The sequence below is a fragment of the Brenneria roseae subsp. americana genome, from assembly GCF_003115815.1.
GTDB lineage: Bacteria > Pseudomonadota > Gammaproteobacteria > Enterobacterales > Enterobacteriaceae > Brenneria > Brenneria roseae.
The window spans coordinates 1-45930 of sequence record NZ_QDKJ01000020.1 but is presented as its reverse complement, the minus strand read 5'-3'; the positions used below and the strand labels follow the sequence as shown (position 1 = coordinate 45930).

Below are 45930 nucleotides of genomic sequence, written 5' to 3'. Positions count from 1 at the left end.
CATGTTGCTGACCACCTCCATAGGAGGTGGTGTTTATGCAGGGATAAAATGCGCTTCTCGCAAATTACACTCCCAATTGTCCAATTCAGGCGGTAGATTTTTATTCTCACCAACATGATTCAATACCGGTTAAGGGCGGTAGTTAAAATCAAATGAACGACAACACCTGTATGCGTTGTGGCGCCTGCTGCGCCTATTTCAGGGTGTCTTTTTACTGGGCTGAAGCCGATGATGGCGGAGGCTCTGTCCCCTCATTACTCACTGAACCACTTTCTCCCTTCCTGCGCTGCATGGAAGGAACCAATAGTAAAAAACCGTATTGTGCGGCGTTAGCGGGAAAAATTGGCGAATCCGTCAGTTGTTCTATCTATGCCGATCGTCCTTCCCCCTGCCGGGAGTTCATGCAATCCGGGGAAAACGGACAGATCAATGACGCTTGCGATCGGGCGCGGGCGCATTATGGATTGCCGCCATTGGCGACAGCGTTGGCTGTTCAGGCAAGATAATGGCAATAAATGAGGCAGTCACAGAGTGGACGGGGTGCCACAGTTTGGCGTAACAGGTTACAATCAGCGGCTGAGTCTGATTGATCATTTTACCTCAAGGAGTTTGCATGCCTATCACGGCTAACACTTTGTACCGTGACACAATGAATTTTACACGCAACCAGTTCATCAGCATTTTACTGATGGCTCTGCTGACCGCGTTCATTACTGTCATCATGAATCATGCCATGTCCCCAGGCAGCGAAGATTTACAGATATTGCAGAACGCAGGTAACGATCTGTCTTCCTCTGTAGAACTGGGGATGATGGACTTGATCCAACAAATGACGCCGGAACAGCAGACTGTACTGCTCAAAATGTCAGCGGCGGGCACATTTTCAGCCCTTATCGGGAACGCTCTGCTTACTGGCGGTATTCTGATGCTGATTCAGATGGTATCCGCAGGAACGCCTACCAGCGCACTGCGCGCCATTGGCGCTTCCGCTCCCGTTCTGCCCCGTTTGTTCCTGTTGATTCTCCTCTGCACGCTGCTGATTCAACTGGGCATGCTGTTTTTAGTCATTCCCGGCGTTCTGCTGGCCATTGCGCTAAGTTTGTCGCCCGTTATCGCCGTAACGGAGAAACGAGGCGCATTCAGCTCAATTAAAATCAGCGCCGGACTGGCCTACAACAACTTTAAAATCACGGCGCCGGCGGTCATCCTGTGGTTATTGACCAAAATTGCCATTTTGCTGTTGGTGACCAAACTGCCCATGTTTTCTCCCACGGTGACCGCGGTGATCTTGAATGGACTGAGCAATCTGGTTTCTGCTGTCCTGCTGATCTATCTGTTCCGTCTTTATATGCTACTGCGTTCCTGATGCTACGGCGTGCTGCGCACTCTGCGGCACGCTTTTCCCCTGATGTCCCTTACTGACAAAATGCTCAATCGTAATTTTCTGCAAATTATTACGATATCTCGGGAACAGTGCATCACAATAAAGGATAATGGCTTAGTTATCAGATGGCCGTCAGGTCATCACCAATACATTATTGAGTGACGGATTGACATAATGAAGCAACTTCTTGATTTTCTTCCACTGGTCGTTTTTTTTGTTGTTTACAAACTGTACGACATCTATATCGCTTCAGGCGCCTTGATCGCGGCAACGGCCCTTGCGCTGGTCGTAACCTGGTTTGCATATCGTAAAATAGAAAAAATGACGCTGATCACCTTTGTGATGGTCGCCATTTTCGGGACATTGACCCTGGTATTCCATAACGATCAGTTCATTAAATGGAAAGTCACCATTATTTATGCCTTGTTTGCCATCGCCCTGTTGGTAAGCCAGTTCGTCATGAAGAAAACGCTGATCCAGAAAATGCTGGGGAAAGAGCTAACCCTGCCAGAAGCCGTGTGGGAAAAACTTAACCTATCCTGGGCCTGTTTCTTTCTGGTATGTGGATTATTAAACATTTATATTGCGTTCTGGATGCCACAAAGTGTGTGGGTTAACTTTAAGGTCTTTGGCCTGACAGGATTTACCCTGCTGTTTACGTTACTCTGCGGCATTTATATTTACCGGCACTTGCCCGGTGACGAGGAAAAGTCAGAAGAAAAAGAAGGCAAGCATTAACCGGCCCTGTCGACTTCAAGCGCAGGAAAAACAATGCGTTTGTCATGGCAATGATAAAGATGGCGCCCGTTTGATAAACACGCAATGACTTTATAAATTCAACCAAATTGATTGATAACATATGAGCAAACAAGACGTGTTACCTCAGGGCGAACTGGTACTTCGTACACTGGCGATGCCCGCAGACACCAATGCGAATGGGGATATTTTTGGCGGCTGGTTGATGTCGCAAATGGACATCGGTGGCGCCATTTTAGCGAAAGAAATTGCGGAAGGCCGTGTGGTTACCGTCCGGGTGGATGGTATGTCGTTTTTAAAGCCGGTCGCGGTTGGTGATGTGGTGTGCTGCTACGCTCGCTGCCTGCATACCGGACGCACTTCCATTAATGTCAATGTCGAAGTCTGGGTGAAAAAAGTGTCATCGGAGCCCATTGGTCAACGCTACCGGGCGACGGAAGCGCTATTCACCTATGTGGCTGTTGATGAAGAAGGACGTCCGCGCGAACTTCCCGTTGGCAAAAGCAACTTTAATCCTGGCGAAGCGTAAAAGGACGCTTCAGCGCCATCGCTGACAGCAAAAGCCCCGACAATTTCATCTTCAGAACGTTGCCAACAGCCCATTGGTTTATTAACAGGCTGTTGGCACCTCAACAAAGCTGAGTAGTTACTCTACCGCCGCTCCACCATCAATTTTAAAGACGATCGTGACGACCATATCTTTGCCGGGCTTATTGGCTTCATAGCGCCATTTCCGCATTGCCTGCTTGATATCCCGTTCAAACATATTGCGAGGCTGGGCAGAAAGCACACGAACGTTATCCACCCGGCCTGAACCATCGACGTCAAATTGCATTTTAACCCGGCCTTCCACCCGCAACGCGAATGCACGTGCCGGGTATTGTGGCTGGGCGCGATTCAGCGGTCTTGGTCCGGTCGACTGCATATTCGCTGAAGGTGCCGGCGCCTGCTGGACAGGCGCATTGTTGACGCTACGAGTCGTCGTTTCGCTGGTAAACGGAGACGGCGGCTGTTTCTCAGCTGCGGGTTGGCGTTTAACGGGTTTCGGTTCCTCGACCTTTTTCACCGGTTTCGGCTTCGGTTTGGGCTTAGGAGGTTGAGGCTTAGGCTCCGGCAGAGGCACGGGAACCGGTTCAGGCAAGGGTTCTGGCGTAATCTCCGGCTCTGGAATGGGTTCCGGCTCCGGTTCTGGCGTGGGCTCGGGCAGCGGCTCTGGTTCCGGCTGCTTTACTGGCTCAGGTTCGGTCGGCGCTGATGTCGCAGCTGGGGCCGCTTCAAATGCAGCAGGATTGACCATCACCACACTGATCGGTTTAGATTCCTGAGGCAGTTCAATAGCATTATTGAATGATGCGTACAGCAAGCCTGCAATCAGCGAGCCGTGAACGCCCACTGAAAGTATAAATGGCCATGAATAACGGCGGGTAAGGAGAAACTTTGTATGCGGCATCGTATGTCTTTATCCTCTTATGCCGCCCAAGTTTAAATGCAAATAGCAATCATATTCAATAACAACCCGAGCAATTGTTAAAAAAAACACAGGGGGTTGAACGAACACTTCGACGCTGACGACATAACGATATGCTTGTCCTGACATTTTCATCACGTATGATGATTTATCTTTTTATTGCGTGACGCTATTGGTGAGGGGTTTTTTATGCTCTATGTTATTTATGCTGAAGATAATGTCGATACGCTGGAAAAACGGCTGGCGGCAAGGCCGGATCATCTCGCCCGCCTGAAACAGTTGCACGATCAAGGCAGGTTGCTGACCGCAGGTCCGACGCCTTCGGTGGACAGTGAAACGCCTGGCGACGCCGGTTTTACAGGTTCCGTTGTCATCGCAGAATTTGATTCTCTGGATGATGCCCGGTCATGGGCAGAATCGGATCCTTACATTACTGCGGGTGTTTATCGCCACGTGCTGGTTAAACCTTTCAAGAAAGTGTTCTAGCGCCTGCGACGATCATGGTCGCCGCCGTCTGTACAGCATGCGGTGACCATGGCGTTTTTCGATTAAGTTTGCCCTCTTGCCTTCTCCGTAAGGCGCTGAAATATTTTAGTCATTTGACAATGATAGTTTAAAGGCTCTTCATGGCGCATGAGAGTCAGACTACATGTTAACGTCTATTACTTCACGTATTGGCATATTGATGAGAAACCGCCACCGTCGGTTGGGCATCCTTTCCGGTTTACTACTTGTCATCGGGTTATTTTCTTTGTTGCAGTTGGTGTCGGTAGGCATCATTTCTCAAACCATGACGCAGGTAAGATGGGACATTTCCGCCAATGAAAACCTGCGCCAGCAGCAGGCGCTGATGGATAAAGCCAGAATGGCCATCATGAATGCCAGTGATAAGCTGAACCGCGCCGGCATTTACCTGCTGGTAGATAAGGAAACCGGTTCCGAAGGCAGTTGGCATAGTTTGATGGATGAAGCCGAAGACTCTTTGAAGCAAGCGCAGGTGAATTATCAGTTACTGGAAAAGTCCCCGACCGATCTTACCGATGAACAAACATTTGATGATCTGAAAAAAAGTTATAATCAACTGTATAACGGGCTGCTTGAACTGGCTCATGGCATAAAAACCACCAACGATATTGATATTTTCTTTGCTATTCCCATTCAGGCCTATCAAAACGACTTTACCCAGAAATATTCACTCTATTTACAAAGCAACGATGCGCTACAGAAACAGCACGGGCAGCAATTCCTCGAGTCCCTCGATCGCGCTCAGTTGATATTCATTATTGTGCTGAGCATATTGCTGGCGGTATCCATCGCCGTCTGGTTAGGCGTCAGCCGTATTATCATCCGCCCGCTGACGAGTATTATTCAACATCTGCAACGCATTGCGGCAGGCGATCTATCACAGTCCCTCCATCTGGAGAAAGCGGGCACACGGGAAGTCAGTCAGTTGCATGACAGCGTGATCCAGATGCAAAACGGACTTGTTGATCTGGTCAATCGTGTCCGCCAGAGCGTGGACAATATGATGAATCAGGTTGATAAGGTCGCCCAGAATAACCAGATGCTTTCCGAACAGGCGATCCGGCAATCTCATGAGCTGAAAGCCACCACCGAACATATTATACAATTGAGTCAGCATCTCGAACAAAACGCCGAGCACACTCAACATGCCAGTCTTCATGCTACCGACGCCAGCAATATTGCGCTTCAAGGCGAAACAATGATGGATGAGGTCAAAGCAGCCATGTCGGACATCACCGGCAGAACGCGGGAAATGACGGAAGCGATCGGTATGATTGAAAGCGTTGCTTTCCAGACGCACATTCTGTCTTTGAATGCGGCAATTGAAGCGGCTCACGCTGGCGAAATGGGACGCGGTTTTTCGGTCGTCGCCCGGGAAGTGGGGACGCTGGCGTCACAAAGCAGCCATTCGGCGCAAAATATTAACTCGCTAATCCGGGATTCAGACCACAGCGTTGAAACCGGTACGCTGTTGGTGAAAAAATTGAATGACAGCCTACAGGAAATCATTCAAGCGGCGAAAGGCACCAGCACGTTCTTGAGCGAGATATCGGAAATATCGCACCAACAAAATCAGAGCATTCACGAAGTAACCAATCGTATCAGCACGCTGAATGATAGCGTGAGACAGAATGCAGATCAGGTTGAAGCCTCGGCATTAACCTTCACCTCGCTGCTGGCACAAACCGAACAACTCAATGAGACCGTTTCCCTGTTTCAGCTACCTTCAGATGAAGATGCGCCTTCCCATACCAGCGATAGCGCATTGATACCGGCGTTATCCTGAATATCGGGAAGCATTTACGCGGAGAGATGACAAGGCGATGACCGCAGCCGGTGTTAAACGATATGCACGGAACAGAGATTTCCGAAGAGATCTCCCGTTCCGTGAAAAACACGAATGACGTCACTGTAAAATCAAACCATATGCTGCTTCAGTCTTGATTCTTCAGATAATTACCATTCATAGGTTACCGCATATAACAATGCCCGCCGCTGGTGCTTTTGTTGCAAATAGCGTGCATAGTGAATATGACGGTATGTTCGGGATTGGGCTTCCAGCCAGCGACTTCTTCGACGTTGGACCTGACGTAACATCCGCCAGCGGCTCACTTCATTCCGACTGCGTTTCATGGGCGTAACTCTTTTATCGACAACTTACGCCAGGCATTATAGATCCTTCATATCGCGATCCAAGCAATGTTTAAATTTTCCTGAACAGAAAAACCGCCAACTGCGCTATTTTATTCAGACCAAAGGCATTTCCCCTTTTATAAAACTATGCGTACACTCTTTATTGATATTTTACAGAAGGGATCTGTTTCGCCTCTATGACAACATTCTATGCCGTAATAAGTTGGTTGCTTGTTTTCAGTTACTGGTTGCTGATCGCAGGTGTCACGCTGCGTATTCTGATGAAACGTCGCACGGTACCGTCGGCCATGGCCTGGTTGCTGGTCATTTATATCCTGCCACTTGTCGGTATTATTGCTTATCTTTCCTTCGGTGAACTGCATTTGGGTAAGCGTCGGGCAGAACGCGCCAGCAAAATGTGGCCTTCTACGGCACAATGGTTACGTGAACTTAAAGAATATCGGCGAATTTTTGCCACGGAAAACAGCGAAGTCGCCAGTTCGTTATTTCAACTGTGCGAGCGACGTCAAGGGGTGGGCGGCGTCAAAGGAAACCAGCTACAGTTGCTCACCACTTTTGATGACACTATCAAGGCTCTGCTGCGTGATATCAATCTGGCCCAAAACAATATTGAGATGGTGTTCTATATCTGGCAGCCCGGCGGATTGGTGGAGCCGGTTACCAGCGCGCTGATTGCCGCGGCGCGTCGCGGCGTGCATTGCCGTATCTTGCTCGACTCGGCCGGCAGCGTTCACTTTTTCCGCAATCGACATCCTGAACTGATGCGCACCGCCGGAATTGACGTGGTCGAGGCACTAAAGGTCAACTTATTCCGTGCATTCCTGCGACGTATGGATTTACGTCAGCATCGCAAAATTGTCCTGATTGATAACCGTATCGCCTACACCGGCAGTATGAATATGGTCGATCCGCGCATCTTTAAGCAGGACGCCGGCGTGGGGCAATGGATTGATCTGATGGCGCGTATTGAAGGCCCGGTAGCAACGACGCTGGGTATTATCTACTGCTGTGACTGGGAAATGGAAACGGGGAAACGCCTTTTACCGCCCCCTCCCGACGTCAACGTGATGCCGTTTGAGCAGGAGAGCGGTCACACCATTCAGGTGATCGCTTCCGGACCGGGATACCCGGAGGAAATGATTCATCAGGCGTTATTAACCTCCGTCTACTCTGCACGCAAGCAGTTGATCATGACTACGCCCTACTTTGTTCCCAGTGATGACCTGCTACACGCCATCTGTACCGCCGCTCAACGCGGCGTGGATGTGAGCATCATTGTTCCTTACAAAAATGACTCGGTGCTGGTTGGCTGGGCCTGTCGTGGTTTCTTTACCGAACTGCTGGATGCCGGGGTAAAAATTTACCAGTTTAAAGACGGGCTGTTGCATACCAAGAGCGTACTGGTCGATGGGCAACTGAGTCTGGTCGGCACCGTGAATCTTGACATGCGCAGTCTGTGGTTGAACTTTGAGATCACGTTGGTCATTGACGATGCGGGTTTCGGCAGTGATTTGGCCTGTGTACAGGAAGACTATATTGCTCGTTCCGCCTTGCTGAACACGGAACAATGGCAAAAAAGGCCTTACTGGCAGCGAATTGTTGAGCGGTTGTTTTACTTTTTCAGTCCGTTGCTATAAATACGGCTTTTACCGTGTTTTAATAACGCCATTGCGCATTAACAGGAATAGTTTTTATGGATTTGAATAACCGCTTGACCGAAGACGAAGCGCTGGAACAGGCTTACGACATTTTTCTGGAACTCGCCGCAGATAATCTCGATCCGGCAGATATTCTGCTGTTCAACCTGCAATTCGAGGAACGTGGCGGGGCCGAGCTATTCGATCCGGCGGAAGACTGGGCTGAACACGTTGAATTCGATCTGAATCCTGATTTTTTTGCCGAGGTGGTCATCGGGCTCGCGGAACAGGATGGCGGGGAAATCACCGATATTTTCGCCCGCGTGCTAATTTGCCGGGAAAAAGACCACAAACTTTGCCACATTCTGTGGAAAGAATGACCCGGACCGCGCCATCCCCGGCGCGGACGCTTTACCCTTCTCTATCCCATTATCCCCGTTCTGATTCCGTAAAGAGGTTTATCCACATCTGTTGTCCCTCGTAAGGGACGTCCGGCATTTAGTGCTCCGCTTCTGCCGGCAGTGCCTGTGGGTCCACCTTCAGACAGGATACCGCGTGAGAAAAATTGCCTTCCAGAACAGGTCTGGTTTTGGAGCATTCCGGTCCGACGATCGGGCAGCGAGTGCAGAATACACACCCCGATGGCGGATTGATCGGTGAAGGCAGTTCCCCTTCCAGCAATTGTATCTGCTTGTTTTTTTCTTTATCCGGGTCAGGGATCGGCACAGCGGACATCAGTGCCCGCGTATAAGGATGTTGAGGATTATGGTAAACCTGCTCATAAGTTCCCAGTTCCACCGCATGCCCCAAATACATCACCAATACCCGATCGGAAATGTGCTTTACCACCGATAAATCATGCGCAATAAAAATCAGTGATAGCCGCATTTCACGCTGTAGCTGCCTCAGCAGGTTCACCACCTGCGCCTGAATGGAAACATCGAGCGCAGAAACCGGTTCATCGCAAATAATCAGTTTCGGCTCCAGAATCAACGCCCGAGCAATACCGATACGCTGACACTGTCCCCCCGAAAACTCATGGGGATAGCGGTTAATCAGGTTTGGCAATAACCCGACTTTCAACATCATTGCTTTGACACGATCTTTTACCGCCTGACGCGTAAGCTCAGGATGATAAGTTTTCAGCGGTTCGGAGATGATTTCACCGATCGTCATCCGTGGATTCAGAGAGGCCAGCGGATCCTGAAAAATCATCTGGATATCGCTCCGCGTTTTGCGCCACTCCCTTTCATCCATCCCCAACAAATCTCTCCCCAGCCAGGTGACTCTCCCGCTGGTTGCCTTGACCAACCCAATAATTGCCCGGGCCAGGGTAGATTTACCACAGCCAGACTCGCCCACAACACCCAGCGTTTCGCCTTCATATAGACGCAGCGTGACACCATCCACCGCTTTCAATGTTTTCAGCGGCTGCCAAAACCATTGCTTTTCACCTCTGACGTTAAAATGCACTTTCAGATCGGCGACTTCCAGCAGTACCGTTTTTCCCGATGCGCTGTTCATAGCACCTCCTCGACCGTTCTGAAGCAGGCGCGTAAACGTCCATTATCGAAGGATTGTAACGCTGGCGTGCGATGGCATATGTCTATCGCATAAGGGCAACGAGGCTGAAACGGGCAACCTTTCGGCAGGCGCAGCAAATTAGGGGGATTACCGGGGATCGTTGCCAGCGTTTCCTCTTCAGCATCCAGACGGGGAACCGCGTTCAATAATCCGACGGAATAAGGATGACTGGGATGATAAAATACTTCACGCGCCGAGCCGTATTCCATCGTGCGCCCCGCATACATGACCAGCACCTTGTCACAGATTCCGGCCACCACCCCCAGATCGTGCGTAATCATGATAATGGCGGTATTAAATTCGCGCTTCAATTCACCAAGCAACGTCATGATTTGCGCCTGAACCGTCACATCCAGCGCCGTTGTCGGTTCATCGGCGATCAACAGTTTAGGCCGGCATAGCAGCGCCATAGCTATCATGACACGCTGACGCATCCCACCTGAAAATTCATGGGGATACATTTTCATGCGCTTGCGCGCTTCCGGCATTTTTACGGCATCCAGCATTCTGACCGACTCTTCAAAGGCCTCGCTTTTACCAAGTTGCTTGTGAAGCATCAGGACTTCCATCAGTTGCTCCCCTACCCGCATATAAGGATTCAGAGACGTCATTGGGTCCTGAAAGATCATGGCGATCTCTTCAGCGCGCAATTTATTCAACTGATGTTCCGGCAGATTTAATATCTCTTTGCCGCGAAAAAGCGCGGAACCGGTAATATGACCATTCCTGGCTAACAGTCCCATCAACGCGAATGCGGTTTGCGACTTACCCGATCCCGATTCACCAACGATCCCCAGCGTTTCTCCGGCATTCAACATGAACGTCAGATCGTTTACCGCGGTGACTTCGCCATCCTGGGTATGAAACGTCACTCGTAAATCCTGAACGCGGAGGAGCGCCTCATTCTCACGGGATACATTAATCCTATTCATGAAACCACTCCTCAGCGATCTTTCGGATCGAGGGCATCACGCAGGCCATCGCCGATAAAATTAAAACAAAACAGCGTGACCACCAGAAATGCGGCAGGATAAAATAGCAGCCAGGAAGAGACTTCCATCGAATTGGCGCCATCATTTAACAATGCGCCCCAGCTGCTCAAAGGTTCCTGTGTGCCTAATCCCAGAAAACTCAGAAAAGATTCAAACAGGATCATGCTGGGAACCAGCAATGACGCATACACCACCACCACGCCCAATACGTTTGGTACAATATGGCGCAGCACAATGCCACGAGTCGAAACACCGGATACTATCGCCGCCTCAATGAATTCTTTACGTTTCAGGCTCAATGTCTGACCACGCACAATACGCGCCATGTCTAACCAGGAAACCATGCCAATCGCGACGAAGATCAACAACATATTCTGTCCGAAAAAGGTCACCAGCAGGATGACGAAGAACATGAACGGAAATGAATTGAGAATTTCCAGCAGGCGCATCATGACAGAATCAACTTTTCCACCCAGATAGCCAGACAGCGCGCCATATAGCGTGCCGACGACGACCGCCACCAACGCGGCCGCGACGCCCACCATCAGCGAAACACGACCACCAATCGCCACTCGCACCAGCAGATCGCGACCGGAAGAGTCGGTGCCGAAATAGTGTCCGGAAGTCATATCGGGAGCGGAAGACATCATGCCCCAGTCCGTATCCGCATAATTAAAAGGGGACAAAAGCGGAGCAACAATCACAAACAGCGTAATTAACCCCAGCACCAGCAGACTGGTCAACGCAGCCCGATTATTGATAAAGCGCAAGCGCGCATCCTGCCAAAGACTGCGCCCCTCAATCTCCATCTGCTCATTGAAATTTTCCAATGCCTCAATATCTTTTCGATTCCAAAGCATAGCGCCCCCAACTCAGTAGCGGATTTTGGGATCGATAACCGCGTATAACACGTCAATTATCGCATTGAATAAAATGGTTAATCCGCCGACCAGAATCGTCAGGCTGAGCACCAGTGAATAGTCTCGATTCAGTGCGCCATTCACAAACAATTGACCGATTCCCGGTAAGCCAAAAATAGTTTCAATGACCATTGAACCCGTAATAATACCGACGAACGCGGGCCCCATATAAGAAAGGACCGGCAACATCGCCGGTTTCAGCGCATGACGAAAAATAATGCGGCGCAGAGGCAATCCTTTAGCACGTGCCGTACGAATAAAATTGGAATGGAGAATTTCAATCATCGAACCTCGGGTAATACGAGCAATACTCGCAATATAAGAGAGCGATAACGCCACCATCGGCAAAATCATGTATCGGGCTTCACCGCCGTTCCAGCCGCCGCCTGGCAACCAACGCAGCGTGATCGCAAAGATCAGTACCAGTAAAGGCGCAACGACAAAGCTGGGAATAACCACGCCGGTCATGGCAAACCCCATAACCGTATAGTCCCATTTACTATTTTGTTTCAACGCCGCCACCACCCCGGCGGTTACCCCTAATATCACGGCCAGTAAGAACGCCGCGGCGCCCAGCTTGGCTGAAACAGGAAATGACGACGCCACCAAATCATTCACAGAATAATCTTTGTATTTAAAAGAAGGCCCAAAGTCTCCCTGAATCAGCTGCAATAAATAATTGCCGTACTGCTTCAGAATAGGATCGTTCAGATGATATTTAGCTTCGATATTCGCCATCACTTCAGGCGGCAGATTGCGTTCCCCCGTAAAGGGACTGCCGGGAGCCAGACGCATCATAAAAAACGAGATTGTAATAAGAATAAACAGTGTCGGAATGGCTTCCAGACAACGGCGAAATATAAATTTTAGCATTGCCCATACCTATAAAACCTGCTGCTATGACCGGAAAATAGACGTTGTCGCTGACACGTTATTTGCTTGCCGGAGCATACTCAAACATCGTGTTTACCAGCACGCACTTGCCGCCAGCGCTCAGTTTTTAGTCTCAAATTAAAAGCGGGCGGCATGAATGTCTTCATGCCGCCTATTTTATTTAATGCTTGATAATATAAAGGTCTTTGACGTAAACGTTATCCAGCGGGTCTTTACCGGTTAATCCGCCGACATACGGTTTTACCAACCGGACATTGGCGTAGTAATAGACGGGAACAATAACCGCGTCTTTATCCAATAAGGTCTCTGCCTGCTGATAAATCACAGCGCGCTCTTCTTCCGATTGCACCTGTAGGGATTTCGCCACCAGCGCATCAAACTCGCTGTTCTTATAATGCGAAGTGTTATTACTGCTGCCTGACACCATGACATTCAGGAAGGTAGACGGCTCATTATAGTCAGCACACCATCCCGCACGCGCGATGTCATATGAACCTTGATGGCGGGAACTGAGGAATGTTTTCCACTCCTGATTGTCCAGTTTGACCGTAACACCAATATTTTTATTCCACATGGAAGCCGCCGCGATAGCCATCTTTTTATGCAAATCAGACGTGTTATACAACAGATTCAGCGTCAGCGGTTTTTCTGCGGTATACCCCGCTTCCACCAATAGTTTTTTCGCTTCTTCATTACGTTTTTCCTGTGACCAGGTAAACCACGCCGGCACGTCGGCTTTCAGCCCGTCAATGTAGGGAGGCACAAACCCATAAGCTGGCGTATCCCCCTGATTCTTCACCTTGTTGGTTAACATATCCTGGCTCAGCCCCAAGCGCAGCGCTTCTCTGACCCGAACATCGTTAAACGGTGCTTTCTGGTTGTTGATTTCGTAGTAATAAGTACACAAATAAGGATCGGCCCTCACTTCCTGAGGAATCTCTTTTTTCAACTTCTGGAAGAGTTCAATCGGCAAATAGTTATAGGTTATATCGATTTCACCGCTGCGATAGCGGTTAACATCGGTCACTTCAGAAGCAATCGGCAAATAGGTGACCTGATTGATCACCGTGTGGGCGTTATCCCAATATTGCGGGTTGCGTTCCAATACGATTTTTTCATTCACGACCCACGCTTTCAGTTTATAAGCGCCGTTTCCTACCCAATTCTGCGGTTGGGTCCATTTTTCGCCAAATTTTTCAACCGTCGCTTTATTTACGGGCGACATGGCCGGATAAACCGGCAGTTTATAGAAATAAGGCACCGCTTCGGACAGCGTTACTTCCAGCGTATGATCGTCCAACGCTTTCACACCAAGGGTATCTGCTGTTTTCTTGCCGGCAATGATGTCATCAATATTAGCCAAATGCCCATATTGCAGATAGCTGGCATAAGGCGATGCCGTTTTAGGATCGGCCAGCCGTTGCCAGCTATAAACGAAATCCTGTGCCGTGACAGGGTCACCGTTTGACCAGCGTGCATCTTTGCGCAGATGGAAAGTCCACACTTTAAAATCGTTGTTGTCCCAACTTTCGGCCACGCCGGGAATCACTTTGCCGTTCGCATCCGAAATCACTAACCCTTCAAGCAGATCGCGCGACACATTCGACTCCGGCACGCCTTCTATTTTATGCGGATCCAACGAAGACACTTCCGCGCCGTTATTACGCACCAGCTCCTGTTTTTCCGCCAGTTGAACCCCCGTTGGCACATCTGCGGCCCAGGCAGTAGAAAATGAAGCCGCAACCAACATGGCAATCATGCTGACAAAAAAACATTTATTTGTTTTGATATTATTCGCTTTGTTGTTTCCCACTTTTTAACACTCCTGTCTTTGTACACTATTTTTATGCACTAATTAGCAAAAAACACACCGGACTGAATATCCATCAACGCCTCAGCAAAATCGCGATTGAGACCTTCCTGACGTTGGTTTAACTGACTTGTCGTGCGTGAATAACAAAAGGCTCTCGGGCGCGTTCCTCCATTTACTCAATAAAATAGATAAAATTAACTTATCAATTGTTGCAGAATGGCAACGCCAGAGCGAAGCTATCAAAAGAGAACACATCCGCCAATATTTTTAAATTCATGTTGCTGAGCTTTCTTTATAACAGTCAAAACAATCGTTAAATAACATTAGAAAGAAAAAACCATTAACCACTTGATAAATAATGTCATTTAAAACAATGCATGATTTTTAAAGCCAATAGCCAATTAACCTATTGATACAAAAAGATCTGTTCAAATCCTGACATGGCGAGGAAAGCATACCGGCACATGCTTATGCCCGTAACCTCCCCTTATCCTTATTTGTTACAAATTTAACAAAATACACCTCATTTACCGCATCGTAAAAGGATCGCGATCACGATTGAACGATAATAAACAGATCAAAATGTTAAACTTGAGATATAAGAAATGTTTATACAAAGGAAATGGAACAGGAAAGCATCAAACCCTAGGCAGGATTGCGTTGAGATGAATTGTTGATAATTATTGTCAATACCTGGGTTGCTGAATGGTGTCAGCATGCCAAAATATAGATGGAGATCACAAAAATGTCATCTATAAATAGGTATGCTCTTTTCATACTCGGTTGAACGAGTGATTCCTCTTTATTTATGGTGTTTTTAAAAACAATGTTTTAAAAACACGCCTTATTGACGGTTACAGTATTTTAAAAACCGGATAGTGAACTACGGAGATAAACAAGCTCTTTGAGTCAATCCATGCGGTATAGATCGGTAAATCAAGCTTTGCGTTTCGTTGGAAAGACGCGTTATCAGCACATTTATCTATACTTTTTATTTAGCAGACGATTGACTGAAAGAGTTTAACATTATCAGGAGAACATTATGGCCGTAACCAATGTTGCTGAACTTAACACACTGGTGGAGAGAGTAAAAAAGGCACAACAGGAGTTTGCCAACTATACGCAGGAGCAAGTTGATAAGATTTTCCGTGCTGCCGCGCTCGCTGCTTCTGATGCGCGAATCCCGTTGGCAAAGATGGCCGTTGCCGAATCCGGCATGGGAATTGTTGAAGACAAAGTGATCAAAAACCATTTTGCTTCCGAATATATTTATAACGCATACCAGGACGAGAAAACGTGCGGCGTTCTCTCGACCGATGACACCTTTGGCACCATTACCATTGCTGAGCCGATTGGCCTGATCTGCGGTATTGTGCCAACCACCAACCCAACCTCCACCGCTATTTTCAAAGCGCTGATCAGCCTGAAAACCCGTAACGGAATTATCTTTTCTCCGCATCCCCGGGCAAAAAACGCCACCAATAAAGCGGCGGATATCGTCCTGCAAGCCGCCATTGCTGCCGGCGCGCCCAAAGACATTATCGGTTGGATTGATCAACCGTCCGTCGAACTGTCCAACCAATTAATGCACCACCCGGATATCAACCTGATTCTGGCGACCGGCGGCCCCGGTATGGTGAAAGCGGCCTACAGTTCCGGTAAGCCGGCAATCGGCGTGGGCGCAGGTAATACGCCCGTGGTCATCGATGAAACGGCCGATATCAAACGTGCGGTTGCCTCTATTCTGATGTCAAAAACGTTTGATAACGGCGTGATTTGTGCGTCAGAGCAATCCGTTATTGTCGTTGATAGCGCCTATGATGCGGTCCGTGAACGTTTCGCTTCACATGGCGGTTACATGCTGAAAGGCAAAGAGCTTCATGCTGTTCAGGCTATTCTGTTGAAAAACGGGGCGCTCAATGCAGATATTGTGGGGCAGCCTGCACCGAAAATCGCAGAAATGGCGGGCATTTCCGTACCAGCCAACACGAAAGTACTGATTGGCGAGGTTACCATTGTTGATGAATCCGAACCGTTTGCCCACGAAAAACTGTCGCCTACGCTTGCCATGTATCGTGCCACCGATTTTAACGATGCGGTGCTAAAAGCAGAAAAACTGGTCGCCATGGGCGGGATCGGTCACACCTCCTGTCTGTACACCGACCAGGATAACCAGCCAGAACGTGTCAATTACTTCGGCAACATGATGAAAACCGCCCGTATACTGATCAATACCCCCGCGTCTCAAGGTGGTATCGGCGATCTGTATAACTTCAAACTCGCCCCTTCCCTGACGCTGGGTTGTGGTTCCTGGGGTGGTAACTCCATCTCGGAAAACGTCGGTCCGAAACACTTGATCAACAAGAAAACGGTAGCCAAGCGAGCTGAAAATATGTTGTGGCATAAACTTCCTAAATCTATTTATTTCCGTCGCGGCTCATTGCCTATCGCACTTGAAGAAGTCGCATCCGACGGCGCTAAACGCGCGTTCATTGTTACTGACCGCTTCCTGTTCAATAACGGCTATGTCGACCAGGTAGCCACCGTACTGAAACAGCAGGGTCTGGAAACTGAAGTCTTCTTTGAAGTCGAAGCCGATCCGACGCTGAGCATTGTGCGTAAAGGCGCAGAGCAAATGAACTCCTTTAAACCGGATGTCATCATTGCGCTCGGTGGTGGTTCCCCGATGGATGCGGCAAAAATCATGTGGGTAATGTATGAACACCCCACGACCCATTTTGAAGAACTGGCACTGCGCTTTATGGATATCCGCAAACGCATCTACAAGTTCCCGAAAATGGGTGTGAAAGCGAAGATGATCGCTATCACTACCACGTCCGGTACGGGCTCCGAAGTTACCCCGTTTGCCGTTGTGACCGATGATGCCACCGGGCAGAAATATCCATTGGCTGACTATGCATTAACGCCTGATATGGCCATTGTCGACGCCAATCTGGTGATGAATATGCCGAAATCACTGTGTGCGTTTGGTGGTCTGGACGCCGTTACTCACTCACTGGAAGCCTATGTCTCCGTACTGGCGAATGAATATTCCGACGGTCAGGCGTTGCAAGCGCTGAAACTGCTGAAAGAATATCTGCCGGCCAGCTATCGCGACGGCGCAAAAAATCCAGTGGCCCGCGAGCGTGTCCATAACGCAGCGACCATTGCCGGTATCGCTTTTGCCAACGCCTTCCTCGGTGTTTGTCACTCGATAGCGCACAAGCTGGGTTCCGAGTTCCACATTCCGCACGGACTGGCGAATGCGATGTTGATCTGCAACGTTATCCGCTATAACGCGAATGATAACCCGACCAAGCAAACAACGTTCAGCCAGTATGACCGTCCTCAGGCCCGCCGTCGTTATGCTGAAATCGCTGATCATCTGCGTCTGACCGCACCGAGCGATCGCACCGCGCAGAAAATTGAGAAGCTGCTTAACTGGCTGGAAGAAATGAAGACCGAACTGGGCATTCCAACGTCAATTCGTGAAGCTGGCGTGCAGGAAGCTGATTTCCTGGCGAAAGTGGATAAACTGTCTGAAGATGCATTCGACGACCAGTGTACTGGGGCTAACCCTCGCTATCCGCTTATTTCTGAATTGAAGCAGATTCTGATGGATACCTACTATGGTCGTAAATTCTCTGAAGATGTGGCGAAAAACGAGGTTGAAGCCGCTGCTGCTGCCCCCGCGGCAAAAACCGTGAAACACCCGAAGAAAGTCACCAGTTGATTCATGACATGTTCAACAGCCTCAAATGAGGCTGTTGGCTCCGGTTTATCGCAAATGCCCTGCTCATGCAGGGCATTTTTCTTGCTGACGCCAATATCGCCGTATTCACGCCGTTACCGTTGTTCCAGACAGTTAAAATACAAACGTTATATCGGCATCGCTATGCTCATGAGCGCACGCCTCAAGAATACGAGCTAATTTCACAGCGACGGCGTGAACCCGCCATCGCCTTACAAAATCGATTCTGCGCAGGTATCATCCCCGCAGGTGCCCGGTTCCATTCCCTCTGTCGGTTAAACGCTCAAATAACGCATCCCCGCACGCTTCAAGACGTTTTATCGCCTGCCCCAAGAGAGAAAGCCATATTCAGGTACAAGGCTGCCTTATTAAAATGAGGCGCTTCAGCAATAACGACAAATTGATGAAATCCGCTCCCCAATCATGTATTAACCTTATTCGCTTTCAATTCTGTTCATTCCCAGTGCGATTTTATGATGTTTTCTACAGACGGAAACATAGCTTTCATTACCACCAATCACGACCTGTTCGCCTTCACGCAGCGGATTACCCTGAGAATCCAGACGCAATACCCGGTTCGCTTTACGCCCGCAGTGACAAACCGTTTTGAGTTCAATCAATTTATCGGCCCAGGCTAATAAATAATGGCTTCCCGAGAACAATTCGCCACGAAAATCCGTACGTAAGCCATAACACAATACCGGGATATCTAATTGATCCACCACGTCAGAAAGCTCGCTCACTTGTTCTCGGGTCAAAAACTGACATTCATCAATTAATACGCAGTGAATAGGCTGAGCCCGATGTTCTTTCGCCAGCAGGCTAAATAAAGGCGTCTGCGGATTAAACAATAAAGCAGGAGAAGAAAGACCGATACGTGAACTCACTACCCCAACACCATGCCGGCTATCTATTTCCGCAGTGAACACCAGCGTCCGCATGCCGCGTTCCTGATAGTTATATGAAGATTGCAATAGCGCTGTGGATTTCCCTGCATTCATTGCTGAATAATAAAAATAAAGTTGAGCCATATCAGGAGGCCCTCCCAAAGATAGGTTATATCATGTCTTATACCGGTTAAACTTTATTGTAACAACCTGCCTTTGGGCGATGCAATGCACTATTACATTCTCCCCCCGATCGAGCCGCAACTATTGATAACTATTGAAAGATAAAGATTCCTTATAACAACATTGCATGGCTCAATAACCTATCCGTACACATTTGTTGCTGAAAAAATGACGAAAAAAATGTATTTCTTATCGTGACTGACGTATTTTATATTCAAGCCGCATCGTGTGTGATATCCGTTTTAAAATTGGTAATTTTTAACAAACTTACAAATTTGACTATTGCAGAAAAGAAAATAGCACTCTATTATCACACTACACGACACCAATAATATAAATTTGAGATTATCACAATGAGCGAAGCACTAAAGATTCTAAACAACATCCGTACTCTGCGTGCCCAGGCTAGAGAATGCAGCCTGGATACTTTGGAGGAAATGCTGGAGAAACTGGAAGTCGTAGTTAATGAGCGGCGCGAAGAAGAAAGCCAGGTTCAAGCAGAAGTTGAAGAACGTGCACGTAAATTACAACAATATCGCGATATGTTGATTGCCGACGGTATTGATCCCAACGAATTATTACAATCTCTCGGTTCTGTAAAAGTTGCCGGGAAAAGCAAACGTGCTGCCCGCCCGGCAAAATATCAATATACCGATGAAAACGGCGAAGTAAAAACCTGGACCGGCCAGGGCCGTACACCGGCAGTAATCAAAAAAGCTATCGAAGAACAAGGCAAATCCTTAGACGATTTCCTGCTTTAATCCAGCTTTAAAATAAAAAACGCAGATACCCTTGGTTTTTACTGAGGGTATTTTTTTGTCAAAAAATCGGAGGGATATAGAGGAAAATTTATGCTCTCCATCTTGTGGAATAAAACAGAGAGCAAGCGTTATCTGGTATTATTTCTCTTCGGCGTCAATCGTCTCCTGCAACCACTGAGTAAACTCGCTACCCAGGCTCTCATTGCGCATCCCGTACTCTACGAATGCCTGCATATACCCTAGTTTGTTACCACAGTCATGGCTTATGCCTTTAAGGTGGTACGCTTCTACTGTTTCTTTTTCCATCAGCATGGCAATAGCATCGGTTAGCTGAATTTCATTACCGGCGCCGGGAGGCGTCTTCTCCAACAGAGACCAAATATCCGCAGAAAGAACATAACGACCAACAACAGCTAAATTAGACGGCGCTTCTGAGGCTTTCGGCTTTTCAACTACGCCGACCATCGGTGCGCTATCACCCGCTTTTAATTCCACGCCTTTACAATCAACAACACCGTAACTGCTAACGTTTTCAACTGGCTCTACCATAATCTGGCTATGGCCGGTTTCTGAAAAACGCTGCAACATTTCACTCAGGTTATCTTTCTTCAGATCGGACGCATATTCATCAATAATCACATCAGGCAAAATAACGGCGACCGGTTCATCCCCAACTAATGGATGCGCGCACAGGACAGCGTGTCCTAATCCCTTCGCCAAACCTTGACGAACCTGCATAATGGTAACGTGTTTAGGACAAATAGATTGAACTTCCTGGAGTAACTGACGCTTAACGCGTTTTTCCAACATGGCTTCCAGTTCAAAGCTGGTATCAAAGTGGTTTTCAATCGAATTTTTAGAAGAATGAGTAACCAAAATGATTTCATTGATTCCAGCAGCAATACACTCATTAACCACATATTGAATTAACGGTTTATCCACCAAAGGCAGCATTTCCTTAGGAATCGCTTTAGTCGCTGGTAGCATGCGCGTTCCTAACCCCGCAACCGGGATTACCGCTTTTTTTACTTTCTTATTAACAATCGACATAAACAACCTCTTATATATTGTTCAAATAATGAACTTTATTTGTCCGGTCTAAAAACTGGATGAGTATAACCAGTTTAACGCGGTAGCGCTTGCCCGACGTTATAACTCAATAAAAAATAAGATCACTATGCTTATAGTAGAAAATAAAAAATAATAACGGAAGGCTAACATTGTCTGGAGAGAGTGACCTGCATATCTATCGGATTATTCTGTAGACAGCATGAGTCGTAAGCGTCCACCGCCACCCCATATCTGACATTGCCAGGCATCGCAATTGTGATTTAACTGATTGAGGTACGCGACATCAAGCGTGCCTAACGGAACACCACTATTCAGGAAAATCTGATTGCCATCGACATTTAATGTGGCATTCAAACCGGCGGATATGAGGATCAACCGTTTTAATTCACGATGATAATAACCCACCAGCAATGGGAAGCGCCCTTCCAAACTTGCTTGCCGTAACAACTGATTTACTTGTTTTAATAATGTAGGCAAATACGGCAAGCGATGCTGCTGATTAGCTAAATGGTCCTGAAGCAGGCCATTAAACAATGTTCGAAGTAATAATGCTGCTAACGTTCCGTTATTATTTACTGCCTGAGTGACATCCAGACAGTAAAAAGCCAGATCCTCTTCCGAGAATGCAGCAATATCCAAAACCAGACCCGGCTGTTCGGCAACCGTCAATTGGCGATAATTGATACGACAATGTGCAAGCGTCTGTTGAACCGGAGGTTGTAACTGCGCCAGCAGCTTTGCAACAGCATCAGGGGATTGATTCAGAGAGTCCATATCCTCCATTAATTGTTCAAGCTCGTTTACCGGGGACGTAAACATGTCCGGATACAGACAGGACATCACAACCTCACGCAAGCGGGCATAATCACGAATCGGTTTGAGCAGTACATCCTGAACCCCAAGGCGTAGTACTTTCGCGACATCCGCCATCTGGCTGGTGGCCGATATTATCAATATCGGCGTCGTGTTGTCCTTCAAGCGCATATGCTCAAGAAATTCAATTCCTCCCATCATCGGCATTTCCAGATCGCAAATTATCAGGTCAGGTCGGTGATGTTCCAAAACACTTAATGCTTCCAGTCCGTGGACAGCCTCTGACACCGAGGCACCAAGCGCAGTCAGATAACCGGAAAGCACGGAGCGGAAAACGGCTTCATCCTCAATGATCAAAACATGTTTACCCGCTAATGGTTGTTCCATCCGTTACCTCTTGCTTCAAACGCTTCATATTCAGATTTGCTTATTGCCATCGCTTAAATGATTGACGCAGCCTGTACAGGGTTTCAGTGCGATTGATTAACCAGAGGCAACAATTCATCACGTTTCTTCTCCACCGCCTGACGACCGGCGTCTATCGCTTCCTGCGCCCGATGAAAATCCAGCGTGGCAATCTGTGGGCAGTAAGGTCGCAGCAGCACATCTGGAGGATCACCAGCCATTCGCGTCATCTTCAGTCTGTTTTCCAGAATCTGGATCGATGTGCTCATGATGTCCATCGCGGTTGGCGAAACCTTCGTGCGATGACGTCGCCCTCGTAATAACCGTTCACGGATTTTACTGCGCCAGTCATTTGGCTCAATGTCAGCATCATCTTCTGCTGTCATTGGCTTGACCGATAACAGATCTTGATGATTAAGACTGGCATCCTGCTGCAGATCCACCGCAATGACCACATCGGCCCCCATCGCGCGAGCCAGAGAAACAGGAATGGGGTTCACGACTGCGCCATCCACCAGCCAGTAGCCATTAAACCAAACGGGAGACAATAAGCCCGGCATACTGCAAGATGCCCGAATCGACTGGTGCAAGTCCCCTTCCGTTAACCAGAGTTCGCGCCCAGTGCTCAGATTGGTTGTTACCGCACCAAATTTAATAGCACACTCTTCAATCTGCTGCGTACGTAACAAGTGCTTTACATTGTTAAATACCCGATCGCCGCGTAATAACCCGCCACGTTGCCAGGAGAGATCCATTAATCGAATGACATCCCAGTAGCCAAACCCCGACACCCAGCGTTCCATCACCGCCAGATTATGCGTGGCATACGCGGCCCCTACCAGGGCGCCGACAGAACAGCCTGCCACGATATCAACCCGGACACCCAGTTCGGTAAGCGCATTAATGACACCAATGTGGGCCCATCCCTTGGCAGCTCCAGAACCGAGTGCCAGACCAATTTTTACCTGTCGCATGGTTGAACTCCATGTATTTTCATTTTAGCCCACATTGCTACTTCCAGTGCTTCTTGGTTAACATATCGGCATCCTGAGTAAGGATCTCACTATTATCTATCAAGTTTTAAATTAAATTTTCTTCAGGAGACGCTGTGCCAGAATTTTGTCCTTGTTGCAGCGGTTTGCAGTATAGCGCATGCTGCCAGCCGTATCTTGGCAATGCCCGTGTCGCCATTGATCCACAGACGTTAATGCGTTCGCGTTATACAGCCTATGTCAAACGCGATGTGGACTATCTGGTTGCGACCTGGCATCCCGATCAGCAACCCGAAAAATGGCGTGATTCCATCGCAGCGAGTTGTCGAGACACCTGCTGGCTTGGACTCAATATATTGTCCACCGCGCCTGGCAAGACGCAAGACGAAGGTTATGTCGAATTTGCCGCTCGCTATACGTCGGCGACAAACCAGCAAGAAACCGGGTTGATGCGGGAACGCTCACGCTTCCTTCGCTATCACGATCGCTGGTACTATATAGACGGTATTCATCTGCAAACTGGCAGAAATGAACATTGTCCATGCGGTTCCGGCAAAAAATACAAAAAGTGCTGCGGGCAATAAGCAAAACACATTAACCGCAGTGAGTTCCGGCACTGCATTAACATACGATCGTTATTTTAGTTTTGGACAGGATCCACGCTCTCATGCAATCCCAGAATATACAAAGAAAAGTGTTACGAACTATTTGCCCTGATGCCAAGGGACTTATCGCAAAAATTACCAATATTTGTTACAAGCACGAACTTAACATCGTGCAGAACAACGAGTTTGTTGACCACCGCACTGGCCGTTTTTTCATGCGCACTGAGCTGGAAGGTATTTTTAACGATACGACCCTGTTGGCCGATCTTGATGGCGCACTTCCTGAAGGATCTTCTCGTGAATTAAGCAGCGCAGGTCGCCGCCGTATCGTTATTCTGGTCACAAAGGAAGCTCACTGCCTGGGCGATTTGCTGATGAAAAGCGCTTACGGCGGACTGGATGTCGAAATTGCCGCGGTAATTGGCAACCACGAAACGCTGCGTACGCTGGTTGAACGTTTTGATATTCCCTTCCATTTGGTCAGCCATGACGGCTTTACCCGCGAAGAACACGATCAACACATGATTGCGCAGATCGACCAGTACAAACCGGATTATGTCGTTCTGGCAAAATACATGCGGGTGCTGACCCCGGCTTTCGTTCAGCACTATCCGAATCAGGTTATCAACATTCACCATTCGTTCCTGCCAGCATTCATCGGCGCGCGTCCCTATCATCAGGCTTATGAGCGAGGCGTAAAAATCATTGGCGCAACAGCCCATTATGTCAACGACAACCTGGATGAAGGCCCCATTATCATGCAGGACGTGATCAATGTAGATCATACCTACACCGCTGATGACATGATGCGTGCCGGGCGTGACGTGGAGAAGAATGTGCTCAGCCGCGCGCTTTATCGCGAGCTGGCGCAGCGTGTTTTCGTTTACGGAAACCGCACCATCATTCTTTAATTCGCTGATCGGGCATCGCTTTGGTATAAGGACGCCCGGCATAAAAAATCGGCAAACGCGTTCATTTTTGATATATCCGGCTTTACAGAGGCGCGTCATTTGATATGATGCGCCCCGCTTGAAACAAAAGCATCTTGCAGCAAGGCCAGTGGTGGGGTTCCCGAGCGGCCAAAGGGAGCAGACTGTAAATCTGCCGTCACAGACTTCGAAGGTTCGAATCCTTCCCCCACCACCATCTACATAACACTTCTGGATTAACCCCCAATAAGTTGCCGGTCAACTTTTCCAGCTACCTGGCCCATAAGAGAAAACCGGGAGTTGCCATGACCAGCGAATCGCCGCCAGCCGTACGGATAGCCCAATGGTGAAGGAGACCAGCAGGTTGATGTCATGGTTCACATTCAGGGCTTTCAGACCAAGGTATAACAAGGCCACCAGCAACGATACGCTGGCATAGAGTTCTTTTCTCAAAACCATCGGCGTTCGGTTACAGAAGATATCGCGCAGAATACCGCCAAAAATCCCCGTCACAATGCCTGCCATGACCACTACCGTCGTGGAGTAATTTAATCCCTGAGCGACATTGCAGCCGATAACGGTAAAAGCGATCAGCCCCATCGCATCCAGTACCAGAAACAGACGATGCAAATGATGCATTACTCGCGCGATAATAATTGTGAAAAGGCCTGCGCCAATGGTGAGATAAATATAACCGGCGTGTTGCGTCCAACCGATGGGGTAATTGCCGAGGAGAATGTCACGAACCGTACCACCGCCAAGCGCAGTGATAAACGCAATCATACCGACACCAAAAATATCCATATTGCGTCGGCCGGCAGCCAGCGCGCCAGACATCCCTTCAGCCGTGATCGCGATCAGATAGATGTAAGTAAGCACACAAATTTTCCTGTGAAATGTGCCCCTCCCTCTGTCCGTTTTACCTGAGAGTTTACGCAGCATTCGCCGCTTGCCCCTTCGGTGGGTTGTCGCAACAACCTCTCTCCAGTTGGCGTCAATGGAATTCGCAGTATGCAGGCCTGAGCGATTATGGGAGTTTGCGCCTTCGGCGGAGCATCGTCTTCTGATGCTCACTCTCCTGCGAGCTGCGGAGTATACGGTCTCCACGCGCCCGGTTCAACCAATCATAACCAAATCTGATTGCCAGCGCGCGCAGCGGTTGCGCTGTCGTGACGTGCGGCCTCAATTTCTGCTACCATCTGGAAACATTTTCATTGAACGGCAGCTAACATGAAAGTTGTTTCTTTTAATATCAATGGACTGCGGGCTCGCCCTCATCAGTTGGCCGCAGTCATCGAACAACATCAGCCAGACGTCATCGGCTTGCAGGAAACAAAAGTCCATGACGACATGTTTCCGCTTGAAGACGTTAGTCAATACGGCTATCACGTTTTCTATCACGGACAGAAAGGCCATTACGGCGTGGCGCTGTTGTGTAAATCCGAACCCGTCGCCGTCCGGCGCGGTTTCCCTACCGATGACGTCGATGCGCAACGGCGCATCATCATGGCGGATTTTGCGACCGAACACGGTCTGCTGACGGTGGTAAACGGCTATTTTCCCCAGGGGGAAAGCCGCGATCACCCAATCAAGTTTCCGGCGAAAACTCGTTTCTATCAGGATTTGCAGCACTATATCGAACAACATCATGCTACCGATCAGCCGTTAATCGTGATGGGCGATCTCAATATCAGCCCAACCGATCTGGATATCGGCATTGGGGAAGATAATCGCAAGCGCTGGTTGCGTACGGGAAAATGCTCGTTCCTGCCGGAAGAGCGCGAATGGCTGATCCGCTTACAATCCTGGGGGTTGACCGATACCTTCCGCGCCGCCAATCCTGAATGTAACGATCGTTTCTCGTGGTTTGATTACCGCTCTGCGGGTTTTGATACTAACCGGGGATTACGCATTGATTTGATACTGGCAAGTCGGGTACTGGCCGAACGCTGTACTCAGACGGGTATCGATTATGATATCCGGGCGATGGAAAAACCCTCCGACCATGCGCCGATATGGGCGGAATTTACCCTGTAATAACCGGGCAGTTGCGGTATCCCTGCCGCAACTGCTTTACATTTTCCCAACGATACAGGCGGCGCCTTTCACTGTTTGATCAATTGCCAAATCAGATTGTTAGTCCCCAGCGTCTGTTTATCACGTACGCATTGCAAAAGTACGCCTTCTACTTTTAGAACCGCCCCTTCCGAATAGTTTCGGTTTTCATAAACACAGCAGCGCATACAGTTAGTGTTCTGTTCGCGTGCGGCAGAGCCCGCCCCCCACACTTCGGCGGGGACCGGCACCACAATATCCGGGCCGCCGCGATTGGCCTGAACCATTGACGGCAGTGCTAAAACAGCACTGAGAATAAACACAGAAACTCGCCATCTCATTAGTCCTGCTCCTTCCTGTTAGACTGAGGCTTGCGCCGTTTTTTACTGCCGGCCGGCGGTGCTGAAATCCCCTTGAATGCACTGACAGTTCGGTTTTGTCTGGCCTGGTGAATCATTTCCTGCAACGAATGGGTCAGCGGCTGCATGAAGTCCTGATAACGGCATTTCTTCTCACTGATTTGCGTCAATGTAGCTTCCCAATGGGCCGTCATATCCGGCAGCGCCGCGCTATCCGGCAGAGAATGGATCAACGCTCGCCCGGCTTCGCTGGCATGAATATAACGTCCTTTTTTGAACAGAAATGTCCGTTTAAACAGCAGCTCGATGATCCCGGCACGCGTCGCCTCGGTGCCAAGACCATCGGTAGCGCGCAGGATTTTTTTCAGTTCCTTATCCTGCACAAATCGCGCAATGCCGGTCATTGCCGATAGCAATGTCGCATCAGTAAACGGTCTTGGCGGCTGAGTCTGCTTTTCAACAACTTCGCCACGCTCACACAGCAGTTCGTCACCTTTGGCAACGACGGGCAATGGCGATCCCTCATTCTCTTCGTCTCGTTCCTTTCCGCCCAGCAGGGTTCTCCAGCCGGCTTCCGCCAGAAAACGCGCTTTCGCCACAAATTTACCACCGACAATGTCCAACTCAATGACACATTTGCGAAAAATCGCATCTGGACAAAACTGCATGATGTACTGCCGCGCAATCAGTCCATAAACCTTGCTCTCGTTATCCGACAACGTCGTGCTGGCGCTCCGGGCCGTTGGGATAATCGCGTGATGCGCATCCACTTTGCCGTCATCCCAACAGCGATTACGCCGCTCGATATCCATGACGGGCTGAGGCAATAACGCCGGCTGATGCACCGAAATGGCATTCAATACCGCATGACGTCCCGCAAAATGTTCTTCAGGTAAATAACGGCTATCCGAACGCGGATAGGTGATCAACTTGTGGGTTTCATACAGTTTCTGGCAAATATCCAGCACCTGTTGCGCACTGAGCCCAAAACGCCTGGCGGCTTCAATCTGTAGCGTTGACAACGAATAAGGCAACGGCGCAGTCTCAGACTCGCGTTTATCATTATAGCTGGTGACAAAGGCCGGCTGACCATCGATACGCTTGACAACGTGTTCGGCTAACGCCCGATTCAGCAATCGCCCTTCTTCATCCTGATAAGGCTCACAAGATTCGCTGGGTTGCCAGATCGCGATAAAGCGTTCGTCAGCAGGTGTAACAATATGTGCTTTAACCTCGAAATAATCTTTGGGAACAAAATTCTCGATCTCTTCATCTCGTCGCACCACCAGCCCAAGCACCGGCGTCTGAACCCGACCAACCGACAAGACGCCCTCATAGCCCGCATTACGCCCAAGCAACGTATACGCACGGGTCATATTGATGCCATAAAGCCAGTCAGCCCGGGAGCGGGCCAACGCCGACACACAGAGCGGAATAAATTCCCGATTTTCCCGCAATCGTGAAACCGCGCGTTCGACAGCCTGCGGGTTTAAGTCGTTGATCAGGCAACGGCGCACCTGATGACGTTTCTCCTCCGGTAACGCAAGGTATTCCAGCACTTCGTCGACCAGCAGTTGCCCTTCACGATCGGGATCGCCCGCATGAATAATTTCGTCGGCATCTGCCAGAAATTTTTTGATGGCATTAAGCTGCTTGCTAACCGATGGCCGGGGTTGCAGCAACCACTTTTGAGGAATAATAGGTAAATCGGCTAATGACCAGCGCGCATAGCGCGCATCATAAACATCCGGCTGCGCCTGTTCGAGCAGATGCCCGACACACCAGGTGACAACATCACTCTGCCCGCAGGCAATAAAACCGTCACCGCGCCGATGCGGTTTAGGCAGCACATCCGCAATTGCCCGCGCGAGGCTGGGCTTTTCGGCAATAAAAAGTCGCATTACGCACCGTTGCGCTGAAAGAGCGTTTCCCGGCGCTGTTCTGCAAAACTATGCAAATCATCCACCAGGAAACACGACATCTTCAATTGGCGCTTATCAGAAATACTGAACAAATTTTTCCGTGTCGAGCGGCGTGACCGTCGTTGACGCCTTCAATAGCGGTGTTCCCAGATAGAGGAATCCGACGATTTCATCCTGATCGCGGCACTGAAAAGCCTCACGAACGCGTGGGTTATGCGTCCAGGCACCGCTGCGCCAGATGCCATTAAAGCCCTGAGCCAGCGCGGCCATCTGCATTGCCTGAACAGCGCAACCGGCCGAAACAATCTGTTCCCAAAGCGGAACTTTAGGATGTTCTTCGCAATGCGCCACAATCGTAATAATCAGCGGTGCGCGGAAAGGCGCCTGTTGTGCCTTATCGATACCGGCTTCGTCCATACCTTCATCTTTAGCCGCAGCCGTCAGCACGGCACTAAAGCGCGCCAATCCTTCCCCTTCAATGACAAAAAATCGCCAGGGCTGCATCGTGCCATGATCCGGCGCACGCATTCCTGCCTGAATGATATTGCTCAACGCCTCCCCCGCGGGTGCAGGTGTTGTCAGGCGCGAAGCCGAACGCCGGTTGAGTAACAATTCGAGAGCATCCATCGCACATCTCCTGTTATGGCAATCTGATTTCTGAAATATCCCGTTCACTTTCAAGTCACTGGTGCATGAGCTTCCCGCAGCTTGAAATCCATTGGGTATAGAACAACGTTGCGCGCCACGGTAGCATAAGTAGAAGTTTTGTTACAAGATTGCCCCATGCTAGGGTGTTTCGGGTATTATTTAATACTGACTTTTTGTTGTTCGCTCATTAGGATACTAGAAACCTATCTCAATAGACTAAACTGTCACAGACAGTTTAAACACGGACAGCACGCAGACAAAAAGGCGAAACATTTTGATCGGATACCATCCTTTCTCCGGACGCGTGGAACCCGTTAGCGGGTGTATACACTGCTATCCGGTGTCAAAATGCGCCGTAAATGGCCTTATGGGATAGATTTTAAGCTGTTTTCCCCGATCACGGAGATACTATGCGCACATTGTGGCGAATTTTTAGCGGACTTTTTAAGTGGACATGGCGTCTGCTTAATTTTATCAGAGAATTTATTCTCAACATTTTTCTTATCGCCCTTATTCTGATCGGAGTCGGAATTTATTCACAATTCAAAGGTTCTCCCGCAGAAACCACGCGTGGCGCATTGCTGGTCGATCTGACCGGTGTGGTTGTCGATCAACCCTCGGTAAATAATAAATTGCGTCAATTAGGCCGCGAATTTTTCGGCGCATCCAGCAATCGTCGCCAGGAGAACTCACTGTTCGATATTGTCGATAGTATTCGTCAGGCGAAAAACGACGACAATATTACCGGCATGGTGCTCGATCTGAGCGATTTTTCCGGTGCCGATCAGCCGTCATTGCAGTATATCGGTAAGGCGTTACGCGAATTCCGTGACAGCGGTAAACCGATTTATGCCGTTGGCGACAGCTACAATCAGTCACAATACTATCTGGCCAGCTTTGCCAATACCGTTTCTCTGACACCCCAGGGAAATGTTGACCTGCACGGTTTGGCGACCAACAACCTCTACTTCAAATCCCTGCTGGATAAATTGAAAGTCACGACCCATATTTTCCGGGTGGGTACTTATAAATCCGCAGTCGAGCCCTATCTGCGTGATGATATGTCCGACGATGCCCGGGAGGCTGACGGCCGCTGGGTCAATGCGCTATGGCAGCAGTACCTGAATACCGTTTCCGCCAATCGCCAGATTACCCCAGAGCAACTGTTCCCCGGTGCTGCCGGCGTGATCGCCGGGTTGCAGGCCGTTCAGGGCGATACGGCAAATTACGCATTGCAGAATAAACTGGTTGATGAAGTGGCTTCCCGTTCAGTTATCGAGCAAACGCTGGTCAAAGCGTTTGGCTGGAGTAACAAAACGAACAACTTCAATTTCACCAGCATTTACGATTACGCGCCTAAGCCGCCAGTGCAGAATAGCAATCAGATCGCGGTTATTTTTGCCAATGGCGCGATTATTGACGGACCGGAAACACCGGGCATGGTTGGCGGTGATACCACGGCGAACCAGATCCGCAACGCGCGTCTGGATCCTAAGGTGAAGGCCGTTGTACTGCGAGTCAACAGCCCCGGCGGCAGCGTCACCGCATCCGAACTGATTCGCTCCGAGCTGATGGCCGTTCGTCTGGCAGGTAAACCGGTTGTCGTTTCCATGGGCGGCATGGCGGCATCGGGTGGCTACTGGATTTCAACGCCGGCCAACGCGATTATTTCCAGTCCGAGTACGCTGACAGGCTCCATCGGTATTTTTGGCGTCATCAATACTTTTGAAAACTCACTGGACAACATTGGCGTGCATACTGACGGTGTTGCCACTTCGCCATTGGCCGATCTGTCGGTAACCAAATCGTTGCCCCCTGAATTCAGTCAGATGATGCAAATCAGCATTGAGCGCGGTTACAAAAACTTTATTGATATCGTGGCCCAGGCCCGTAAGAAAACGCCGGAGCAAATCGATCACATTGCTCAGGGACATGTCTGGGTCGGCAGCGATGCGAAAGAAAACGGTCTGGTCGACCAATTGGGCGACTTTGACGATGCCGTGAAGAAAGCCGCGGAACTGGCGAAGCTGGGGCAGTATCAGTTGAACTGGTATATGGAACAACCCAGCCTGTTTGATGCCATGTTGAATCAGGTTAATGCGTCTGTTTATGCCTGGTTGCCTGCGGCGATTCAGTCAATGCTGCCCGCGCCGGTGGCGCAGTTGGCCGCAGCCGTACATTCGCAACCTTCTATCATGAATAACCTCAACGATCCGCAGAACAGATATGCCTTGTGCCTGAACTGCGGGGAAGTTCGCTAACCAGCAACAGCCCGGCATTTATGCCGGGCTGTTTTCCTTCATCGTTATCTCTATAATCTTGTTTTTATCCTTGTGCGCACATCTATGCAGAAAAAATCTATTTATGTTGCCTATACCGGCGGCACCATCGGGATGCAACGCTCCAGCAACGGTTATATTCCCGTATCCGGACATCTCCAGCAGCAGTTGGCGCAGATGCCGGAATTCCATCGTTCTGAAATGCCCGCGTTTACTATTCATGAGTACTCCCCACTGATTGACTCTTCCGACATGACGCCGGCAGACTGGCAAGCTATCGCAAATGATATTCAGCAGCATTACGACGCGTATGATGGTTTTGTCATTCTGCACGGTACCGACACCATGGCCTTTACGGCATCGGCGCTCTCGTTCATGCTGGAAAATCTGGCCAAGCCGGTTATTGTGACAGGGTCACAAATTCCTTTGGCCGAACTACGTTCGGATGGGCAAACCAATCTGCTCAATGCACTCTATGTCGCGGCCAACCATCCCATCAATGAGGTTGCCCTCTTTTTCAACAACAAACTATTGCGCGGCAACCGGACGACCAAAGCGCATGCAGATGGCTTCGACGCGTTTGCCTCTCCCAACTATCCGCCGCTGTTAGAAGCCGGGATCCACATTCGCCGTCTGGCCCCTGCCGCATCTTGTGAGAATTGTCCGCCGCTGAAGGTCCACAACATAACGCCGCAGCCTATCGGGGTAATCACCATCTATCCGGGCATTTCGGCCGATGTGGTGGGTAACTTCCTGCGCCAGCCGGTCAAAGCGCTCATCCTGCGTTCTTACGGCGTAGGGAACGCCCCCCAGAGCCCTGGTTTGCTGAATGAGTTACGTCAGGCATCAGAGCGCGGTATTGTAGTGGTGAACCTGACCCAGTGTATTTCTGGACGGGTAAATATGGGCGGTTATGCTACCGGCAATGCACTGGCGCAGGCCGGCGTCATCAGCGGCTTTGATATGACGGTGGAAGCGGCCCTGACCAAACTGCACTATCTGCTAAGCCAGCAGGCACTTAATCCCGACGAAATCCGGCAACTGATGCAGAAAAATTTGCGGGGCGAGTTGAGCGATAAAGACTGAACATTGAGTCAATCACGGAGTTAAACCATGAACAGAGCGCTGTTATTGATTGATTTACAAAATGACTTTTGTCCCGGTGGTGCATTGGCTGTCAACGAAGGCGATCGGGTCATTGAGATTGCCAATCGCGCTATCAGCGCCTGTCTGCCAGCCAACATCCCGGTGATTGCCAGTCAGGACTGGCACCCTGCCGATCACGGCAGTTTTGCCGTTAATGCCCATGCGAACGTAGGCGAAGTGGGAGAACTGCACGGTTTACCGCAAATATGGTGGCCCGTGCATTGCGTACAAGGCGGGGCTGGCGCGCAATTCCATCCAGCGTTAAATCAACAGGCCATCACCTGGGTCGTTCAGAAAGGCACGCAGTCCGACATAGACAGCTACAGTGCATTCTTTGATAACGGACATCGCGCCGAGACCGGGCTCGACGGCTGGCTAAAAGCGCGGAATATTACCCATCTGACCGTGATGGGACTGGCTACCGATTACTGTGTGAAATTCAGCGTGCTGGACGCGCTTACTCTGGGGTATGAAACCGACGTGCTGATCGACGGGTGTCGTGGGGTAAATCTTCGCCCTGACGACAGCCAGAGTGCCTTGAAGGAGATGGAACAACATGGCGCCAAACTGCTCGGTCTGGAGCAGGTTATCGCCAGCCTGACAGCCTGAGTCGCCACGTATTATTGCCGGGGAATAACGCTTTGCTCCGGCATGCCATGATGTCCGGGATTATTGGTTATTGCTGAGGTTTGAGCTTGATAATAGCAGCGTCGTCATGGAACTGTTGCTTGAGTTGTTGCTTGCTTTTCATCACGATCTCGCCGTTGGTTCCGATCGTCATATGTTCCGCCTGCTCATTATGACGAGCTTGCCACATCATCACCATTTGCAGGCAGTTCTCTTTCTGCTCTGCCGATAACGCGACGCCATCAGGCCATTTTCCCAATTCTACCGCCGTTGCCAGCCGTTGATAAATTTCTGGCGTCATTGCCTCAATCAGGTCATCGAGTTGCATATCCTGGTCCTGCAAAGTGAAATATTCATGGGTTTTGTCTGGCGCTGACATAGCCAAATCAGCATTTACAGCTGAATCGTTTAAAGCTAAAACGGGCGTTTCCGGCCAGGCAGCACCAATATATCGCGGATTAACCGTCGACTCTCTCGCCATCAACATCGTCAATGAAGCTGAGTGAGGCAGAATTTACGCAGTAGCGTTCTCCCGTGGTTTTAGGGCCATCGGGAAAGACGTGTCCCAGATGCGCGTCACAATGCCCGCAGCGAATCTCAATACGGCGCATATTGTGCGAATCATCGTCAAGGTAGCGAATCGCTTCCGACGACACGGGCTGATCAAAACTCGGCCAGCCACAGCCAGAATCATATTTATTATCGGAATAGAATAACGGAGACTGACAGCAGAGGCAGTGGTATACGCCGGTCCGTTTATTATGCAGCAATTTGCCGGAGAAAGCCGGTTCTGTGCCCCGCAACTGTGTGACATAACGTTGAATTTCGGTCAGATCAACGTCATCTGACGGCGTTTGCCGGGTGGGATCGTTTGTCATGGAAATCTCGCAAAATGTGTCATCTATCAAAATAATCACTAATTATAACAAAAAATTAACAACCTTGCAGGCCATTTTGGCTTAATATAAACACCATTATCATGAACAACACTCAATTGTGACAAATGTCACAATTTTGAGTAAATCGGGCTTTATATGATGTATTACGCCCACATAGCAGTCTTAGATGTTCTTTAGTTACAGCAAAGGTGGAATTTCGTTCAAAGGTTGGTCATAGGTTTGACTTACAGCAACTATTGACACGATTCCGCTTGACGCTCAGCAAGGTTTTTGTAATTTTACAACCAACCTTTTATTCACTAACCAATTAGCTGGTGGAATATATGACTATCAAAGTAGGTATCAACGGTTTTGGCCGTATCGGCCGTATTGTTTTTCGCGCTGCACAAGAACGTTCTGACATCGAAATCGTTGCCATCAACGACCTGTTAGATGCCGAATACATGGCTTACATGCTGAAGTATGACTCTACTCATGGCCGTTTCAACGGCACCGTTGAAGTTAAAGATGGCCACCTGGTTGTTAACGGTAAAACCATCCGCGTCACCGCAGAAAAAGATCCAGCTAACCTGAAGTGGAACGAAGTCAACGTTGACGTTGTTGCTGAAGCAACGGGTATCTTCCTGACTGACGAAACTGCACGTAAGCACATCACCGCCGGTGCCAAGAAAGTGGTTCTGACTGGGCCGTCCAAAGATGACACCCCGATGTTTGTTATGGGCGTAAACCACAAAGCTTACGCAGGTCAGGAAATCGTTTCTAACGCATCTTGTACCACTAACTGCCTGGCTCCGCTGGCTAAAGTTATCAACGACAACTTCGGGATCGTTGAAGCGCTGATGACCACGGTTCACGCTACCACCGCGACTCAGAAAACCGTTGACGGCCCGTCTCACAAAGACTGGCGCGGCGGCCGCGGCGCTTCCCAGAACATCATCCCGTCTTCTACCGGCGCGGCTAAAGCCGTAGGTAAAGTTATTCCTGAGCTGAATGGTAAACTGACCGGTATGGCGTTCCGCGTTCCTACTCCGAACGTTTCTGTTGTTGACCTGACTGCACGCCTGGAAAAACCAGCTTCTTACAAAGAAATCTGTGCGGCAATCAAAGCGGCTGCGGAAGGCGAACTGAAAGGCGTTCTGGGCTACACTGAAGATGACGTTGTTTCTACCGATTTCAACGGTGAAAAACTGACTTCCGTATTCGATGCCAAAGCAGGTATCGCACTGAACGATAACTTTGTGAAACTGGTTTCCTGGTACGATAACGAAACTGGCTACTCCAACAAAGTATTGGATCTGATTGCTCATATCTCTAAATAAGTATCGATGATGATTCGATGATGAAGGGCGACCATGTGTCGCCCTTTTTATTTGCCGCCTGACGAGCATTTATTTGCTTATGAACAACAACCATAAAAGGCAATATCATGAACGATAAAATCTTCAAGCTTCCCATCACAAAACAAATTACGCCAACCATTAGCCAACGTCAGTTAGACCAGTTACCCGCCATTGTCGTTGAGCATCCACAGGTTCGTGCCGCCGTTACGCTACAGGGCGCACACCTGTTGCACTGGCAGCCAACCGATGAAGCGCCGGTTCTGTGGCTGAGCGACAACACGCCATTCACCGGGCATGTGGCTATTCGCGGCGGTGTGCCCATCTGTTTCCCCTGGTTTGGCCCGTTCGCCGAACCTAACCACGGCTTTGCTCGTCTGTTGCCATGGGAGTTTACTTCTCACAGCGAAGATGACGATGGCGTTCAACTCGCATTCACATTACGTGACAACGAGCAAACCCGCGCCGCCTGGCCGCATGAATTTACACTGATTGCCCGTTTCCATTTGGGGAAAGAGTGCCGCATCGAGCTGGAAGCGCACGGGGATTACAGTATCACCAGCGCATTGCATACCTACTTCGAGATCGGCGATATCAGCAAAATCAGCATCAGCGGGCTGGGTGAGCAATTTATCGATAAAGTTAATCAGGGCAAGCTGTCTACCGCGCAAGGCGATCTGGTCTTTACCGATCGGACAGACCGGATTTACACCCATCCGCAGTCCATTAGCGTGATTAATGACCCGGTGCTGCAACGCACAATTGAAGTGCATCACACTCACCACAGTGATGTCGTATCCTGGAACCCCGGCGCAGAACTGTCGCATACCATCAGCGATATGACCGATGACGGCTATAAAACCTTTGTGTGTGTAGAAACCGCACGCATTAACCAGCCATTCACCGCCAGCCTCCAGTCTCCGGCACGATTGACCAGCGTTATTCGTATCAAAAAATAACGACGCCGGCCATTTCTCTAATTACCGGCGTAAACGCACACATCCCCCATCATCTGGCTCAGGTGATGGGGTTTATGTTTACCTATACCACATCCAGATGTTGCTTGTGCGTGGGGGCAGGAAACGCCTGATCCAACATCGCCAGTTCCTCTGGTGAAAGCACGATCTTCAGGGCGCCTGCATTCTCTATCACATGTTGTTCCGTACTGGCTTTGGGGATCGCAATGACGTCTGAATGACGAATGACCCACGCGAGCAAAACCTGGGCAGGCGTTATCCCTCGCTGCTCGGCAATGCGACTCACCACCGGATGCGACAGCAAATCATCGCGTAAACGGCCAGCCTGCGCCAACGGACAGTAAGCCATGACCGGGACATGATGTTGTTGGCACCATGGCAATAAATCGAACTCAATCCCGCGCGACGCCAGATGATAAAGCACCTGATTGGTTTGGCAGGCCTTGCCGCCATCAAGCGACCATAGCTCCCGCATATCCTGAATATCCAGATTGGAGACGCCCCACTGTCTGATTTTCCCCGCCTGCTGTAACTTCTGCATGGCGACAATCGTATCAATCAACGGAAAACCACCGCGCCAGTGCAGCAGGTACAAATCGATATAATCCGTTTGCAGACGCTGTAAACTTCGCTCACAGGCGTTGATGGCTTTCTGGCCGCCCGCATTGTGCGGATACACTTTGGAAACCAGATAGACCTTATCGCGTTGTCCACGAATGGCTTCGCCAACAACGTCTTCTGCGCCGCCATCGGCGTACATTTCTGCCGTGTCGATCAACGTCAATCCGTGTTCTATGCCAACCTGTAGCGCATTAACCTCCTGCTCTCTCAGATCGGCATCTTCACCCATATACCATGTTCCCTGCCCAATCGCAGGAACCGTGGTTCCATCTGGAAAAGTTACTTTTCTTATGGCGGCTTGCCGCCCACCCTCTTTCACGCCGTTACTTTGCCACATTGAAAAACACTCCCGCCGTTTTTGATAGTCATTGAGCGTCGTCCTTCTCTGAACAAAATAGCACGAGGCTCATTGCTCCATTAATGTGCAAATGGGGTGACATCACCCCATTTTAGTGCAGCAAATGCACCAACAGCGCCGTCCTTTCATCAGAACCGATAGCTAACGCCTACGCTCATCAAAGCACTGTAACTTTTATCCACAATCGGGCTATCTTTTATCTCGTCAGATAAGCGCGTATAACGGCCCACCGCCCAAGTGCTCCAACTTGAGTTGATCTGATAATTCGCACTGAGTTCCAGATACGGCGCCCAACCATCGCCCGGACGGTAGCGTGAAAAACCTGAACGCGCGGATTCACTGCTGCTGACGCCGTAGTAATAGCGGTTCATATTCTCACTGAACCAGGTTGCGCCGATACCGGGGGTGAGGCTCAGATCGCCCATAGTGAAACGGTAAAGATAGGCGGTATCCCAGGCGAAACCGTTACTGTAATCCAGGGTATCCCCCGCCAGTACGGTACGAATTTCGCCCCAGTCGGCAATATGACGATAAGCCATACCGGCCATCAGCGTTCCGCGGCGTTTATCCAGTTGCTTCATCCGCCGATCGTCACTGTCACCGGGTTTAAAGCTTAATGGCAGGTAATACGCGGTCAGCGAAAGATGATTGGCACCATCATTCCACAGATAGTAACCACCGCCTAAACCGCGAAAATAAAAATTTTCGCTTTCATAACTCAGTACAGGAAGAGGATAAACGTGATTATCAACACCACGGTACACTGACGTTGCACCGATAGCCCCAACGCCTAAAGACACCTCAGCCGCATAGGCGGAAGGCAATGCAATGGCGCCAGAAACAAACGCGGCCAACAGACATACTTGAAAGTTTTTCACTGTTTTTATTTTCCTATTGCATATGGATACGACCCAGAGTGACGCCTTCGCGACCCACCGCCTCTATATCAGATTAATTAAAAATAAGATAAGCGAATACGTTATATCAATAAAACCGCCGTATGACGAATGCGTGATATTCAGTCCCAACGCCCATCCTGTGGGATAATACACACGATCGTAAAGAAGTGAGTCATTGAAATGTCTTAAAAATATGTCCATCGAGTAGAGGAAATTTTACGGATGGCAAACTACGCTTTAATACAGAAGGTGAAATTTTCCGGGTCAGCAGCCATGCATAAAATTGCAAGATTGCCCTGAGCGACAAGTTGGCATAAGGGTTGCTGTACTCAGGATGATTTCTTCTTTCGGAGAGCATTATACTCAATCAATTTCAATGTGCGGCAAAGCGGCGACGGAACGAGTCATCAGGAACCGGGATAATCCAACGAATGGAATCAGTAAAGGAAACCACACTGCTGCCATTTGAAGGGCGAGTATACATTATATAGGCTGTATGCACTCAATACGCTCTCTTAATCTGTGCTAATCGACGAAGGACGGGCATCGCTATGAACATATTTGATCACTACCGTCAGCGTTACGACGCTGCCAAGGACGAAGAGTTCACACTGCAGGAATTCCTTACTATCTGTCAGCAGGATCGTAGCGCGTATGCCAACGCTGCTGAGCGATTGTTAATGGCTATCGGTGAACCCGTGATGGTGGATACCGCTCATGAATCGCGTTTATCCCGTTTATTCTCGAATCGGGTTATTGCCCGTTATCCTGCTTTTGAAGAGTTTTATGGGATGGAAGATGCCATAGAACAAATCGTGTCTTATCTGAAGCACGCGGCGCAAGGATTGGAAGAGAAGAAACAGATTCTGTATCTGTTGGGGCCGGTCGGCGGCGGGAAATCGTCTCTGGCGGAGCGCCTGAAAGTGCTGATGCAACGTGTCCCTATCTATATTCTCAGCGCCAACGGTGAGCGCAGCCCGGTCAACGATCACCCGCTCTGCCTGTTCAACCCGCAGGAAGACGCCGCGATCCTGGAAAAAGAGTACGCCATTCCGCGACGCTATCTGGGCACCATCATGTCGCCATGGGCGGCCAAACGCCTGCAGGATTTCGGCGGCGATATCACCAAGTTCAAGGTTGTCAAAGTATGGCCTTCCATTCTCGCGCAGGTGGGTATCGCCAAGACCGAACCCGGTGACGAAAATAACCAGGACATTTCGGCGCTGGTGGGTAAAGTCGATATCCGCAAGCTGGAACACTATGCCCAGAACGATCCCGATGCTTATGGTTATTCTGGCGCCCTCTGTCGCGCCAACCAGGGCATCATGGAATTCGTGGAAATGTTCAAGGCCCCGATTAAAGTGCTGCATCCCCTGCTGACGGCAACGCAGGAAGGCAACTACAACGGTACGGAAGGCATTGCCGCCCTGCCATTCAACGGCATCATTCTGGCTCACTCCAATGAATCGGAATGGGTTCAGTTCCGTAACAACAAAAACAATGAAGCGTTCCTTGACCGCGTCTATATCGTGAAAGTGCCGTATTGCCTGCGCGTCTCGGAAGAAGTCAAAATTTACGACAAACTGCTTAACCACAGCGAACTGACTCATGCGCCTTGCGCGCCGGGAACGCTGGAAACGCTGGCCCGTTTCTCCATTCTTTCTCGCCTGAAAGAACCGGAGAACTCCAGCATCTACTCCAAAATGCGGGTATACGACGGTGAAAGCCTGAAAGATACCGACCCGAAAGCGAAGTCTTATCAGGAATACCGTGACTATGCCGGCGTGGATGAAGGCATGAACGGTCTTTCAACCCGCTTTGCGTTTAAAATCCTTTCGCGCGTGTTCAACTTCGATCACAGTGAAGTCGCGGCGAATCCGGTACATCTTTTCTATGTGCTGGAGCAGCAAATCGAACGTGAACAGTTCCCACAAGATCTGGCAGAGAAATATCTGGAGCACCTGAAAGGTTATCTGATTCCTAAGTATGCGGAATTTATCGGTAAAGAGATTCAGACCGCCTATCTGGAATCCTATTCTGAATACGGACAGAACATATTTGACCGTTATGTCACCTATGCCGACTTCTGGATTCAGGATCAAGAATATCGCGATCCGGACACCGGCCAATTGTTTGACCGGGAATCCCTTAACGCCGAACTGGAGAAGATCGAAAAACCGGCAGGTATCAGCAACCCCAAAGATTTCCGTAACGAAATCGTCAACTTTGTACTGCGTGCCCGTGCAAACAACAACGGACGTAATCCGAACTGGACCAGTTACGAAAAATTGCGGACGGTAATCGAGAAGAAAATGTTCTCCAATACCGAAGAATTGTTGCCTGTCATTTCGTTTAACACCAAAACCTCAACGGATGAACAGAAAAAGCATGATGATTTTGTCGATCGGATGATGGAGAAAGGCTACACCCGTAAACAGGTACGTTTGCTGTGCGAATGGTATCTGCGGGTGAGGAAATCATCATAATGATGCATGAAGTTGGCAATGTCGTTTGGGGGAAGTATGGCCTATTTCATTGATCGACGGCTGAATGGCAAAAACAAGAGCATGGTTAACCGCCAGCGCTTTTTACGCCGCTATAAGTCGCAAATAAAACAGTCGATTTCCGAGGCCATTAATAAGCGTTCGGTGACCGATATCGAAAGTGGGGAGTCTGTTTCGATCCCCAATGGGGACATCAACGAACCCATGTTTCATCAGGCTCGCGGGGGACGCCGCCATCGCGTCCATCCGGGAAATGACCACTTTGTACAAAACGATCGCATCGAGCGGCCACAAGGAGGTGGTGGCAGCGGTTCCGGTCAGGGCGATGCCAGTAAAGATGGTGAAGGCCAGGATGAGTTTGTATTTCAGATATCCAAGGATGAATATCTGGACCTGCTGTTTGAAGATCTGGCGCTGCCCAATTTGAAGAAAACGCAGCATCGCCAGATGAACGAATACAAAACTCACCGCGCGGGGTACACAGCAAACGGTGTTCCCGCCAATATCAGCGTCGTGCGCTCGCTGCAAAACTCGCTTGCACGCCGCATGGCAATGACAGCGGGCAAACGTCGGGAACTGCACGCGCTGGAAGATACGCTGGACCAACTGGAGCACACTGAACCGGCCCAACTGCTGGAGGAAGAGCGTTTACGCCAGGATATTGCGGAACTGCGCCAAAAAATTGCCCGCGTTCCATTTATTGATACATTTGATCTTCGCTATAAAAATTACGAACGCCGGGCCGAGCCATCCAGTCAGGCCGTGATGTTCTGTCTGATGGACGTTTCTGGTTCGATGGACCAGGCAACCAAAGACATGGCCAAACGTTTTTATATCCTGCTCTATCTGTTTCTCAGCAGGAGCTATAAAAATGTCGATGTCGTGTATATTCGCCATCACACACAAGCCAAAGAGGTCGATGAGCAAGAGTTCTTCTACTCTCAGGAGACGGGTGGAACTATCGTATCCAGCGCGTTAAAACTCATGGAGGATGTGGTCCGTGAACGATACGATCCATCGCAGTGGAATATCTATGCCGCACAGGCATCCGATGGCGATAACTGGGCTGATGACTCCCCGCTGTGCCATCAGATTCTGGCAAATCAACTGCTCCCGATGGTTCGTTATTACAGTTACATCGAAATCACCCGGCGCTCACATCAGACGCTATGGCGCGAGTACGAAATGTTGCGGGAGGAATTTGATAATTTTGCCATGCAACATATTCGCGATCCGGATGATATCTATCCGGTGTTTCGTGAACTTTTCCGCAAACAAACTGTTGGTCATTAATACGTCGATTATTCTACCGGTAGAATCAGCCAGGTTATCAATCTGGTTGATTCTATACTCCATCAGAACGATGTCTTTTGCTGTTCTGCGGTCCCTCTTCTCATCGTCTGACGCCTCTGCCATCGCGCTGTGTAAACAACGGTAGGGATATCTGAAAGGTCGCATTACGCCGTTGGCTCAGCGCTAAAATGACGGATGGCCAATACGTTCGCCCTGAAACCGCCCGGCCACTGAGTGGTTCAGAGGGACCGGGTTCATTTAGGCTACCTATCCTGCCTGGCCTAGTTATTGGTCATAGCGCGACAAGGATAAATCATCGGATTGAATGTCCGGCGTTTTTCCTGAAATGATGTCCGCCAGTAGTTGTCCCGATCCACAGGCCATTGTCCAGCCCAACGTACCATGCCCCGTATTCAGATAGAGATTTTTTAGTGGCGAGCGCCCTACCAGCGGCGTGCCGTCTGGCGTCATCGGACGTAATCCCGTCCAGAACACCGCCTGCTCAACATGACCGGCATGAGGATACAAATCTCTGACCACCATTTCCAGCGTCTCGCGACGCTTTGGGTTCAACGCCGTATTGAAACCAACAATCTCCGCCATCCCCCCACGCGAATACGTTGATCGAAGCGGGTAATCGCCACTTTATAGGTTTCATCCAGCACGGTAGACACCGGTGCGGCGGCATCGTCCGCCAGTGGAATGGTCAGTGAATAGCCTTTCAGCGGATAGACCGGAATATTGAACCAATCGCGCAGCAATCCCGTCGAATAGGAGCCACAGGCCATGACATAAGCGTCAGCCGTTATCACTTCCCCGCCATACTGCACACCCGTTACCTGCTGACCTTCCACCTGCAGATGACGGATTTCATGACCCAGTTTGAATACCACGCCGTGCGCTTCTGTCATTTTGGCCAGATGACGGGTAAACATCTGGCAATCACCGGTTTCATCATGGGGCAGACGCAAACCACCCGCGAGTTTTTCCGTCACATTCGCCAGCGCAGGCTCAACGGCTGAGAGTTGCATGTTGGTCAGCAATTGATACGGCACCCCCGCATCGTCCAGCACCGCGATATCGCGAGCGGCATTTTCATACTGCTGTTCGGTTCTGAACAACTGTAGCGTTCCCCCCTGCCGTCCCTCATACTGAATAGGGGTATCCTGACGTAATTTCTGCAGACAATCCCGGCTGTATTCAGCCAGCCGAACCATCCGCGCCTTGTTGACGTTGTAATGACGGCTATCGCAATTGAGCAGCATCTGCCACATCCAGCGCAGCTGTTCGGTGGTGAAATCAGGGCGAATAGCCAACGGCGCATGACGTTGGAACATCCATTTAATCGCTTTCAGCGGTACGCCCGGCGCCGCCCAAGGGGCGGAGTAGCCAGGCGATATCTGACCGGCATTGGCAGCGCTGGTTTCAAGCGCTGGCTCAGGCTGCCGATCAATGACGGTGACCTCATGTCCGGCTTGAGCCAGATACCATGCGGTAGAGACACCAATAACGCCACTCCCCAGAATCACAACCCGCATCTTTACGTATCCCCTCTCTTTTTCCTAATTACCATGCAATATGCTGGTCAATTACCTATCCATTGGAATAAAAAACCACTTTAATAGTGGAATAGAAGACTACTCTAGCATTTAGATAAAAATTGTCATCAGGCGCAGATATAGCATTTATCTATTATTCTTTTCCCGGTCACGCATCGTATGATACATATTCATCCCATGAATATTTTTTCCCAACCCACCGTTTTCTCACTACTTTTACCAGATTGAGCTACGATTAATAATGTCTGTACGATACCGTGCAGATTGTCATGTAGGGGGCGCGCTGATGGCTATATCGACTGATAATCGGGTAAAAAAACCTAATCGTCTTGATGACGGGCCAGACTGGTCGTTCGAGCTATTACAGGTCTACCTTGATGAGATAGATCGGGTAGCGAAATTTTATCGGCTGGATACGTATCCGCATCAAATTGAAGTGATTACGTCGGAGCAGATGATGGATGCCTATTCCAGTATCGGCATGCCAATCAATTATGCTCACTGGTCGTTCGGGAAAAAGTTCATTGAAACCGAGCAGCGCTACAAGCACGGTCAACAAGGGCTGGCGTACGAAATCGTTATCAATTCCGATCCCTGTATTGCCTATCTGATGGAAGAAAACACCATGCCCATGCAAGCGCTGGTCATGGCGCATGCCTGCTATGGGCATAACTCGTTCTTCAAAGGAAACTATCTGTTCCGCAGTTGGACCGATGCCGGCTCTATCGTCGACTATCTGATTTTTGCCCGCCAGTATATCTCGCGCTGTGAAGAGCGCTATGGCGTCGAAGAAGTTGAGCGCCTGCTGGACTCCTGCCATGCCTTGATGAATTACGGCGTAGATCGCTACAAACGGCCGCAGAAAATTTCACTGGAAGAGGAAAAATCCCGGCAAAAAAGCCGCGAAGAATATCTGCAAAGTCAGGTTAACGAACTGTGGAAAACGCTGCCACGCCGCGAACAGGGTATCTCACCTGAACAAGCCCGTCGCTTTCCCCAGGAGCCGCAGGAAAATCTGTTGTACTTTATGGAAAAGAACGCGCCGCTACTGGAACCGTGGCAGCGTGAAATTTTGCGTATCGTGCGTAAAGTCAGTCAGTATTTCTATCCGCAAAAACAGACTCAGGTCATGAATGAAGGCTGGGCCACGTTCTGGCACTACACGATCCTCAATCATCTTTATGATGAAGGTCGGGTATCGGAGCGTTTCATGATGGAGTTTCTGCATAGCCATACCAACGTAATCTATCAGCCGCCATACAACAGTCCATATTACAACGGCATCAACCCTTATGCTCTGGGGTTTGCCATGTTCCAGGACATTAAACGCATCTGCCAGGAGCCCACGGAAGAAGACCGCTACTGGTTCCCGGATATCGCCGGTAAGGACTGGCTGGATACGTTGCATTTTGCCATGCAGAACTTCAAAGACGAAAGTTTCATCAGCCAGTTCCTGTCACCAAAAGTCATGCGGGATTTCAGGCTGTTTACCGTGCTGGATGACGATCACAACAACTATCTGGAAATTGCCGCGATTCATGATGAAGAAGGTTATCGCTTAATCCGTCAGGAGTTGTCCGCGCAATATAATCTGAGTCATCTGGAACCCAATATTCAGGTATGGAATGTGGATTTGCGCGGTAACCGTTCGCTGACGTTACGCTATATTCCCCACAATCGTGCGCCGCTGGATAAAAGCAGCCGTGAAGTGATGAAACATGTTCATCGCCTGTGGGGATTTGATGTGTATCTTGAGCAGGATAATACTGACGGCAGCGTAGAGCTGCTGGAGCGGTGTCCGCCGCGAAATACCACGACGACATCTTGACGCGCTACGGAAAAAAACAACCAAGGGTATTCAGCTTGCTGAATACCCTTTTTTATCCCTGCATAAACACCACCTCCTATGGAGGTGGTCAGCAA

The 45930-nt window shown here is 49.5% G+C and carries 40 protein-coding genes, 1 tRNA gene, 1 pseudogene and 1 riboswitch; of the genes and pseudogenes, 22 read left to right on the top strand and 20 right to left on the bottom strand.

Translation table 11 applies throughout. From position 1 onward, the window contains the following. Positions 1 to 152: 152 nt before the first annotated feature. The 4 genes from B4923_RS19365 to yciA all read left to right on the top strand — a co-directional run bounded on the left by B4923_RS19365 (position 153) and on the right by yciA (position 2669). On the top strand, positions 153 to 506 hold the full coding sequence (locus tag B4923_RS19365) for a YkgJ family cysteine cluster protein (protein WP_109491345.1): 354 nt from the start codon (positions 153 to 155) through the stop codon (positions 504 to 506). A gap of 107 nt (positions 507 to 613) precedes the next feature. Next, on the top strand, positions 614 to 1366 hold the full coding sequence (locus B4923_RS19360) for a YciC family protein (protein WP_109491344.1): 753 nt from the start codon (positions 614 to 616) through the stop codon (positions 1364 to 1366). Between the two features lie 192 nt (positions 1367 to 1558). Further along, positions 1559 to 2122 (top strand): septation protein A, encoded by a 564-nt coding sequence (locus B4923_RS19355; RefSeq protein WP_109491343.1) that lies wholly within the window; start codon positions 1559 to 1561, stop codon positions 2120 to 2122. 121 nt (positions 2123 to 2243) lie between these two features. Further along, positions 2244 to 2669: an acyl-CoA thioester hydrolase YciA gene (yciA, locus tag B4923_RS19350; RefSeq protein ID WP_109491342.1), complete on the top strand. Its 426-nt coding sequence runs from the start codon at positions 2244 to 2246 to the stop codon at positions 2667 to 2669. A 117-nt stretch (positions 2670 to 2786) separates the two neighbouring features. Here yciA and B4923_RS19345 read toward each other — a convergent pair whose 3' ends face one another. Beyond that, positions 2787 to 3590, bottom strand: coding sequence for an energy transducer TonB (locus B4923_RS19345; RefSeq protein ID WP_109491341.1), 804 nt, complete (start codon positions 3588 to 3590; stop codon positions 2787 to 2789). A gap of 207 nt (positions 3591 to 3797) precedes the next feature. Between B4923_RS19345 and B4923_RS19340 the strand changes: the two genes are divergently transcribed. Both B4923_RS19340 and B4923_RS19335 read left to right on the top strand, forming a co-directional pair. Then, positions 3798 to 4094, top strand: coding sequence for a YciI family protein (locus B4923_RS19340; RefSeq protein ID WP_109491340.1), 297 nt, complete (start codon positions 3798 to 3800; stop codon positions 4092 to 4094). A gap of 163 nt (positions 4095 to 4257) precedes the next feature. Continuing rightward, a complete protein-coding gene (locus B4923_RS19335) occupies positions 4258 to 5919 on the top strand; it encodes a methyl-accepting chemotaxis protein (protein WP_109491339.1) in 1662 nt (553 codons plus the stop codon). Between the two features lie 170 nt (positions 5920 to 6089). On the opposite strand, the gene B4923_RS20820 is transcribed toward B4923_RS19335, so the two are convergent. After that, the gene (locus B4923_RS20820; protein WP_136155978.1) at positions 6090 to 6266 is read right to left on the bottom strand and encodes a YciY family protein; all 177 of its coding nucleotides are present in this window, start codon (positions 6264 to 6266) and stop codon (positions 6090 to 6092) included. 197 nt (positions 6267 to 6463) lie between these two features. Between B4923_RS20820 and cls the strand changes: the two genes are divergently transcribed. Both cls and B4923_RS19325 read left to right on the top strand, forming a co-directional pair. Further along, positions 6464 to 7924 (top strand): cardiolipin synthase, encoded by a 1461-nt coding sequence (cls, locus tag B4923_RS19330; protein ID WP_109491338.1) that lies wholly within the window; start codon positions 6464 to 6466, stop codon positions 7922 to 7924. Positions 7925 to 7980: 56 nt separating this feature from the next. Continuing rightward, the gene (locus B4923_RS19325) at positions 7981 to 8304 is read left to right on the top strand and encodes an HI1450 family dsDNA-mimic protein (protein ID WP_109491337.1); all 324 of its coding nucleotides are present in this window, start codon (positions 7981 to 7983) and stop codon (positions 8302 to 8304) included. A 118-nt stretch (positions 8305 to 8422) separates the two neighbouring features. Here B4923_RS19325 and oppF read toward each other — a convergent pair whose 3' ends face one another. From oppF to oppA, 5 genes are all read right to left on the bottom strand, one after another. Then, positions 8423 to 9448 carry a murein tripeptide/oligopeptide ABC transporter ATP binding protein OppF gene (gene oppF, locus B4923_RS19320; protein ID WP_109491336.1) on the bottom strand — a complete coding sequence of 342 codons (1026 nt, stop codon included), beginning with the start codon at positions 9446 to 9448 and terminating at the stop codon, positions 8423 to 8425. Next, a complete protein-coding gene (gene oppD, locus B4923_RS19315; RefSeq protein WP_109491335.1) occupies positions 9445 to 10440 on the bottom strand; it encodes an ABC transporter ATP-binding protein in 996 nt (331 codons plus the stop codon). The genes oppF and oppD overlap by 4 nt, the downstream gene beginning before the upstream one ends. Positions 10441 to 10451: 11 nt before the next feature. After that, positions 10452 to 11360, bottom strand: coding sequence for an oligopeptide ABC transporter permease OppC (gene oppC, locus B4923_RS19310; protein ID WP_109491334.1), 909 nt, complete (start codon positions 11358 to 11360; stop codon positions 10452 to 10454). Positions 11361 to 11372: 12 nt separating this feature from the next. Further along, on the bottom strand, positions 11373 to 12293 hold the full coding sequence (oppB, locus tag B4923_RS19305) for an oligopeptide ABC transporter permease OppB (RefSeq protein WP_109491333.1): 921 nt from the start codon (positions 12291 to 12293) through the stop codon (positions 11373 to 11375). Positions 12294 to 12474: 181 nt separating this feature from the next. Next, positions 12475 to 14103, bottom strand: a complete 1629-nt coding sequence (gene oppA / locus B4923_RS19300; RefSeq protein ID WP_425428659.1) for an oligopeptide ABC transporter substrate-binding protein OppA — start codon at positions 14101 to 14103, stop codon at positions 12475 to 12477. Between the two features lie 1066 nt (positions 14104 to 15169). Here oppA and adhE point away from each other — a divergent pair. Further along, positions 15170 to 17860: a bifunctional acetaldehyde-CoA/alcohol dehydrogenase gene (gene adhE / locus B4923_RS19295; protein WP_109491332.1), complete on the top strand. Its 2691-nt coding sequence runs from the start codon at positions 15170 to 15172 to the stop codon at positions 17858 to 17860. Between the two features lie 452 nt (positions 17861 to 18312). On the opposite strand, the gene B4923_RS19290 is transcribed toward adhE, so the two are convergent. Then, complete coding sequence (locus B4923_RS19290; RefSeq protein ID WP_109491331.1) at positions 18313 to 18909, bottom strand: thymidine kinase; 597 nt, start codon at positions 18907 to 18909, stop codon at positions 18313 to 18315. 392 nt (positions 18910 to 19301) lie between these two features. On the opposite strand from B4923_RS19290, the gene hns reads away from it, so the two are divergent. Further along, positions 19302 to 19709 (top strand): histone-like nucleoid-structuring protein H-NS, encoded by a 408-nt coding sequence (hns, locus tag B4923_RS19285; RefSeq protein ID WP_009112886.1) that lies wholly within the window; start codon positions 19302 to 19304, stop codon positions 19707 to 19709. A gap of 138 nt (positions 19710 to 19847) precedes the next feature. Here the strand turns inward: hns and galU are convergent, their stop codons facing one another. From galU to rssA, 3 genes are all read right to left on the bottom strand, one after another. Then, positions 19848 to 20759, bottom strand: a complete 912-nt coding sequence (gene galU, locus B4923_RS19280; protein ID WP_109491330.1) for a UTP--glucose-1-phosphate uridylyltransferase GalU — start codon at positions 20757 to 20759, stop codon at positions 19848 to 19850. A 204-nt stretch (positions 20760 to 20963) separates the two neighbouring features. Further along, complete coding sequence (gene rssB, locus B4923_RS19275) at positions 20964 to 21980, bottom strand: two-component system response regulator RssB (RefSeq protein WP_109491329.1); 1017 nt, start codon at positions 21978 to 21980, stop codon at positions 20964 to 20966. A gap of 83 nt (positions 21981 to 22063) precedes the next feature. Continuing rightward, positions 22064 to 22972, bottom strand: coding sequence for a patatin-like phospholipase RssA (gene rssA, locus B4923_RS19270; RefSeq protein ID WP_109491328.1), 909 nt, complete (start codon positions 22970 to 22972; stop codon positions 22064 to 22066). Between the two features lie 134 nt (positions 22973 to 23106). Here rssA and B4923_RS19265 point away from each other — a divergent pair, with 134 nt between their 5' ends. The 3 genes from B4923_RS19265 (at position 23107) to B4923_RS19255 (ending at position 24741) form a co-directional block, all read left to right on the top strand. Then, complete coding sequence (locus tag B4923_RS19265; protein ID WP_109491327.1) at positions 23107 to 23574, top strand: YchJ family protein; 468 nt, start codon at positions 23107 to 23109, stop codon at positions 23572 to 23574. 83 nt (positions 23575 to 23657) lie between these two features. Next, positions 23658 to 24506, top strand: a complete 849-nt coding sequence (purU, locus tag B4923_RS19260) for a formyltetrahydrofolate deformylase (protein ID WP_109491326.1) — start codon at positions 23658 to 23660, stop codon at positions 24504 to 24506. A gap of 150 nt (positions 24507 to 24656) precedes the next feature. Continuing rightward, positions 24657 to 24741: transfer RNA gene (locus B4923_RS19255), tRNA-Tyr, on the top strand. 41 nt (positions 24742 to 24782) lie between these two features. On the opposite strand, the gene B4923_RS19250 is transcribed toward B4923_RS19255, so the two are convergent. Beyond that, positions 24783 to 25403, bottom strand: a complete 621-nt coding sequence (locus tag B4923_RS19250) for a trimeric intracellular cation channel family protein (protein ID WP_109491325.1) — start codon at positions 25401 to 25403, stop codon at positions 24783 to 24785. A 21-nt stretch (positions 25404 to 25424) separates the two neighbouring features. Next, a riboswitch (glycine riboswitch) is annotated at positions 25425 to 25522 on the bottom strand. Positions 25523 to 25754: 232 nt separating this feature from the next. On the opposite strand from B4923_RS19250, the gene xthA reads away from it, so the two are divergent. Beyond that, positions 25755 to 26561: an exodeoxyribonuclease III gene (xthA, locus tag B4923_RS19245; protein ID WP_109491324.1), complete on the top strand. Its 807-nt coding sequence runs from the start codon at positions 25755 to 25757 to the stop codon at positions 26559 to 26561. Between the two features lie 68 nt (positions 26562 to 26629). On the opposite strand, the gene B4923_RS19240 is transcribed toward xthA, so the two are convergent. From B4923_RS19240 to B4923_RS19230, 3 genes are all read right to left on the bottom strand, one after another. Continuing rightward, positions 26630 to 26920: a YnjH family protein gene (locus B4923_RS19240; RefSeq protein ID WP_109491323.1), complete on the bottom strand. Its 291-nt coding sequence runs from the start codon at positions 26918 to 26920 to the stop codon at positions 26630 to 26632. Continuing rightward, positions 26920 to 28839: a DNA topoisomerase III gene (locus B4923_RS19235; protein WP_109491322.1), complete on the bottom strand. Its 1920-nt coding sequence runs from the start codon at positions 28837 to 28839 to the stop codon at positions 26920 to 26922. Before B4923_RS19235 ends, B4923_RS19240 begins: the two co-directional genes overlap by 1 nt. Before the next feature lie 96 nt (positions 28840 to 28935). Then, positions 28936 to 29487 carry an NAD(P)H nitroreductase gene (locus B4923_RS19230; protein ID WP_109491321.1) on the bottom strand — a complete coding sequence of 184 codons (552 nt, stop codon included), beginning with the start codon at positions 29485 to 29487 and terminating at the stop codon, positions 28936 to 28938. 431 nt (positions 29488 to 29918) lie between these two features. Here B4923_RS19230 and sppA point away from each other — a divergent pair, with 431 nt between their 5' ends. From sppA to pncA, 3 genes are all read left to right on the top strand, one after another. Next, complete coding sequence (sppA, locus tag B4923_RS19225; RefSeq protein WP_109491320.1) at positions 29919 to 31769, top strand: signal peptide peptidase SppA; 1851 nt, start codon at positions 29919 to 29921, stop codon at positions 31767 to 31769. A gap of 84 nt (positions 31770 to 31853) precedes the next feature. Continuing rightward, positions 31854 to 32873, top strand: coding sequence for an asparaginase (gene ansA, locus B4923_RS19220; RefSeq protein WP_109491319.1), 1020 nt, complete (start codon positions 31854 to 31856; stop codon positions 32871 to 32873). A gap of 27 nt (positions 32874 to 32900) precedes the next feature. Next, a complete protein-coding gene (gene pncA, locus B4923_RS19215; RefSeq protein WP_109491318.1) occupies positions 32901 to 33542 on the top strand; it encodes a bifunctional nicotinamidase/pyrazinamidase in 642 nt (213 codons plus the stop codon). A gap of 67 nt (positions 33543 to 33609) precedes the next feature. Here pncA and B4923_RS19210 read toward each other — a convergent pair whose 3' ends face one another. Then, positions 33610 to 33888 (bottom strand): YeaC family protein, encoded by a 279-nt coding sequence (locus tag B4923_RS19210; RefSeq protein WP_109491348.1) that lies wholly within the window; start codon positions 33886 to 33888, stop codon positions 33610 to 33612. 130 nt (positions 33889 to 34018) lie between these two features. Continuing rightward, on the bottom strand, positions 34019 to 34438 hold the full coding sequence (gene msrB, locus B4923_RS19205) for a peptide-methionine (R)-S-oxide reductase MsrB (RefSeq protein ID WP_109491347.1): 420 nt from the start codon (positions 34436 to 34438) through the stop codon (positions 34019 to 34021). 344 nt (positions 34439 to 34782) lie between these two features. Here msrB and gapA point away from each other — a divergent pair, with 344 nt between their 5' ends. Together gapA and B4923_RS19195 are read left to right on the top strand one after the other, a co-directional pair. Continuing rightward, the gene (gene gapA / locus B4923_RS19200) at positions 34783 to 35778 is read left to right on the top strand and encodes a glyceraldehyde-3-phosphate dehydrogenase (protein WP_170116096.1); all 996 of its coding nucleotides are present in this window, start codon (positions 34783 to 34785) and stop codon (positions 35776 to 35778) included. 107 nt (positions 35779 to 35885) lie between these two features. Next, positions 35886 to 36755, top strand: coding sequence for a D-hexose-6-phosphate mutarotase (locus B4923_RS19195; protein WP_109491316.1), 870 nt, complete (start codon positions 35886 to 35888; stop codon positions 36753 to 36755). Positions 36756 to 36837: 82 nt separating this feature from the next. On the opposite strand, the gene B4923_RS19190 is transcribed toward B4923_RS19195, so the two are convergent. After that, a complete protein-coding gene (locus B4923_RS19190) occupies positions 36838 to 37731 on the bottom strand; it encodes an aldo/keto reductase (protein WP_109491315.1) in 894 nt (297 codons plus the stop codon). A 149-nt stretch (positions 37732 to 37880) separates the two neighbouring features. Continuing rightward, positions 37881 to 38630 (bottom strand): MipA/OmpV family protein, encoded by a 750-nt coding sequence (locus tag B4923_RS19185; RefSeq protein ID WP_109491314.1) that lies wholly within the window; start codon positions 38628 to 38630, stop codon positions 37881 to 37883. Positions 38631 to 39202: 572 nt separating this feature from the next. On the opposite strand from B4923_RS19185, the gene yeaG reads away from it, so the two are divergent. Together yeaG and B4923_RS19175 are read left to right on the top strand one after the other, a co-directional pair. Continuing rightward, positions 39203 to 41137, top strand: coding sequence for a protein kinase YeaG (gene yeaG, locus B4923_RS19180; RefSeq protein WP_109491313.1), 1935 nt, complete (start codon positions 39203 to 39205; stop codon positions 41135 to 41137). A gap of 36 nt (positions 41138 to 41173) precedes the next feature. Then, on the top strand, positions 41174 to 42448 hold the full coding sequence (locus tag B4923_RS19175; protein WP_109491346.1) for a YeaH/YhbH family protein: 1275 nt from the start codon (positions 41174 to 41176) through the stop codon (positions 42446 to 42448). 285 nt (positions 42449 to 42733) lie between these two features. On the opposite strand, the pseudogene B4923_RS19170 reads toward B4923_RS19175, so the two are convergent. Continuing rightward, positions 42734 to 43986 (bottom strand): annotated as a pseudogene (locus tag B4923_RS19170) (D-amino acid dehydrogenase). A 307-nt stretch (positions 43987 to 44293) separates the two neighbouring features. Here B4923_RS19170 and B4923_RS19165 point away from each other — a divergent pair. After that, on the top strand, positions 44294 to 45835 hold the full coding sequence (locus B4923_RS19165; protein WP_109491312.1) for a SpoVR family protein: 1542 nt from the start codon (positions 44294 to 44296) through the stop codon (positions 45833 to 45835). Positions 45836 to 45930 lie beyond the last annotated feature (95 nt).

Excerpts from the sequence above, each read along its gene's own strand:
- B4923_RS19195 (WP_109491316.1), top strand. The coding sequence starts at position 35,886 with ATGAACGATAAAATCTTCAAGCTTCCCATCACAAAACAAATTACGCCA.
- B4923_RS19335 (WP_109491339.1), top strand. The coding sequence starts at position 4,258 with ATGTTAACGTCTATTACTTCACGTATTGGCATATTGATGAGAAACCGC.
- msrB (WP_109491347.1), bottom strand. The coding sequence starts at position 34,438 with ATGACAAACGATCCCACCCGGCAAACGCCGTCAGATGACGTTGATCTG.
- oppD (WP_109491335.1), bottom strand. The coding sequence starts at position 10,440 with ATGAATAGGATTAATGTATCCCGTGAGAATGAGGCGCTCCTCCGCGTT.
- B4923_RS19165 (WP_109491312.1), top strand. The coding sequence starts at position 44,294 with ATGGCTATATCGACTGATAATCGGGTAAAAAAACCTAATCGTCTTGAT.
- yeaG (WP_109491313.1), top strand. The coding sequence starts at position 39,203 with ATGAACATATTTGATCACTACCGTCAGCGTTACGACGCTGCCAAGGAC.
- yciA (WP_109491342.1), top strand. The coding sequence starts at position 2,244 with ATGAGCAAACAAGACGTGTTACCTCAGGGCGAACTGGTACTTCGTACA.
- hns (WP_009112886.1), top strand. The coding sequence starts at position 19,302 with ATGAGCGAAGCACTAAAGATTCTAAACAACATCCGTACTCTGCGTGCC.
- B4923_RS20820 (WP_136155978.1), bottom strand. The coding sequence starts at position 6,266 with ATGAAACGCAGTCGGAATGAAGTGAGCCGCTGGCGGATGTTACGTCAG.
- B4923_RS19240 (WP_109491323.1), bottom strand. The coding sequence starts at position 26,920 with ATGAGATGGCGAGTTTCTGTGTTTATTCTCAGTGCTGTTTTAGCACTG.
- B4923_RS19210 (WP_109491348.1), bottom strand. The coding sequence starts at position 33,888 with ATGCAACTCGATGACCTGATTGAGGCAATGACGCCAGAAATTTATCAA.
- B4923_RS19175 (WP_109491346.1), top strand. The coding sequence starts at position 41,174 with ATGGCCTATTTCATTGATCGACGGCTGAATGGCAAAAACAAGAGCATG.
- pncA (WP_109491318.1), top strand. The coding sequence starts at position 32,901 with ATGAACAGAGCGCTGTTATTGATTGATTTACAAAATGACTTTTGTCCC.
- oppC (WP_109491334.1), bottom strand. The coding sequence starts at position 11,360 with ATGCTTTGGAATCGAAAAGATATTGAGGCATTGGAAAATTTCAATGAG.
- sppA (WP_109491320.1), top strand. The coding sequence starts at position 29,919 with ATGCGCACATTGTGGCGAATTTTTAGCGGACTTTTTAAGTGGACATGG.
- galU (WP_109491330.1), bottom strand. The coding sequence starts at position 20,759 with ATGTCGATTGTTAATAAGAAAGTAAAAAAAGCGGTAATCCCGGTTGCG.
- ansA (WP_109491319.1), top strand. The coding sequence starts at position 31,854 with ATGCAGAAAAAATCTATTTATGTTGCCTATACCGGCGGCACCATCGGG.
- B4923_RS19290 (WP_109491331.1), bottom strand. The coding sequence starts at position 18,909 with ATGGCTCAACTTTATTTTTATTATTCAGCAATGAATGCAGGGAAATCC.
- B4923_RS19360 (WP_109491344.1), top strand. The coding sequence starts at position 614 with ATGCCTATCACGGCTAACACTTTGTACCGTGACACAATGAATTTTACA.
- rssB (WP_109491329.1), bottom strand. The coding sequence starts at position 21,980 with ATGGAACAACCATTAGCGGGTAAACATGTTTTGATCATTGAGGATGAA.
- B4923_RS19235 (WP_109491322.1), bottom strand. The coding sequence starts at position 28,839 with ATGCGACTTTTTATTGCCGAAAAGCCCAGCCTCGCGCGGGCAATTGCG.
- cls (WP_109491338.1), top strand. The coding sequence starts at position 6,464 with ATGACAACATTCTATGCCGTAATAAGTTGGTTGCTTGTTTTCAGTTAC.
- xthA (WP_109491324.1), top strand. The coding sequence starts at position 25,755 with ATGAAAGTTGTTTCTTTTAATATCAATGGACTGCGGGCTCGCCCTCAT.
- B4923_RS19325 (WP_109491337.1), top strand. The coding sequence starts at position 7,981 with ATGGATTTGAATAACCGCTTGACCGAAGACGAAGCGCTGGAACAGGCT.
- B4923_RS19190 (WP_109491315.1), bottom strand. The coding sequence starts at position 37,731 with ATGTGGCAAAGTAACGGCGTGAAAGAGGGTGGGCGGCAAGCCGCCATA.
- purU (WP_109491326.1), top strand. The coding sequence starts at position 23,658 with ATGCAATCCCAGAATATACAAAGAAAAGTGTTACGAACTATTTGCCCT.
- B4923_RS19340 (WP_109491340.1), top strand. The coding sequence starts at position 3,798 with ATGCTCTATGTTATTTATGCTGAAGATAATGTCGATACGCTGGAAAAA.
- rssA (WP_109491328.1), bottom strand. The coding sequence starts at position 22,972 with ATGCGACAGGTAAAAATTGGTCTGGCACTCGGTTCTGGAGCTGCCAAG.
- B4923_RS19345 (WP_109491341.1), bottom strand. The coding sequence starts at position 3,590 with ATGCCGCATACAAAGTTTCTCCTTACCCGCCGTTATTCATGGCCATTT.
- B4923_RS19355 (WP_109491343.1), top strand. The coding sequence starts at position 1,559 with ATGAAGCAACTTCTTGATTTTCTTCCACTGGTCGTTTTTTTTGTTGTT.
- oppF (WP_109491336.1), bottom strand. The coding sequence starts at position 9,448 with ATGAACAGCGCATCGGGAAAAACGGTACTGCTGGAAGTCGCCGATCTG.
- B4923_RS19230 (WP_109491321.1), bottom strand. The coding sequence starts at position 29,487 with ATGGATGCTCTCGAATTGTTACTCAACCGGCGTTCGGCTTCGCGCCTG.
- B4923_RS19365 (WP_109491345.1), top strand. The coding sequence starts at position 153 with ATGAACGACAACACCTGTATGCGTTGTGGCGCCTGCTGCGCCTATTTC.
- oppB (WP_109491333.1), bottom strand. The coding sequence starts at position 12,293 with ATGCTAAAATTTATATTTCGCCGTTGTCTGGAAGCCATTCCGACACTG.
- adhE (WP_109491332.1), top strand. The coding sequence starts at position 15,170 with ATGGCCGTAACCAATGTTGCTGAACTTAACACACTGGTGGAGAGAGTA.
- gapA (WP_170116096.1), top strand. The coding sequence starts at position 34,783 with ATGACTATCAAAGTAGGTATCAACGGTTTTGGCCGTATCGGCCGTATT.